54 protein-coding genes, 1 other RNA gene, 2 pseudogenes and 2 riboswitches (2 of these 59 cut by a window edge) are annotated in these 57,671 nt (G+C 35.6%); of the genes and pseudogenes, 9 read left to right on the top strand and 48 right to left on the bottom strand.

The features are described from left to right. Positions 1–170, bottom strand: partial view of a chemotaxis protein CheW gene (locus tag ACTQ5K_RS04680; RefSeq protein ID WP_048717790.1) — the 5' end (the start) only. The gene continues 298 nt to the left of window position 1, outside the view; the window shows 170 of its 468 coding nt (coding positions 1–170); it begins with the start codon at positions 168–170; the stop codon falls past the left edge of the window. A 160-nt stretch (positions 171–330) separates the two neighbouring features. Further along, positions 331–1,452: a tripeptidase T gene (locus ACTQ5K_RS04675; protein ID WP_048717788.1), complete on the bottom strand. Its 1,122-nt coding sequence runs from the start codon at positions 1,450–1,452 to the stop codon at positions 331–333. Between the two features lie 943 nt (positions 1,453–2,395). Here ACTQ5K_RS04675 and prli42 point away from each other — a divergent pair. Then, positions 2,396–2,497 carry a stressosome-associated protein Prli42 gene (gene prli42, locus ACTQ5K_RS04670; RefSeq protein ID WP_152910842.1) on the top strand — a complete coding sequence of 34 codons (102 nt, stop codon included), beginning with the start codon at positions 2,396–2,398 and terminating at the stop codon, positions 2,495–2,497. Positions 2,498–2,733: 236 nt separating this feature from the next. Here prli42 and ACTQ5K_RS04665 read toward each other — a convergent pair whose 3' ends face one another. From ACTQ5K_RS04665 to spo0A, 14 genes are all read right to left on the bottom strand, one after another. Further along, positions 2,734–3,243: a L,D-transpeptidase gene (locus ACTQ5K_RS04665; protein WP_031535202.1), complete on the bottom strand. Its 510-nt coding sequence runs from the start codon at positions 3,241–3,243 to the stop codon at positions 2,734–2,736. Between the two features lie 150 nt (positions 3,244–3,393). Beyond that, the gene (locus ACTQ5K_RS04660; RefSeq protein WP_031535204.1) at positions 3,394–4,116 is read right to left on the bottom strand and encodes an amino acid ABC transporter ATP-binding protein; all 723 of its coding nucleotides are present in this window, start codon (positions 4,114–4,116) and stop codon (positions 3,394–3,396) included. Then, positions 4,109–4,768: an amino acid ABC transporter permease gene (locus ACTQ5K_RS04655; RefSeq protein WP_031535205.1), complete on the bottom strand. Its 660-nt coding sequence runs from the start codon at positions 4,766–4,768 to the stop codon at positions 4,109–4,111. Before ACTQ5K_RS04655 ends, ACTQ5K_RS04660 begins: the two co-directional genes overlap by 8 nt. Before the next feature lie 113 nt (positions 4,769–4,881). Further along, the gene (locus tag ACTQ5K_RS04650; protein ID WP_031535207.1) at positions 4,882–5,667 is read right to left on the bottom strand and encodes a transporter substrate-binding domain-containing protein; all 786 of its coding nucleotides are present in this window, start codon (positions 5,665–5,667) and stop codon (positions 4,882–4,884) included. 366 nt (positions 5,668–6,033) lie between these two features. Beyond that, positions 6,034–6,474, bottom strand: a complete 441-nt coding sequence (locus ACTQ5K_RS04645; RefSeq protein WP_031535210.1) for a BrxA/BrxB family bacilliredoxin — start codon at positions 6,472–6,474, stop codon at positions 6,034–6,036. Positions 6,475–6,597: 123 nt separating this feature from the next. Beyond that, entirely contained in the window at positions 6,598–7,848 is a 1,251-nt protein-coding gene (locus ACTQ5K_RS04640; protein ID WP_031535212.1) for a dihydrolipoamide acetyltransferase family protein, read from the bottom strand. A gap of 25 nt (positions 7,849–7,873) precedes the next feature. Continuing rightward, complete coding sequence (locus tag ACTQ5K_RS04635) at positions 7,874–8,857, bottom strand: alpha-ketoacid dehydrogenase subunit beta (protein WP_031535214.1); 984 nt, start codon at positions 8,855–8,857, stop codon at positions 7,874–7,876. A 13-nt stretch (positions 8,858–8,870) separates the two neighbouring features. Next, on the bottom strand, positions 8,871–9,863 hold the full coding sequence (locus ACTQ5K_RS04630; RefSeq protein WP_441993763.1) for a thiamine pyrophosphate-dependent dehydrogenase E1 component subunit alpha: 993 nt from the start codon (positions 9,861–9,863) through the stop codon (positions 8,871–8,873). Between the two features lie 78 nt (positions 9,864–9,941). Continuing rightward, the gene (gene lpdA / locus ACTQ5K_RS04625; protein ID WP_441993761.1) at positions 9,942–11,366 is read right to left on the bottom strand and encodes a dihydrolipoyl dehydrogenase; all 1,425 of its coding nucleotides are present in this window, start codon (positions 11,364–11,366) and stop codon (positions 9,942–9,944) included. A 4-nt stretch (positions 11,367–11,370) separates the two neighbouring features. Continuing rightward, on the bottom strand, positions 11,371–12,462 hold the full coding sequence (buk, locus tag ACTQ5K_RS04620) for a butyrate kinase (protein WP_441993760.1): 1,092 nt from the start codon (positions 12,460–12,462) through the stop codon (positions 11,371–11,373). A 22-nt stretch (positions 12,463–12,484) separates the two neighbouring features. After that, the gene (locus tag ACTQ5K_RS04615; RefSeq protein WP_441993759.1) at positions 12,485–14,095 is read right to left on the bottom strand and encodes a sigma 54-interacting transcriptional regulator; all 1,611 of its coding nucleotides are present in this window, start codon (positions 14,093–14,095) and stop codon (positions 12,485–12,487) included. Between the two features lie 275 nt (positions 14,096–14,370). Beyond that, the gene (locus ACTQ5K_RS04610; protein WP_031535224.1) at positions 14,371–15,093 is read right to left on the bottom strand and encodes a glycerophosphodiester phosphodiesterase; all 723 of its coding nucleotides are present in this window, start codon (positions 15,091–15,093) and stop codon (positions 14,371–14,373) included. A gap of 100 nt (positions 15,094–15,193) precedes the next feature. Next, positions 15,194–15,394 carry a cold-shock protein gene (locus ACTQ5K_RS04605; RefSeq protein ID WP_016203255.1) on the bottom strand — a complete coding sequence of 67 codons (201 nt, stop codon included), beginning with the start codon at positions 15,392–15,394 and terminating at the stop codon, positions 15,194–15,196. Positions 15,395–15,995: 601 nt separating this feature from the next. After that, the gene (gene spo0A, locus ACTQ5K_RS04600; protein WP_031535228.1) at positions 15,996–16,781 is read right to left on the bottom strand and encodes a sporulation transcription factor Spo0A; all 786 of its coding nucleotides are present in this window, start codon (positions 16,779–16,781) and stop codon (positions 15,996–15,998) included. Positions 16,782–17,255: 474 nt separating this feature from the next. On the opposite strand from spo0A, the gene ACTQ5K_RS04595 reads away from it, so the two are divergent. Beyond that, positions 17,256–18,173, top strand: a complete 918-nt coding sequence (locus ACTQ5K_RS04595) for a 1,4-dihydroxy-2-naphthoate polyprenyltransferase (RefSeq protein ID WP_031535230.1) — start codon at positions 17,256–17,258, stop codon at positions 18,171–18,173. A gap of 77 nt (positions 18,174–18,250) precedes the next feature. On the opposite strand, the gene spoIVB is transcribed toward ACTQ5K_RS04595, so the two are convergent. The 20 genes from spoIVB to spoIIIAA form a co-directional block, all read right to left on the bottom strand. Further along, on the bottom strand, positions 18,251–19,543 hold the full coding sequence (spoIVB, locus tag ACTQ5K_RS04590; protein ID WP_031535232.1) for a SpoIVB peptidase: 1,293 nt from the start codon (positions 19,541–19,543) through the stop codon (positions 18,251–18,253). Between the two features lie 211 nt (positions 19,544–19,754). Next, complete coding sequence (gene recN / locus ACTQ5K_RS04585; RefSeq protein WP_031535234.1) at positions 19,755–21,443, bottom strand: DNA repair protein RecN; 1,689 nt, start codon at positions 21,441–21,443, stop codon at positions 19,755–19,757. A gap of 16 nt (positions 21,444–21,459) precedes the next feature. Beyond that, positions 21,460–21,909 carry a transcriptional regulator AhrC/ArgR gene (gene ahrC, locus ACTQ5K_RS04580; protein WP_031535236.1) on the bottom strand — a complete coding sequence of 150 codons (450 nt, stop codon included), beginning with the start codon at positions 21,907–21,909 and terminating at the stop codon, positions 21,460–21,462. 284 nt (positions 21,910–22,193) lie between these two features. After that, a complete protein-coding gene (locus tag ACTQ5K_RS04575) occupies positions 22,194–23,024 on the bottom strand; it encodes a TlyA family RNA methyltransferase (RefSeq protein WP_031535238.1) in 831 nt (276 codons plus the stop codon). Positions 23,025–23,031: 7 nt separating this feature from the next. After that, a complete protein-coding gene (gene dxs / locus ACTQ5K_RS04570; protein ID WP_031535240.1) occupies positions 23,032–24,924 on the bottom strand; it encodes a 1-deoxy-D-xylulose-5-phosphate synthase in 1,893 nt (630 codons plus the stop codon). Between the two features lie 422 nt (positions 24,925–25,346). Continuing rightward, positions 25,347–26,240 (bottom strand): polyprenyl synthetase family protein, encoded by an 894-nt coding sequence (locus tag ACTQ5K_RS04565; protein ID WP_031535242.1) that lies wholly within the window; start codon positions 26,238–26,240, stop codon positions 25,347–25,349. A 3-nt stretch (positions 26,241–26,243) separates the two neighbouring features. Next, on the bottom strand, positions 26,244–26,483 hold the full coding sequence (xseB, locus tag ACTQ5K_RS04560; RefSeq protein WP_031535244.1) for an exodeoxyribonuclease VII small subunit: 240 nt from the start codon (positions 26,481–26,483) through the stop codon (positions 26,244–26,246). 3 nt (positions 26,484–26,486) lie between these two features. Further along, complete coding sequence (xseA, locus tag ACTQ5K_RS04555) at positions 26,487–27,833, bottom strand: exodeoxyribonuclease VII large subunit (RefSeq protein WP_251629780.1); 1,347 nt, start codon at positions 27,831–27,833, stop codon at positions 26,487–26,489. A 187-nt stretch (positions 27,834–28,020) separates the two neighbouring features. Further along, the gene (gene nusB, locus ACTQ5K_RS04550) at positions 28,021–28,416 is read right to left on the bottom strand and encodes a transcription antitermination factor NusB (RefSeq protein WP_031535248.1); all 396 of its coding nucleotides are present in this window, start codon (positions 28,414–28,416) and stop codon (positions 28,021–28,023) included. Positions 28,417–28,690: 274 nt separating this feature from the next. Continuing rightward, positions 28,691–29,098, bottom strand: a complete 408-nt coding sequence (locus ACTQ5K_RS04545) for an Asp23/Gls24 family envelope stress response protein (protein ID WP_031535250.1) — start codon at positions 29,096–29,098, stop codon at positions 28,691–28,693. Positions 29,099–29,113: 15 nt separating this feature from the next. Beyond that, on the bottom strand, positions 29,114–30,472 hold the full coding sequence (gene accC / locus ACTQ5K_RS04540) for an acetyl-CoA carboxylase biotin carboxylase subunit (RefSeq protein WP_031535252.1): 1,359 nt from the start codon (positions 30,470–30,472) through the stop codon (positions 29,114–29,116). 18 nt (positions 30,473–30,490) lie between these two features. Further along, positions 30,491–30,961, bottom strand: a complete 471-nt coding sequence (accB, locus tag ACTQ5K_RS04535; RefSeq protein ID WP_031535254.1) for an acetyl-CoA carboxylase biotin carboxyl carrier protein — start codon at positions 30,959–30,961, stop codon at positions 30,491–30,493. A 484-nt stretch (positions 30,962–31,445) separates the two neighbouring features. Next, positions 31,446–32,006, bottom strand: coding sequence for a SpoIIIAH-like family protein (locus ACTQ5K_RS04530; protein WP_235248086.1), 561 nt, complete (start codon positions 32,004–32,006; stop codon positions 31,446–31,448). A gap of 13 nt (positions 32,007–32,019) precedes the next feature. Then, positions 32,020–32,673 (bottom strand): stage III sporulation protein AG, encoded by a 654-nt coding sequence (gene spoIIIAG, locus ACTQ5K_RS04525; RefSeq protein ID WP_251629785.1) that lies wholly within the window; start codon positions 32,671–32,673, stop codon positions 32,020–32,022. Continuing rightward, complete coding sequence (spoIIIAF, locus tag ACTQ5K_RS04520; protein WP_251629787.1) at positions 32,666–33,298, bottom strand: stage III sporulation protein AF; 633 nt, start codon at positions 33,296–33,298, stop codon at positions 32,666–32,668. The genes spoIIIAG and spoIIIAF overlap by 8 nt, the downstream gene beginning before the upstream one ends. A gap of 15 nt (positions 33,299–33,313) precedes the next feature. Continuing rightward, a complete protein-coding gene (spoIIIAE, locus tag ACTQ5K_RS04515) occupies positions 33,314–34,546 on the bottom strand; it encodes a stage III sporulation protein AE (RefSeq protein ID WP_051640901.1) in 1,233 nt (410 codons plus the stop codon). A 31-nt stretch (positions 34,547–34,577) separates the two neighbouring features. Continuing rightward, complete coding sequence (gene spoIIIAD / locus ACTQ5K_RS04510) at positions 34,578–34,973, bottom strand: stage III sporulation protein AD (RefSeq protein WP_031535265.1); 396 nt, start codon at positions 34,971–34,973, stop codon at positions 34,578–34,580. An 8-nt stretch (positions 34,974–34,981) separates the two neighbouring features. Then, positions 34,982–35,188: a stage III sporulation protein AC gene (gene spoIIIAC, locus ACTQ5K_RS04505; RefSeq protein ID WP_016204918.1), complete on the bottom strand. Its 207-nt coding sequence runs from the start codon at positions 35,186–35,188 to the stop codon at positions 34,982–34,984. 19 nt (positions 35,189–35,207) lie between these two features. Continuing rightward, positions 35,208–35,723: a stage III sporulation protein SpoIIIAB gene (gene spoIIIAB, locus ACTQ5K_RS04500; RefSeq protein ID WP_031535267.1), complete on the bottom strand. Its 516-nt coding sequence runs from the start codon at positions 35,721–35,723 to the stop codon at positions 35,208–35,210. Further along, on the bottom strand, positions 35,724–36,650 hold the full coding sequence (spoIIIAA, locus tag ACTQ5K_RS04495; RefSeq protein WP_031535269.1) for a stage III sporulation protein AA: 927 nt from the start codon (positions 36,648–36,650) through the stop codon (positions 35,724–35,726). A 323-nt stretch (positions 36,651–36,973) separates the two neighbouring features. On the opposite strand from spoIIIAA, the gene ACTQ5K_RS04490 reads away from it, so the two are divergent. Together ACTQ5K_RS04490 and ACTQ5K_RS04485 are read left to right on the top strand one after the other, a co-directional pair. Next, the gene (locus ACTQ5K_RS04490; RefSeq protein ID WP_251629789.1) at positions 36,974–38,365 is read left to right on the top strand and encodes an alkaline phosphatase; all 1,392 of its coding nucleotides are present in this window, start codon (positions 36,974–36,976) and stop codon (positions 38,363–38,365) included. Positions 38,366–38,426: 61 nt separating this feature from the next. Next, positions 38,427–39,143, top strand: a complete 717-nt coding sequence (locus ACTQ5K_RS04485) for a LysM peptidoglycan-binding domain-containing protein (protein ID WP_051640902.1) — start codon at positions 38,427–38,429, stop codon at positions 39,141–39,143. A gap of 283 nt (positions 39,144–39,426) precedes the next feature. On the opposite strand, the gene ssrS is transcribed toward ACTQ5K_RS04485, so the two are convergent. The 4 genes from ssrS to ACTQ5K_RS04465 form a co-directional block, all read right to left on the bottom strand. Then, positions 39,427–39,618: non-coding RNA, 6S RNA (gene ssrS / locus ACTQ5K_RS04480), on the bottom strand. A gap of 66 nt (positions 39,619–39,684) precedes the next feature. Next, entirely contained in the window at positions 39,685–40,242 is a 558-nt protein-coding gene (efp, locus tag ACTQ5K_RS04475) for an elongation factor P (protein ID WP_031535275.1), read from the bottom strand. A 12-nt stretch (positions 40,243–40,254) separates the two neighbouring features. Next, positions 40,255–41,316 carry a M24 family metallopeptidase gene (locus tag ACTQ5K_RS04470; protein ID WP_441993758.1) on the bottom strand — a complete coding sequence of 354 codons (1,062 nt, stop codon included), beginning with the start codon at positions 41,314–41,316 and terminating at the stop codon, positions 40,255–40,257. Between the two features lie 245 nt (positions 41,317–41,561). Continuing rightward, entirely contained in the window at positions 41,562–42,092 is a 531-nt protein-coding gene (locus ACTQ5K_RS04465; RefSeq protein WP_031535277.1) for a YqhR family membrane protein, read from the bottom strand. Positions 42,093–42,316: 224 nt separating this feature from the next. On the opposite strand from ACTQ5K_RS04465, the gene ACTQ5K_RS04460 reads away from it, so the two are divergent. Together ACTQ5K_RS04460 and ACTQ5K_RS04455 are read left to right on the top strand one after the other, a co-directional pair. Beyond that, the gene (locus tag ACTQ5K_RS04460) at positions 42,317–43,261 is read left to right on the top strand and encodes a DUF1385 domain-containing protein (protein ID WP_031535278.1); all 945 of its coding nucleotides are present in this window, start codon (positions 42,317–42,319) and stop codon (positions 43,259–43,261) included. A 165-nt stretch (positions 43,262–43,426) separates the two neighbouring features. Then, positions 43,427–43,810 carry an SA1362 family protein gene (locus ACTQ5K_RS04455; RefSeq protein WP_031535279.1) on the top strand — a complete coding sequence of 128 codons (384 nt, stop codon included), beginning with the start codon at positions 43,427–43,429 and terminating at the stop codon, positions 43,808–43,810. 59 nt (positions 43,811–43,869) lie between these two features. On the opposite strand, the gene ACTQ5K_RS04450 is transcribed toward ACTQ5K_RS04455, so the two are convergent. After that, positions 43,870–44,754 (bottom strand): patatin-like phospholipase family protein, encoded by an 885-nt coding sequence (locus ACTQ5K_RS04450; protein ID WP_251629791.1) that lies wholly within the window; start codon positions 44,752–44,754, stop codon positions 43,870–43,872. A gap of 327 nt (positions 44,755–45,081) precedes the next feature. Between ACTQ5K_RS04450 and ACTQ5K_RS04445 the strand changes: the two genes are divergently transcribed. After that, positions 45,082–45,336 carry a spore coat protein gene (locus tag ACTQ5K_RS04445; protein WP_349204664.1) on the top strand — a complete coding sequence of 85 codons (255 nt, stop codon included), beginning with the start codon at positions 45,082–45,084 and terminating at the stop codon, positions 45,334–45,336. A 186-nt stretch (positions 45,337–45,522) separates the two neighbouring features. Here ACTQ5K_RS04445 and ACTQ5K_RS04440 read toward each other — a convergent pair. The 4 genes and pseudogenes from ACTQ5K_RS04440 to ACTQ5K_RS04425 form a co-directional block, all read right to left on the bottom strand. Further along, positions 45,523–46,698 (bottom strand): annotated as a pseudogene (locus ACTQ5K_RS04440) (hypothetical protein); the annotation flags it as partial. A 171-nt stretch (positions 46,699–46,869) separates the two neighbouring features. Beyond that, positions 46,870–48,657 (bottom strand): group II intron reverse transcriptase/maturase, encoded by a 1,788-nt coding sequence (gene ltrA, locus ACTQ5K_RS04435; RefSeq protein ID WP_231512498.1) that lies wholly within the window; start codon positions 48,655–48,657, stop codon positions 46,870–46,872. Positions 48,658–49,416: 759 nt separating this feature from the next. Continuing rightward, a pseudogene (locus ACTQ5K_RS04430) lies at positions 49,417–50,790 on the bottom strand (vitamin B12-dependent ribonucleotide reductase); the annotation flags it as partial. Between the two features lie 492 nt (positions 50,791–51,282). Further along, positions 51,283–52,119 (bottom strand): lipoate--protein ligase family protein, encoded by an 837-nt coding sequence (locus tag ACTQ5K_RS04425; protein ID WP_031535292.1) that lies wholly within the window; start codon positions 52,117–52,119, stop codon positions 51,283–51,285. A gap of 207 nt (positions 52,120–52,326) precedes the next feature. Between ACTQ5K_RS04425 and ACTQ5K_RS04420 the strand changes: the two genes are divergently transcribed. Continuing rightward, a complete protein-coding gene (locus ACTQ5K_RS04420; RefSeq protein ID WP_031535294.1) occupies positions 52,327–52,704 on the top strand; it encodes a rhodanese-like domain-containing protein in 378 nt (125 codons plus the stop codon). Positions 52,705–52,778: 74 nt separating this feature from the next. Here the strand turns inward: ACTQ5K_RS04420 and gcvPB are convergent, their stop codons facing one another. The 3 genes from gcvPB to gcvT are packed head-to-tail and all read right to left on the bottom strand — an operon-like array spanning position 52,779 to position 56,747. Continuing rightward, positions 52,779–54,254, bottom strand: a complete 1,476-nt coding sequence (gene gcvPB, locus ACTQ5K_RS04415) for an aminomethyl-transferring glycine dehydrogenase subunit GcvPB (RefSeq protein ID WP_251629797.1) — start codon at positions 54,252–54,254, stop codon at positions 52,779–52,781. Further along, positions 54,247–55,593 (bottom strand): aminomethyl-transferring glycine dehydrogenase subunit GcvPA, encoded by a 1,347-nt coding sequence (gene gcvPA / locus ACTQ5K_RS04410; protein WP_441993757.1) that lies wholly within the window; start codon positions 55,591–55,593, stop codon positions 54,247–54,249. Before gcvPA ends, gcvPB begins: the two co-directional genes overlap by 8 nt. A gap of 53 nt (positions 55,594–55,646) precedes the next feature. Continuing rightward, positions 55,647–56,747 (bottom strand): glycine cleavage system aminomethyltransferase GcvT, encoded by a 1,101-nt coding sequence (gcvT, locus tag ACTQ5K_RS04405; protein ID WP_031535301.1) that lies wholly within the window; start codon positions 56,745–56,747, stop codon positions 55,647–55,649. Between the two features lie 103 nt (positions 56,748–56,850). Continuing rightward, positions 56,851–56,931, bottom strand: a riboswitch (glycine riboswitch). Between the two features lie 3 nt (positions 56,932–56,934). Further along, positions 56,935–57,026: riboswitch (glycine riboswitch) on the bottom strand. Between the two features lie 434 nt (positions 57,027–57,460). On the opposite strand from gcvT, the gene ACTQ5K_RS04400 reads away from it, so the two are divergent. Next, positions 57,461–57,671, top strand: partial view of a DEAD/DEAH box helicase gene (locus tag ACTQ5K_RS04400; RefSeq protein ID WP_031535303.1) — the 5' portion only. Its footprint extends 1,502 nt past the window's final position; 211 of the gene's 1,713 nt are visible here — the first part of the coding sequence; it begins with the start codon at positions 57,461–57,463; its stop codon lies beyond the right edge, outside the window.

The following is a 57,671-nucleotide window of genomic DNA, read 5'->3' as shown; positions in this document are numbered from 1 at the left end:
TCAATAACAGGAATGAGCTCGTCTCTTACTTTTCTTATCCCTTTCACAAAGGAAGGCAATTGAGGAACAGGTGTAATTTGTTCTTCTTTCTCAATCGATATCACATAAGAAACATCTATTGAATATTCGCCGCTAGCAACTTTAAAAATAACAACCTTCTTCTCTTCCATCTATATTCCCCCAAAATTAGTATGTACAGTAGTATTTTCCTATAAAAATATTTTCCTCTGTTTTCTAAATAAATGCAAGTAAAATAGAAACATTTGTTTCGATAAATATACAAAAAAAAGAGTGAATCCTAAATTAGGACACACCCTTACATAACCTTGATTATTTACCTGTTACTTCTTCAATAATAGCTAGTACCATCTCAGCCAATTTATTCAATTCTTCAATTGGCATCTTTTCATTTGTTGTATGAATATCTTCATATCCTACCGCAAGATTAACTGTAGGAATGCCAAAACCGCAGATTACGTTGGCATCACTACCTCCGCCGCTTTGTTGTAATTCACAGCTTCTGCCAATTTTTGCAGCGGCTTTTTTAGCCACTTCCACGACATGGTCACCTTCACCGAATTTAAAACCTGGATACATTATATCCACTTCTACAATAGCTTCTCCACCCATTTCTTTAGCAGCTGACTCAAATGCATCCTTCATCTTAGCAACTTGTGCAAGCATTTTATCTTCTACTAATGAGCGTGCTTCTGCAAGAATATCTACATGGTCGCAAACGATATTTGTTTGTTTTCCTCCAGCGAAACTGCCGATATTGGCTGTTGTTTCTTTGTCTATACGACCTAAAGGCATTTTTGCTACCGCTTTAGAAGCAATGGTAATAGCAGAAACTCCCTTTTCAGGTGCCACGCCTGCATGAGCTGTTTTCCCTAGAATCGTTGCTTTGACTTTTGCTTGTGTTGGTGCAGCTACAACGATATTTCCTACTTTACCATCACTATCTAATGCGTAGCCGTATTTTGCTTGAATTAATTTTGGATCAAGTGCTTTCGCTCCTAATAATCCAGATTCTTCTCCTACTGTGATGATAAATTGAATGGTTCCATGAGGAATATTATTTTCTTTAATTACAGTAAGTATTTCAAGCATAACAGATAAACCAGTTTTATCATCTGCCCCAAGTATTGTCGTGCCATCTGTTACTATGTATCCATCTTTAATGGACGGTTTTACTCCAACTCCAGGAACTACTGTATCCATATGAGAGGTGAAGTAAATCGGATCAACATTTTCCTTTGTTGCCGGCAGTGTACAGATTAAATTACCTGCACCGTGACCTGTAATCGCAGTAGTATCATCCTCGAATACTTCTAAACCTAGCTCTTCAAATTTCTTTTTTAATACAATACTAATTTCTTTTTCAAACTTTGTTTCCGAATCAATTTGTACTAGTTCTAAAAATTGATTTAATAAACGCTCTTGATTAATCATTTTTTGTTCCTCCAAAAATTAGTGACATTATTAGTATACGCTTATAAAAATAGAACATCAAATGAAAATCACAGGGATAATTATTTTGATTTTCATGTAGATATGAAAATTTCGGACGGAATATCTACCTTTATTTTTAAGAAAAGATCTGTATTTTTAAAGAGGCTGGGACAAATCTAAATAACTAATCTTTAAAGACGAACAATCTCTAATTTAGCTCTTAAATAAAGCTACTTTTTCATATTAGTTATTTATGGTTTTAAATATATTCAAGTGTAAAAACTAAGTCGTTCCATTGCGCTACAGACGGTCGATGCGCCGGGGAGGAAACTGAGCCTCCCTCTAGAAATGTTGGAATATCAACCTTTAAAGCCGTTTTATGGCTCCTCGCTGCGAGGGCACTGAAAAACTGATAGCTATTGATGATTGGCCGTAACTGCCTTTTAAACTTAGATGTGTAAATTGTTTTCCGAGGTGCCCACATGACTCATTGGGGCGAGCGCCGAGCCGCTTCACAGCTCACGCTCCTGCAGGGTCTCGGACTTTCTCGCTGTTCCCATAGGAGTCAAGCGGTCACCTCTCCAAACCAACTTAATATTCGCTTTCAAATAAATAAATTCTTATTTAATTTGGAGATACTATACTTTTTCAGTGCCCTCCTCGCTGCGCTGCGGGGTCTCAGCCTTTCCTCTATTTCCCGCAGGAGTCGACCGTCCTCCGCTCCATTTCAGTTCATTTTTAAACCTCTTTCTAAAATATAAATACGAACGATCATGTAAACTTACCACATAATCGTTCGTATTTATTGTTAACTGAAATGTTTATGTCCCAGCCTCTTACCTTAAAAAAATTCCCTAATCAAAATTCCATATGTTTATAGTTGTACCATTCTTCTATTCTTAGTAAAATAGACAGTAAGAATGGTTAGACTATGGAGGATTCTATGAAGAAACGAAAAAATAGATTACAAAAGATTGTTGTATATTTAATGATCTTTATTATGCTAGCATCTACACTGTTAATCGGAATTGGAATGTTATTTTAACCGAAGACTATCTTACTAATGGAAGAACTAAGCAGTCTGAATACACGTAAACTCCTATGGGAGCTGCGAGAAAGGGAATACCCCTAAAGCCGAGAAGGCTAAAGCGCAGCCCCATGGTAAGCGAAATGTATTCAGACTGCGGGTAATACAACAAACTTTTTTTGAAAGCTTCTTGCCAAAAACAAAAACAGTTCGTGTTTATTACTACCTGAAACGATGTTGTCCCAGCTCCTTTTTTATTCATGAATAGCCCCATACTCTTTTGCTAATTCCTCAAAGCTTTTATCTGACCTTGTTATTAGAACTTTGGTTCCTAATGGTATTAAATCATAAATCGATTCTACTGCCTCATTTTGCATACGGACACAGCCATTGGACACATAATTTCCAATAGTGCCTGGATTATTAGTTCCATGAATACCATATATTCTTCCATCTGTATTCTTCGCATCAAAACCAATCCACCGTGTTCCCAAAGGATTATCTTCATGTCCGCCAGCGATATTTTTTTTGCGATAATACGGTTCTACTGCTTTAACTGTAATGGTAAATAAGCCATCTGGTGTTAAGTCTTCTGTTTTTCCTGTCGATACACTAATAATAGTTTGAACTCTATTTTCATCTATTATGGATAATTGATTGGTTTTTTTGTTTATAATAACAAAAGAATCTCCTGGTAAAGGGTTTTGCCCTAATGGCCATATAGGTGAGACAGTTAGGAAAATAGAAAGAATAAGTTTCAGCATACAATCACACTCGCTTTTTTTCTTAGTGTATGTGGATGCTTATTCTTTATACGATAAGGAATCGTAATCCTAATAGGATTCATTCAGCTTCACTGAGTACGAAAAAGATTCCTTCATCCTAGAGACGAAGAAATCTAATTGTATTCAATATTATAGCATTTTTTCCAAAAATTCTTTTGCGCGTTCTGTTTTTGGATTGGTGAAAAACTCTGCTGGCGGTGCATCCTCTACTACAACTCCACCATCAAGGAATAATACTCTGTTTGCCGCTTCTCTCGCAAAGCCCATTTCATGTGTCACAATTAGCATGGTAATGCCTGTATTTGCAAGTGATTTCATTACCTCAAGCACTTCTTTTACCATTTCAGGATCCAAAGCTGACGTTGGTTCATCAAATAAGATTACTTCTGGATTCATTGCAAGAGCACGTGCAATAGCGACCCTTTGCTTTTGTCCCCCAGATAAACGGCTAGGATAAACAGCTGCTTTATCAGCAAGGCCAACTTTAGCAAGAAGTTCTTTACCCATTTTTTCCGCTTCTCCCTTACTTAATCCCTTCACTTTAATCGGTGCATATGTTACGTTTTGCAAAACCGTTTTATGTGGGAAAAGATGAAAATGTTGAAATACCATCCCCACATTTTCTCTCATTTTTTTTATGTTTGTGTTTTTTGTCGTAATATCCGTCCCATCAATGATTACTTTTCCTTCTGTAGGCACTTCAAGCAAGTTTATACAGCGAAGAAAAGTAGATTTCCCTGAACCAGAAGGACCGATTATGGTCACTACTTCCCCTTTTTTGACCTGTGTATTAATCCCTTTTAAAACTTGAAGGGAGCCATAGGATTTATGCAAATTTTCAACATTAATCACTTCTTCTCATTCTCCTTTCAACGGCTTTTGCCAATGTAGTCAACATCATTACTAATACATAGTAGATAAGACCTGCTAGAATCATTGGCTCCAAATATGCATATTTTTCTCCACCCATAATATAGGCCCTACGCATAATATCTGTTACACCAATTACCGTTACAACCGCTGACTCTTTTGTTAAAGAAACAGCTTCATTGATTAATGCCGGAAAAATATTTTTTAAAGCCTGTGGCAAGATTAAGTCAAACATTGCTTGTCTAGGTGAGACACCTAATGCCATGGCTGCCTCTTTCTGTCCACGATCAACTGCTAAAATTCCAGCTCGAATAATCTCAGAAATATAAGCAGCTGAATTTAAGCCAAAGGAAAGAATCGCAGCAACCGAGGGTTCTATTTGTATCCCAGTTAATTGCGGAACCCCAAAATAGATAATCATTAATTGCAAAACAAGTGGCGTCCCTCTGAATACAGATGTATAAATAGCAGCTATCCAGCTTAATACTGGAATCTTACTTAGTTTAAATATCGAAAGTATAATCCCTAAAACAAATCCAATAATTCCAGCTACAATAACAATTTGCAATGTTACTGTTACTCCCTTCAGTAAATAAGGAAGCGATGGAATAAATTGTTGGAAATCCAAGCCCATTAATATCTCAATCCTTTCATAAAAAACAGGGTGTCTTCTATCTATTTAGCTTAAAAACAAGAAAACGTTTAGGGCAAACTTGCCCTAAACTGTCCCCGACTTTCACTTCTCAATTAGTTATCAAACCATTTAACAATTAACTCATCAATTTCTCCGCTATCTTGCATTTTCTTTAATTCATCATTGAACTTACTTGTTAATTCACTGCCCTTTGGAAATGCAATCGCAGAACCTGCATCCTGATTAGCTTCTTTTGCAGGGAAGGATGTTAATGTATCCTCTTTATTTAAATAGCCAGTAGCAACAACATCTTCGATAATTGCAGCATCAAATCTTCCAGCTTTAATCTCTTGAATTAGTTGCGGGATTCGGTCACGATTTTCGACAGTAATCTTTACTGTTTCAGCAATTTCATTTGCTGCATCCTCTTGAATGGAACCTAATTGTACCCCAACTTTTTTTCCTTCAAGGTCTTGCACTGTTTTAATATTGCTATCTTTTGTCGTTATAACTAAATCTTTTGATGTGTAATATACATCACTAAAATCAACGTTTTCAGCTCTTTCTGGTGTTGGAGACATACCCGATAGTACTAAATCTACTTTTCCAGATTGCAAAGCAGAAATTAATCCGCTAAAGTCCATATCTTTAACTTGGATTTCATACCCAAGTTTTTCGCCTAATGCATTAGCTAAATCAATATCAAAACCGATAATGTCATCACTTTTTGCTGTATCAATATATTCAAATGGCGCATAGTCAGCTGAAGTTCCCATGACAAGTACCTTTTTATCAGAAGATCCACTATCACTATTTGAACTGTTTTCATCAGTAGAGGTTCCACAAGCGCTTAAAACAACTACGATTGATAACAGCATTAATGTTAATAATTTTTTCATTATTTATTATCCCCCTATACTTTCTAATGCTTCTATTCTCTATTAATATTGCTTATTTGTTGCAAATTATAAGATAATCTTTCATTTATATTCATGCAACAATATGAATTTTAACACATACTTATAAATATTCAATACAATTTATACAAATTCAATAAATGAAATACTATTCTGAAAAAATTTAATTTTTAAATAAATATAGTTATATTTTTTTGAAAATTCTTTTTTCTCACAAAACGAAACCATGGACATAATCGCTCTTTATGTTGATTAGCTACTTAATATGTAGTTTTTTCTCTTACATGCCCGAATTTTTGCATCAAAAAAAGCTCAGATACCTGAGCTTTTTGAGCAAATATACAATTCTTATTTAACTTCTTCACAGTATTCTTCAAATGCAGTTTGTAGTTTTTCTACTACTTGCATAGGATCATGACCTTCGATTTCATGGCGCTCCACCATCTTCACAAGTTCGCCGTCTTTCATTAATGCAAAAGAAGGAGAGGATGGAGGAAAACCAGTAAAATAGGAACGAGCTTGTTCTGTTGCTTCTTTATCCTGTCCTGCAAATACAGTTACTAATTGATCTGGTCTTTTTTTATAATGTAACGAGTAGCTTGCAGCTGGTCTAGCAATTCCACCAGCACATCCACATACAGAGTTCACCATCACAAGAGTCGTACCTTTTTGGGATAATGCTTCATCTACTGCTTCTTTTGTCGTTAATTCTTGATACCCAGCTTCTACTATTTCTTGTCGTGCTTGACGGACAACATCATTCATGAATAAGTTAAAGTCAATATTCATCGTTTCGCTCCCTTTTATGAAATATTTTTCTTCCTACATTATTATAAAAAAAGTACTTATTTTCAATATATATGTTTGTATTAGCTGTATTCACCATTTTACGGAACTGATTTTTCCCATTTCTTAATAGATCGGTGTTGTTTCCTCTGATGTTGTTTCTAGTATTTCTTTAATTCTTTGTAAAAACCTTCCACAAACAAGTCCATCTAATACTCGATGGTCTAATGACATGCATAAATTCACCATATCTGAGATAGCGATCATATTCTCTTTAATTACAGGTCTTTTCACAATGGATTCCACTTGAAGGATTGCGGCTTGTGGATGATTGATAATTCCCATTGACTGAATAGATCCAAATGACCCCGTGTTATTGACAGTAAATGTGCCATCTTGCATTTCATCAATAGTAAGCTTACCCGTTCTCGCTTTGTTGGCAAGTTCTGTAATCTCTCTTGCAATTCCTTTAATTGATTTTTCGTCAGCGTTTTTTATAACAGGAACAAATAACGCACCTTCTGTTGCTACAGCTATGGAGATATTAATATCTTTTTTCTGAATGATTTTGTCTCCAGCCCAAGTAGAATTAATTTCTGGGAATTCTTTTAATGCACGGGCAACTGCTTTCACAAAAAAGGCAAAGAATGTTAAGTTATAGCCTTCTTCTTTCTTAAAGGAATCTTTTACTTTATTTCTATATTGGACAAGCTTTGTTACATCGACTTCTATCATTGTCCAAGCATGAGGAATTTCATGCTTACTTTTTACCATATTACTTGCAATTGCTTTCCTAACTCCAGTAATCGGCAACTCCTTGTCTCCCGCTTTTGTTTGAATACTACTATGTACAACCGCTTCTTTAGGGGGAGTTACTGCAACATTTACAGGTGCTTTTTCTTCTTCTTTTACCTGTGGAACGCCGTCGCTTATCGCTTTTTGAACATCTTTTCTAGTAATTCTTCCACCTGCGCCTGTTCCCTTTAATAGCGCTAAATCAATTCCAGCTTCCTGAGATAAACGTAATACAGCTGGTGAATATCTAGTTTTTTGACTCGTGTCAGCTTGAATAGATATATCCGCTTCTTTTTTTACTGTCTTCTCTTCCTGAGACTGTTCTTCCTGTGATTTATCCCCTTCTACTTCAATGGTACATATTACTTCGCCTACATCAAGGGTTTGCCCTTCTTCAGCAATTAATTCTTTAATCTTTCCAGAAAAAGAAGAAGGAATTTCTGCATTTACTTTATCTGTCATAACTTCAGCAAGAGGATCATATTTGTTAACGACATCCCCTACAGCTATAAGCCAATTGCTTATCGTACCTTCTGTAACACTTTCTCCTAGTTTAGGCATGGTAATTTTCTCGATTGGCATCTGTTTTCACTCCTTCTTATGCGACTTAAAATTCTGCTAGCTTTCTCATTTCTGTTTCTACTTTTTCTGGCGTAATTAAAAAGAATTTTTCCATCGTTGGGGCATATGGCATCGCTGGAACATCTTCTCCCGCTAATCGCATAATTGGTGCATCTAAATCAAACAAACAGTTTTCGGCAATAATAGCTGCAACTTCACTAATCACACTGCCCTCTTTGTTGTCTTCTGTTATTAAAAGGACTTTTCCTGTTTTCGAGGCAGCTTCCATAATTGCTTCCTTATCTAGTGGATAAACGGTTCGTAAATCTAAAACATGGGCAGAAATCCCGTCCTCTGCCAATTTTTCAGCAGCCTGTAGGGCAAAATGAACACATAAACCATACGTGATTACAGTTATATCTTCCCCTTCTCGTTTTATATCTGCCTTACCAATCGGCAGCACATAATCTTCAGCGGGAACAAACCCTTTTATTAGTCTGTAAGCACGTTTGTGTTCAAAGAATAACACAGGATCTGGATCTTGAATGGCCGCCTTTAATAAACCTTTAACATCATATGGAGTAGATGGCATGACGATTTTCAAACCAGGAGTATTAGCAAACATCGCTTCTACCGATTGAGAATGATAAAGTGCTCCATGAATGCCACCTCCATAAGGAGCACGAATGACAATAGGACAAGTCCAGTCATTATTGGAACGATATCTAACTTTTGCTGCTTCTGAGACAATTTGGTTGACAGCAGGCATAATAAAATCAGCGAATTGCATCTCTGCGATAGGCTTTAAGCCGTACATTGCTGCTCCAATCCCTACCCCTGCGATAGCTGATTCAGCTAAAGGAGCATCAATTACTCTTTCTGCGCCAAATTGTTCGTAAAGACCTGTTGTAGCTTTAAAAACTCCCCCTTTTACCCCTACATCTTCGCCAAGGATAAATACTTTGTCATCTTTCTCCATTTCTTCTCGAATGGCTTGAGTTACTGCATCTATATAGGATATTACTGGCATCTACATTTCCCCCTTATTCACCATACACAAATTTAAGTGTATCTTCTGGTTGTGCATATGGCGCCTTTTCAGCATAATCCGTTGCTTCATTTATTTCTTCCGTGATCTTTTTATTTAAGCTTTGATCTAATTCTTCTGTTAATATTCCAGTCGACATTAAATAAGCTCTAAATGTAAATAGTGGATCTTTTCCTTTTGCTTCTGTTACTTCTTCTTTTGCACGATAGCTACTATCATCATCATCAGAAGAATGTGGGGTTAAACGGTACGAAACAGTTTCAATAAGAGTTGGCCCTTCTCCTCTTCTTGCGCGATCCACCGCCTCTTTTGTGACACGATATACTTCAATTGGATCATTTCCATCCACTGTGTATCCTGGCATTCCATAGCCAATTGCTCGATCGGAAACATTTGCACACCCTAATTGCTTTTCGATTGGGACAGAAATAGCATATTTATTATTTTCGCATAGAAAAATAACAGGTAGTTTATGCACACCAGCAAAGTTTGCTCCTTCATGGAAGTCTCCTTGATTCGAAGATCCTTCCCCAAAGCTGACAAAGGTAACAATATCTTTCTTCTCTATTTTACCGGCTAATGCAATGCCAACTGCATGTGGTACTTGCGTAGTGACCGGGGAAGAACCTGTGACAATACGATTTTTCTTTTGACCGAAGTGTCCAGGCATTTGTCTTCCTCCTGAGTTTGGATCTTCTGCTTTTGCAAAGCCTGATAGCATAATATCCTTCGTTGTCATCCCAAAAGTTAGCACAACCCCTAAATCACGATAATATGGCAGCATATAATCTTTATCACGGTCAAAAGCAAAAGCTGCTCCTACTTGTGCCGCTTCTTGGCCTTGACAAGAAATAACAAATGGAATTTTTCCTGCTCGATTTAATAACCACATTCTTTCATCAATTCTTCTAGCTAAAAGCATCTGCTCATACATAGCCAATACTTGGTCGTCTGTTAAACCAGCTTCTAAATGGCGATTATGGACCATAGTCATTTTATTACCTCCTAATGGAATCAATTTTTGCCTTTATTATTTTCTTTCCCTTTACTTGTTTAGCTTTTTTATTTAGCCATGAATTGCTTTACCTTCTACTGCAAGCGCTGCCTCTCCAATTGCTTCTGACAGTGTCGGATGTGGATGAATCGTATTTCCAATTTCCCAAGCTGTTGCATCGAGCACTTTTGCAAGAGCTCCTTCTGCGATCAAGTCAGTAGCATGTGTACCGATAATGTGAACTCCTAATAAATCTTCTGAATTTTTATCTGAGATTATTTTTACAAATCCATCTTGCTCCCCGTAGATAAGTGCTTTTCCAATTGCTTTAAAGGAGAATTTGCCTTTTTTAATCGAATATCCAAGCGCAATTGCCTCTTCTTCTGTATAACCTACACTAGCTATTTCTGGACTAGTATAGATGCATTTAGAAACTGTTTTATAGTCTATAGGATGTGGCTTTTGCCCGGCAATATGTTCAACGGCAATTATTCCTTCATGTGAGGCTACATGTGCCAGTTGCAATCCTCCAATACAATCGCCAATTGCGTAAATATGCGATTCCTTTGTTTGATAGTATTTATTTGTTTCAATTACGTTATTAGAAACTGCAATTTCTGTATTTTCCAGACCAATTCCTTCTACATTTCCAATACGTCCAACAGATACAAGCAGTTTTTCTCCTTCAAACGTCTGTATATCGCCATTTTTTTCTGCTTGGATAGTTACATTAGATGGATTCTTCTGGACGGTGTCTGCTAAAACCTTGGCACCTGTAACTATCTTGATCCCTTTTTTCTTTAGGATTCTCTGTAATTCTTTACTTATTTCCTTATCTTCTGTTGGCACCAATCGATCACTATATTCTAAAATAGTTACTTTCACATCAAAATCTGAAAGCATAGAAGCCCATTCAACTCCTATTACTCCTCCGCCCACAATAATAATGGATTTAGGAAGATCTTCCATTTGTAATGCTTCCTCCGAACTAATGACAGTCGAACCATCAATCTCTAATCCTGGTAAGGTTTTCGGTCTAGATCCTGTTGCAATGATTACATTTTTCGGAAGCAACATTTCATTTTCTTCTCCATTATTCATTTCAACTGAGATCGTTCCCGGCATCGGTGAAAAAATAGATGGTCCCATTATTCTGCCGTTTCCTTCATAAACATCAATTTTCCCTTTTTTCATTAAATATTGCACACCACTATGCAACTGGCTTATGATGGTTGATTTTCTTTCTTGCACTCGATTAAAGTCCAATCGGATATCTGATGTAATAATCCCAAATTCCTCACTTTTTTTCGTTGTCGCATAAACTTCCGCACTTCTTAATAGTGCTTTACTTGGAATGCAACCATTATGTAAACATGTTCCACCTAATTTACCTTTTTCTACCACTGCTGTTTTTAAACCTAATTGGGAGGCACGAATTGCTGCTACATAGCCGCCTGTTCCACCACCTAGAATGACAAGATCATACTCTTTTGCCATTTTTTCACACCCCTTTACTTTCATACTCTTTTACTAATTCTTCCTTGCGTAATACTCGGAGTACTCCCTGTGCCAATGACTGTCGCTCATTTTCGCCTGGATATACCATTATATCTGCAATCCAATTAACACGTTCCATAATTAATTTTACAAATAAATTACTGTATGCAAGCTCACCTGTTAAGATAATGGCGTCTACTTCCCCTAATAGCACTGTACTTACACTGCCGATTTCCTTAGCGACTTGGTATGCTAGCGCTTCAATAATGTGATAACTTGGATTATCACCCTTTTTTAGTTCTTCTTCTATATCTAGTGATCCTCTACTTGGTTTATCGATATAAGCCATTATCCCTGAATGGTATAGTAATTCTTGCTTCATTTCTTCGTAGGTAAATTTTCCTGAATAACATAAATCAACTAAATCACCATGTGGTAGTGTTCCAGAACGTTCGATACTAAAAGGCCCTTCCCCATTCAATCCATTATTAACATCGATTACTCTTCCGTTCGAATGTGCTCCAATTGTAATCCCATCGCCAAGATGTGCAATGATTAATTGAACATCCTCATACTTTTTGCCAAGCTCCATCGCCGCACGTCTTCCTGTTGCTTTATGATTAAGGGCATGGAATATACTTTTTCTTGTAATTTTCGGGTAACCAGAAATCTTAGCGATATCGGCCATTTCATCCACAACAACTGGATCTACTATATAGGAGGGAATCTCGAAATGCTCGCCAATTTCATAAGCGATAAGTGCTCCCAGATTAGAAGGATGTTCTCCTCTTGTTTGTTCAAGCAATTCTTTACGCATAGCAGCATTTACCAAATAGGTTCCGCCATCGATGGGCTTAAGTAAACCGCCTCTTCCACAAACAGCAGCTAATTTCGAAAGGTTGATTCCTTTATTTACTAGATAAGACAAAATTTCATCTGCTCTAAATTTATATTGAGAAGCAACAGAAGGAAATTCCGCTAACTTATCAGAATCATGAGATAAATCGTCTATTATTAGCGGAACCTCGTTTTCATAGAGGGCAATTTCTGTTACTAATGACCTCGGGTTTATTACCAATATGCGAAATTTACTCATTTTAAAAACCTCTTATTAAAAATTAATTTAAATGATACTTATCCAACTTATAATACAAATTGCGGACAGATAACCCTAATGTTTTTGCCGTCAACGTTTTATTCCCGTCTAATTTCTTCAAGGTTTTTTCTATAATAACCGTCTCGTATTTTTCGACTAGCTCAGATAGTGTTTGATTATCTTCATCGATTTCCTCATGGCTATCTATTTTTGATTCTGCACTCGTTTGCGAAAGAATAAGATGCTCCGCTTTAAGCACAGTATCTTCTTCTTTTGCTCTTATTACAGCTAGTTGTAAGATTGCCTTTAATTCGTGGACATTAGTAGAGTAAGAATAAGCTTCTAATGCTTTTTGGGCATCTAATTCAATCTCTCTTATCCACCTTCCGCTTTCTTTATTTAGTTCTAAAAGAAAATGCTTTGCTAATGGATAAATATCCTCCTTACGCTCGCTTAAAGGAGGTAAGTATATATGCGATTTCATTAGCTCGTCATAGAGTTCTTCTAAAAACATTCCTGCCATTAATGCTTTTTCTAGTTTGATAGGAGATGAAACAATAAGGCGAAGGGACGATTGTTTCTCTTCCTTCCCATCCTTTTTCATCATTTCTAGAAGCAAAGTTTGCTCCTCCATCGACAAACAAGTAACATTTTCTAAGTAAACCGTCCCTTTAGCGTTACCGTTATTTTTACTTAAAAGTTCTATTAATTGTTCTCTGTTTCTCTTTGGATGTATACATTTAAACAAATGAAACTTATTTTCACTCCAATTGTGAATAGTATTAGCAAGCATAAACTTTCCAGTTCCTTCTTCCCCTCTAATAAATAGTACACGTTTGCTTGCTCCTATTAGCTTGGCCTGCTCAAGTGCAAATTTCATAGAAGATGATTGATAAATAAAGTCCTCAAATTGGTAACTTTGCTCTAGCCTGCGTATAATCGTTTTAGTTTGTTGAAGTTCCCTTTTTAACTGAACTATTTCCGTATTATTGTTAATACTTTGCAGACAGCCTTTTAAGATTCCATCTACGATAATTGGTGTACTTTTTATGATAAGACTGTAAGAGTCCGTATTTATCGAAATTTCCGCATCCCGTCTTGTTCGGAAGACTTCTTCTCTATTCTTGATAATTAAGTTGTGTGCTTTTTTCTGATTAAGTACTGAAAGTAACTCTTCATATGACGAATTTTGCATGATGATATGACCAAGATCATCGACTACTGCAAATGCTTCTGCATTTTTTTGCAAAATCAATGTAAGCAATACTCGGATGCTGTTATCATCAAACCATTCTCTTTTTTGATTGGCTTCTTGTAGTACCGCCAATGCACCTATAACTTGATTTCCCTCGTTTTTTAGCGGATAACGAGAAATTAAAAGATTATCCTTATCAGATATAGCAAATATTTTCTGTTCTTCTTTTCTTTTAGTATGTAATACTCTCATCATCCCACTAGTAGGAATAATCGATAATATATGTTGATCTATTTGAAGATGATAGTGTCCCTTTATCATTCTTTCTGCACTTTTGTTGAAATAACAGATGACTCCGCGATTATCCACTAGAATAATCCCTTCCTTCATTTCATCAAATAGGGCATAAGAGGTTGTCTGTATAGTTCGATCAATCATTAGTACACTTCCTATCTGTTCATCCGTGCAATTTATTTCATATCTATACTATACCTATCTCTCTGTTATTATGCAATTTTTTTCCCATTTTCTTTTATTTCTGAAAAAAAGATTTATTTGAATATACTATTGGTTGCAAATTTGTGGAGAAATGAGTTGGTGAAGGAGATAACCTAATAGTCGTTATTTAGGGATTATTTAGGCTATTATCTAAAAAAAAAGGCTCTCCTCCCTCTCTCTAACAAATTGAAGATAGGTTGGAAAACCATCATTCTTTAAGGCAACGTTAATAATTCACGTGCAAGAATCGGCTCATCTGTTATTATTGCTGAGATTCCTTCATTTATTAGTGCTCTCATCGCTTTAGGACTATTCACTGTATATGCTCTAACTTTGATATTTTTTTCTATTGAGGATTGTATTATCTCTTGGTTAATGCGTTTGTAATTAGGATGAAACCCTTTGGCACCTATAGCATTTGCATATATCCAAGGCTGATATATTCCATCTGACAACAAAGGGGCTGTTTCAATTTCAGGTGCAATTCGATAACTATGTACGAGGCTATAATGATTAAACGAGGAAAAGATAATCCGTTTTTCAAAACCATATTTGCGAATAAGCTCAATTGTTTTTTCTTCCATCCCTTTATATGGAATCTTATTATTTTTCATTTCAATATTACAAGTTATCGTATTGTCTTGCATCCAATCGAATAACTCAATTAATGTGGGAATAGCTTCTTTCCCAATATGCTTGAATCGATGTCCTGCATTTAATGATCGTAAACCTTTATAACTTAATTCTTGCACATATCCTAATCCATTTGTTGTTCGATCAACTTTTTCGTCATGAATAATAACAACTTCCCCATCTTTTGTCATTTGAATATCAATTTCTATTCCATCAGCCTTTGCTTTTTCAGCTTCTTCAAAAGCTTTCATGGTATTCTCTGGATATTGGGAAGAATAGCCTCGGTGTGCAAATATTTTCGTCATGAAATCACTTCCTTATGTAGAACTCTTTCGCTACTGCTTTATAAATGATGAAAAAAACAGGCTCTAACATAAGTCAGAGCCTGTATCGGTTTTTGTTAAATTAGTTTTTTACTACGTTAGCAGCTTGAGGTCCGCGTTGACCTTCTTCTATGTCAAAAGAAACTTCTTGACCTTCATCTAATGTTTTGAAACCTTCTGTTTGAATAGCGCTGAAATGTACGAATACATCTTGTCCTTCAGCTGTTTCGATGAAACCAAATCCTTTTTCTGCGTTAAACCATTTTACTTTACCTGTAGCCATTTCTTGTTTCCTCCTATGTGCTTTATGCACAAATGTATTACTATCCTTGCTCGTAGTAAAAAATAAAGAAATATGTAAATCTCAACTATTTTCTAGAGAACAAAAATAAGTCTTCTTTATAGTAACAGGTTAATCAACAGAAAGCAAATCTTCCGATGATAATTTTTCAATTTTTTAAAACAAATTCCTTTTTATGGTTTTTAATTCCTAACAATTTTATCAATTTCACCTTTATAATTTATTCAGTTAGCAATTAGATGAGCAGACAGTTAATATTAATGAGAGGTTTTGTGTGCAGTCTTTTTGAGATTGTCAATATCTCCTGTTCCACTTTTAAATAGGACTAAGATTAGCTTTTGACTCTGCTTATAAGATGCTACAGTCTTGCTTTGACAGGAAAAAATAAATCATCTGCATGAAATTGTAGTTCTGTTAACTTCACTCTGTACATCTTCATCTCCAACAAAAACAAAACCCAACAAATCAAAATGATTTATTGGGTGAGAAGGTAAAAATTTATTGGCTTAAATCCGCAAAAAAAGTTGTTTTTCAAAGAATTGGTTGGATTAGCAATAACCAAAAACCCTTTATTCTAACCCTCTCAAGAAGCCTTATGTTCCAGCCTTAACTTATCTGCCACAATCGCGATAAATTCTGAGTTCGTTGGTTTTGCTTTAGACATGCTGACAGTGTAGCCGAATAAGGATGAGATGGAATCGATATTGCCTCTGCTCCAAGCGACTTCAATCGCATGACGAATTGCACGCTCCACACGGCTTGCAGTTGTATTAAATTTTTTAGCGATATCTGGATAGAGTACTTTTGTAATCGATCCTAATAGTTCTATGTCATTATAGACCATCGAAATGGCTTCCCTTAAATAAAGATAGCCTTTAATATGGGCTGGGACACCAATCTCGTGAATAATACTTGTAATGCTAGCATCTAAATTCTTTGTTTTTGGTTCCTGTTGCGTTTTAAAGGAAGAAGAAGATTTTCGCACAAACCCAGTTGTTTTACCGCTAACTTGGCGAATATGACCTGCCAAATAATCCATATCAAACGGTTTTAAAATAAAGTAAGATGCTCCTAATTCAACAGCCTTTTTCGTGACATCCTCTTGTCCAAAAGCTGTTAGCATAATGACATTAGGCATTTTTTTATTCATTTGGCGCATTCTTTCTAATACAGCTAAGCCATCGAGATGAGGCATAATGATATCGAGAACCATCACATCTGGTTCTAGTTGTTCGATCAATTCCAGACACTCTTGACCATTATGCGCAACACCGATTACTTCCATGTCATCTTGAGTATCTATATACTCTTCCAATAAACCTACTAGTTCGCGATTATCATCAACAATACAAACTTTTATTTTTTTCAACAGTTGTTTCCTCCCTTAGGTCCAAATGTCTCTAATTTTATCTATATTTTTTATTCTAAAGGACATTTTCGACAAAGCAACCCATAATCCTTTGATTTTATAAAAAAAACTTAAAAAATAGGGAAAAACTCATTATTTCTCTCATTTTCTCATGTTTTCGACCGAATTCGATACATTTCATCATTTTGTCGAAAAATCTTTATATCAATATTATACCCCACTTCTTTGCATAGAAAAAGAATACATCTAAATTAACTTCTTTTTACCTAAACACTTCTTTTTCTGGAAGAAAAAATTATGACTTTTTTATGAATATATTCTTGTTGAGTTGTTACTTTAACGGTATTATTAAAGTTGGACAAAAAGCATTAATTTTTTTGGGCCAACTTATCTGTTATTTTCAGATAAAAGCTTAGCACAATGGTAAAAGTACTTGTGCTTTTTAATTTGCTCAATGATAGAAAGGATTTTTATATGGAGAATGCAACGAATGAAGTAAAACCTACTTTTAAAATACTATGGAAGCTAACAAGACCGCATACGTTAACTGCTTCCTTTGTACCTGTTTCCATTGGTACGGTTTTATCTTTCCCACACGCCTCAACAAAATGGGGTTTATTTTTTGCCATGATGTTCGCTTGTTTGATTATTCAAATAGCAACCAATTTATTCAATGAGTACTATGATTATGTAAGAGGCATTGATACTGCTGAGTCAGTAGGAATTGGTGGAGCCATTGTACATCATGGAATGAAACCAAAATTAGTTTTAAATATGGCAATTAGCCTATATGTTATTGCATTACTTTTGGGTATTTATATTTGTTCCCAAACTAGTTGGTGGATTGCTTTAGTCGGCTTACTTGGCATGGCAATTGGTTATTTGTACACTGGAGGGCCACTCCCAATTGCTTATACCCCATTTGGCGAGGTCTTTTCTGGTATTTGTATGGGATGTATCTTTATCCTTATTTCATTTTATATCCAGGCTGGTGAAATCAATCAAGAAAGTATAATGATTTCTGTACCAATCGCAATTCTCATTGGTGCAATTAATTTATCAAATAATATTAGAGATATCGAAGAGGATACTTTAGGTGGAAGAAAAACAATTGCTATCCTAATCGGTTTTAATAAGGCAGTCAATCTGCTTGCGGCATTATTTATTCTATCCTATTTATGGGTTGTTATCTTTGTTGCTTTCGGCATTTTTAGTCCTTGGCTATTAATAGTATTACTAAGCTTTAAGAAGCCGCTTGAAGCAATTAAAGGCTTTAGAGGTGATAAAAGCCAAACACCGATTGCTATGAAAAACACAGGATTGACGAATACAATGTTTGGATTGTTTATTACTGTTGGTTATTTATTTGATTTCATTATGCAAAATATGTAAATTCAAAAAGTATCATGGAAAGGATGAATAAAACTCCTTTTCATGATACTTTTTGTTTTTGTTGTTGCCCGTTTTTTCTATGACGCTTTTTGACCTTTTTCGTATATATCAATTCCTGCTTCATTTAACATCCATTCAATGTGAACTCCATAGCCACTAGTTGGATCATTTACAAAGACGTGGGTAACTGCTCCAATTACTTTTCCATCTTGGATAATTGGACTACCACTCATACCTTGGACAATCCCACCTGTTTTACTTAATAATTCTTTATCTGTTACTTTAATAACTAATCCTTTTGTAGCAGGATATTTTTGTGGTACAGAGCTTACTACTTCGATATCAAAAAGCTTCACCTGATCATTATCTACGACCGTTAGTATTTGTGCTGGTCCTTCTTTTACTTGGTCTGATAATGTAATCGGCATTGGCTCGTCCATGATTCCATTTTTAATGTTTTTATTTAGTTCCCCAAATATTCCAAAAGGACTATTTGTTTTAATGTCCCCGATAACTTCTTTATCTTCTGAAAATCTTGCTAATTTTTCACCTGGATTGCCATTACTGCCTTTTTCAATACTTGTTACAGTAGAACGCAGTACTTCTCCATCATCCACAACTATTGGTTTTTTTGTATCCATATCTGATATCACATGACCTAAAGCCCCATATTTCATGGAATCAGGGTGATAAAAAGTCATTGTTCCTATCCCTGCTGCTGAATCTCTTATATAAAGCCCTAATTTAAATGTGTTGTCCCCTTTTTCTTTAAGCGGCATTAACTTGGTTTTAAATTCTTTCTTCTCTCTTTTAACTGTTAAATCTAATGGTTTATTTTCTTCGCCTGCTTTTTGAACAAATGGTGCAACATCTGCCATTTTTTCGATTTTCTGTCCATTTATTTCAACAATCATATCGCCAACTTTGATCCCAGCTTTTTCGCCAGGCGATTGTTTTGCTTCTTCTGTATTAACTTGGTGATGCCCAACCACCAGTACGCCAACTGTATTTAATTTCACCCCGATGGATTGACCACCAGGAATGACTTTAAAGTCTTTTAGAACATTCACATCCACTTTTTTTATCGGAAAACCCGCTAGCTCAAGCATCATCTCTTCTTTCCCACTTACTTTTCCTTGCAAAGAAAGTTTGCCTTTTTCCTGGCTTAATGCAACAACCGAATCTTCGTCTGCTACATTTGCTGTCACAGGAATCGCCTCACTATTGTTGATTTCCATCGATTGCCCCTCAAACAATGTAATGCTTTTGGGAATATGAAGATATTCTTGAAATGATTGATTACATACTAAAGATATTAATGAAACAAGGAGAATCCCACCAATTATTTTTCTAAGGATATCACTTTTCAATTCTCTTCACTCTCCTCGCTTCTTTTCACCACGACTTCTCCCGGCTACATTTATAACTTTGCCTGTATGAGCCTCATTTATAACTGTTAAAAATTTTAAATACCTACCCATATTGGATAGCTTTGTCAATTTTTTCAACATTAACTGTATTTCACAATTTCTTAAAAAGAATAAAATAAAACCTCTGCACATATACAGAGGTTTTACGTGTCTATACTTTATTCTTAGCTTTTTGCGCTAATTTTAACAGTTCTTTTGCATGTTTTTTTGTTAATTCGGTAATTTCTGCTCCAGAAATCATTCGTCCTATCTCTTTTATCTTATCTTGCTGAACCAATGGGGTAACAGATGTAGAGGTTCTACCGTCTTCTATTTTTTTCGCAATAAATAAATGAGTATCTGCCATTGCAGCTACTTGAGGCAAGTGGGAAATGCATAATACTTGCGAATCGACTGAAACATGATGAATTTTTTCGGCAATCGCTTGAGCTACTCTTCCACTTACACCAGTATCTACTTCATCAAATATTATAGAAGTGACGCCTTGATGCTTAGAGAAAATGCTCTTTAGTGCAAGCATCATTCTCGATAGCTCTCCACCAGAAACGATTTTCGATAATGGCTTAAGAGGTTCACCAGGATTTGTGGAAATATAAAATTCTACCTCATCTATTCCTTTTTTCGTGACATTATTTTCATTAGCATTTATTCTTACTTCAAAAACTGTTTTTTCCATGTATAGCTCTTTTAGTTCTTGATGAATACTATTTGTTAGACGCTCTGCCGCTTTTCTTCTTAAAACATGCAGTTCCTTTGCTTCTACTAATAAATCTTTTTTTAGGGAAGCTAATTCGCGCTCTAATAAATCAATATGTGTCTCTTTATTTTGTATGGTTTCTAGTTCTTCTTCAATTTTAGCAGCATATTCTAAAATCTCCGATACCGTTTTGCCATATTTCCGCTTTAATGTATTAATTTCATTTAACCTTGCTTCAATTTCATTTAATCTTTCTGGGTCATATTCTAAATAATCTAAAGCACCCCGCATCTGTCTTGCAATATCTTCTAAAATATAATAACTATTGGAAACAGATTCAGCCATATCTTTATATTCAGTATCTAAGCTTGCAGCTTCCTCCATATTTCCCATTACTTCCCCAAGCCAATCCAAGCCCTTTTGTTCCCCTCTAAGAGCTGTATAGCCTGTTTGAATGCTATCATATATTTTTTCAAAATTACTTAACTTCTTTTTTTCTTCCAACAATTCTTCATCTTCATTTAATTTCAAATGAGCACTTTCAATTTCATTAAACTGAAATTGCAGTAAATCAAGCCTTTGTGCCATTTGCTGCTCATTTTCTGTTAAGTTCATTAATTTTTTTTGCGTTTGTGTATAAGAACGATAAATTTCTTCATATTCTTCCAAAACAGGAGCCAATTCTCCCATTGCAAAAGTATCCAATAATTGTAAATGTTTCGTTTCGTCCATTAATTCCTGATGTTCATGCTGTCCATGTATATCAATCAGTGTGGACCCTATTTCTCGTAAAACAGAAATCGTAATTAGTTTTCCATTTATTCGACAAACACTTTTACCAGATAGCGCAATATCTCTTCTTAATACAATTGTACCTTCATCTATATCTATTCCAAATTCATTCATTTTTCGAAAACATGGATGACCATCTTCTATATAAAATAATCCTTCAATTTCTGCCTTCTCTTCTCCATGTCGAACAAATTCGGCAGAACCACGGCCACCAACTAACAAATTAATTGCATCAATGATAATGGATTTCCCTGCACCTGTCTCACCAGTTAGTACAGTAAGTCCTTTATTATAGGAAATGGATAGACTATCTATGATTGCAAAATTTTTAATCGATAATTCACTTAGCAATTAATGTCCCCCCAAATTAAAGCATATCAAGAAAACGATCGCTAATTCTCTTGCCTTCTTCAGCAGAGCGGCAAATGATTAGACATGTATCATCTCCACATATTGTACCTAGTATTTCATCCCAATCTAAATTATCAATTAATGCACCAATGGCCTGTGCATTCCCAGGCAAAGATTTTAGAACGAGCAAATTTTCTGCTGAATCGATTTTAACAAAGGAGTCCATCAGCATTCTTTTTAATTTCTGCAATGGATTAAATCGTTGGTCAGCAGGAAGGCTATATTTATATCTACCATCTTGAAGGGGCACTTTAACTAAATGTAATTCTTTAATATCCCTTGAAACAGTAGCTTGTGTTACATTATAGCCGGCACTTTTCAATTCATCTACTAATTCATCTTGCGTTTCTATATCATTATTTGTAATAATTTCTCTTATTTTTATATGCCTTTGACCCTTATTCATATTTTCCATCCTTTATAGTGGTTATCATTTCATTATGTATAATGTTTATTGCTCTTTATATAAAAGTATTTGTTTCCTTTTATTCGTTCATTCGATTTTTTTAGACATTTTCCTTCTATCTTATTTTACCGTGTTTGTTCGCCTTTTTACAAGAACAAAGAATAAAACAACATTACTTTTGTATCTTCTATTGTACAGCAAAAAGGGTTAGCCAACATAAGAGATCTTCTACTAGCATTATTGTACTAGTTCTCTTCATGTAGTCAAACCCTTCTACCATTTGCTTATTTATCGGTTTCTTTATTTGCCTTCAATTCAGCGTGTGCCGCTTCCACAGTCTCTTTTATTTGATAAAAATGCTCATGTTTCTCCTCGCGTTCATCCCAATGAAGATGAAGCAAAAATTCAATGTTGCCATCACCGCCAGTTATAGGAGAAAAGGACAGATTTTTTATGATATATCCTTCTTTTTTCGAAAAATCGATTATTTTTTCTAAAACAGACTCATGGACTTTTCGATCTCTGACAATTCCTTTTTTCCCAACTTGTTCTCTTCCCGCTTCAAATTGCGGCTTCACTAAAGCAATGACATCACTGCCTGAAACTAATAATGTTTTTAACACAGGCAATATTAGCTTTAAAGAAATAAATGAAACATCAATAGAAGCAATATTCGGCATTTCTCCTACTAAATCAGCAGGAGTTACGTAACGGAAATTCGTTCTTTCCATAACAATTACACGCTCATCCTGTCTTAGCTTCCACGCTAATTGGTTATAGCCTACATCTAAGGCATACGATTGCTTTGCTCCGTTTTGCAAAGCACAATCAGTAAATCCTCCTGTAGAAGAGCCGATATCAAGCAATACTTTATCTTTCATGTTGACATCAAATACTTTGAGTGCCTTTTCCAACTTTAAGCCGCCTCTTGAAACATACTGCAGCGTCTTTCCTTTTACTGTCAGCTTAGCATCGGCATTTATTTTTTCACCTGGTTTATCCAGTCTATTTTCCTCACAATAAACAATCCCTGCCATCACAGCACGTTTTGCCTTTTCCCTTGTTTCAAATAAACCTTGTTCCACTAATAATACATCTATTCTTTCTTTCTTCATGAATGCTCTAAGCCCTCTTTTGTTTATTTCTTGCAATCGCTAAAAGTCTATTTACTACTTCTTCTTTTGTTAAATTAATTTCTTCTAATAAAGAATGGACATCACCATGTTCAATAAATTGGTCAGGAATTCCCATACGATCGATTACATTTGCGCCATAGCCATGATCGTGTGCATATTCTAAACAATAACTTCCAAATCCACCTTGCAGAATTGCTTCTTCTAATGTCAATATTGGAATTTGTTTTTTTAATAAATCCGTTAACATTGCTTCATCTAATGGTTTGATAAATCGCGCATTGACGACTTTCACGTGTATGCCTTGGGCTTCCAGCTGATTTGCTGCCTCCATTGCCATTTCAATGGTTGTTCCAAAAGTAAGGATTGCTGCGTCAGATCCCTCTCTTAACACTTCCCATGTACCGATTGGAATCGTTTTTAATGCAGAATCTAGCTCTACCCCAATTCCATTTCCGCGAGGGAAACGCATTGCAATTGGTCCATCATTATACTTGATTGCCGTATTTACCATATGCTGCCCTTCATTTTCGTCTTTCGGCATCATTAAAACTAAGTTTGGCATATGACGTAAAAATGCAATATCATAAATCCCTTGATGCGTTTCTCCGTCTGCACCGACTAAGCCTGCACGGTCAATTCCGATAAACACATTTAAATTTTGACGGCACACATCATGAAGCATTTGATCGTATGCACGTTGTAAAAATGTAGAATAAATCGCTAAAAATGGCTTCATTTTTTGTGTTGCCAGTCCAGCTGCTAATGTAACAGCATGCTGTTCTGCTATTCCAACATCAAGCATTCGATTTGGGAATTCTTTTGCAAATGATTCTAATTTTGAACCAACTGGCATCGCAGGTGTAACAGCAACGATTCGTTCATCTGTTCGCGCCAATTTCAAAACAGTATCACTTACTAGTTTACTCCAGGCAGGTGCCGTAATAGTCGGCTTTACAAAATCTCCTGTCTCAATCTTATATGGACCTGTTCCGTGCCATGTGCCAATTTTATCTTTTTCAGCAGGAGAGAATCCTTTCCCTTTTTTCGTAATTACATGTAATAATACTGGTCCAGAAGTTTTCTTTGCATAATTTAATTGTTCAAATAAGTCTTCGAAATCATGTCCATCAACTGGCCCTAAATAAGTAAAGCCTAACTCTTCAAAAAACACACCAGACACTAATAAATACTTTAAACTATCTTTAATTCTTTCAGCAGTGGCTGCCATCTTACCACCGACTGCAGGAATTTTCTTTAAAAGCATTTCTAATTCATCTTTAACCCATTGATACTTGCCAGCAGTTCTTAATCTTCCCAATACTTGATGAAGGGCACCGACATTTGGGGCAATCGACATTTCGTTATCATTAAGAATCACAATCATATTTTTCTTTTCATCACCGATATGATTAAGTGCTTCAAGGGCCATTCCACCTGTTAAGGCTCCATCCCCAATAATCGGAATAATATAAGAGTCTTCCTTTTTCAAATCGCGAGCTACTGCCATTCCCATTGCTGCCGATAAAGATGTGGAGCTATGGCCTGTTTCCCATACATCATGCTCACTTTCATTCATTTTTGGAAAACCGCTCATCCCCTTGTATTGTCTAAGGGTATCAAAATCTTTTGCTCGACCAGTTAAAATTTTGTGTACATAGGATTGATGCCCTACATCCCATAGCATTTTATCCTTTGGACTATCAAAGCATTTATGAAGTGCTAGTGTTAATTCGACTACTCCTAAATTTGGACCAATATGGCCACCAGTTAGAGAAAGTTGATTAATTAAAAAGTGACGGATATCTTCGCTAAGGCTCTTGAGCTCCTCATTGGATAATCCTTTTAAAAATGCTGGATTTTCAATTGACATTAAATCCATTAGGTAACAACTCACTTTCGTTCAGTTATAACCAATAGTCAATATTTCTTAAATGACTATATTGGTATATCTTCCTTCCATTAAACCATTTTCATTTCTTTTTCGCCAAAGATTGTATTTTATATTAGAATACCTTATTTTATAAAAAAAACCTAATTTATTCTTATTATTAAATATGTATTATACCATTCATTCCCCCATAATAGTAGTAATTCTACATAGTTAAATGAATGAAATGAAGCGCTAAAAAGAAGGATGCCTCCAAATGGAACACTCCTCTTGCACAAATATAGAGGTTTATACTTCTATAAAATGCATAAGTGTTGTCAAATATGCTGGAGACACCCTGGTCATCTGATTCTCTATTCTTATTTTCCTATATAGTTCCGAAAAAGCCTTTAAATGTTTTAAGGAAGATATAATTAATTATTTCTATAGGCAATTAAATCTGTAATCTTTTCTAAGATTGCACTATCTATAGGCAAGCTTTCAAGAAGACCTTTTGCTTGTCTGATATGCAAATCTAATTCACTTTTCGCTCCATCCATTGTGAGTATTTTTGGATAGGTACTCTTGTGATTACCCATATCACTTCCAATTGGCTTTCCAATAAGCTCTTCATCACCCTCTAAATCTAATATATCGTCTCGAATTTGGAAGGCTAAACCTAAATGATAAGCAAATTGCTTTAGCTGCTTTATTTCAGTGTTATTAGCACCTGCTAATTTTGCACCAATTATTATGCTAACCTCTAGTAGCTTTCCTGTTTTATGTAGGTGGATTTGCTCAAGCTCTTGTTGATTTAAGGTTTTATTTTCCCCTTCAATATCCGCAACTTGTCCACCCACCATGCCTTCTGCACCAGCTGCTTCTGCTAAAAGACCGATTGTCGCGAGTATCGTTTCTGCAGGAATATTTTGTTGCTTCATATTCGCCATTATTTGAAAGCTGTAGGTAAGTAGGGCATCTCCTGCCAAAATTGCAATTGCCTCCCCGTATACTTTATGATTTGTTGGTAGACCTCTTCGTAAATCGTCATCATCCATACTTGGCAAATCATCGTGAATCAAGGAGTAGGTATGTATCATCTCAATTGCTATTGCTGGTAATAACCCGATAAGTGGATCTTTTCCATACGCCTGTATAGTTGCAAACAAAAGTAATGGTCGAATTCTTTTTCCACCCGCGTTTAAGGAATAGAGCATCGAATCTTTTAAGTTAGCTGGTGCTGCTAGCTTTTCTACATTTTTCTTTAATTCCTTTTCCAATATATCCTTATAGTTGCTTGTAAATGCTGACAAAGAGATATTATTCAAGCTTTATTCCTCCTCAGCAATCGAAAACGGTTGTTTTTTTCCATTCTCTAAAACGACTTCCGCTAATTGTTCTTCCACATTTTTCAATTTTTCATGACAATATTTAGAAAGCTCCATTCCTTTTTTATACGTGTTAATTGCCTCTTCTAACGGAACGTCTCCCTCTTCTAGTTTTTCAACGATTCTCTCTAATTCTTCCATCGCTTCTTCAAAAGATGGATTTTTTTCTGAATTGGTTGCCAAAATCTATCTCTCCTTTACCGCAATAATTTCTGCTTCTACCATTCCATCAGCCAGGTTTAACTCAATCTGATCCTTAGGCTTGACTTGTTTAATACTTGCTATTAACTTCCCGTGATGATCGTATGCTACATTATAGCCTCTTTCCATTATTTTCAGCGGACTTAATGCATCCATCTTCCCTATTTTCGAAAGAAAAGCTTGTCTTTTTGCTTGCAGAATAAGCTCCGTATTACGAACTAGATTTTTTTGTAAGCTAGCTAAATCTTGATTGGCCTTCTTGATATAATGATTAGGGTGATTTCTAACAAGCTGCTTTTGTTTTAATTCCTGTTGCATATGTTTCTGTTCAAGAACTCTTTGCACATTACGCGTTAATAATTCTGTCTGTTTATCTAGCTGCTCCATTTTTTGGTCATACAATACCTTTGGATAACGAAATGCATAGGAACGCTGAATTCTATTTAGACGAAGCTTCTGTAACTCAACTTTCTCTTTTATCCCTCTAATCAACCGACTTTGCCTTGTCAAAATACGCTCTACAAGTTCATCTATATGGGGTACAGCAAGCTCAGCTGCTCCAGTTGGAGTCGGCGCACGCATATCAGCAACAAAATCACAAATAGTAAAGTCTGTTTCATGACCGACAGCGGAAATTACTGGAATATTCGAAGTGTAAATGGCTCTGGCAACGATTTCTTCATTAAAAGCCCATAATTCCTCTATGGAACCGCCACCTCTACCTACTATGAGGACATCAATCAATGGAGAATCCTGTTCATTAGCTTGTTGAACAGCCTTTACAATAGAAGGAGCCGCTGTTTCTCCTTGCACTAGTGCTGGATAGATCATTATTTTTGCAATGGGATATCGTCTTTTAATTGTCGTAATAATATCTCTTATTGCAGCACCAGTTGGAGAGGTAATTACACCAATTGTTCTGGGATATTTAGGAATGGCTTTCTTATGATCTGGGCGAAACATGCCTTCTTGTTCCAATTTAGCTCTTAACTGTTCATAAGCCAAATAAAGTTGACCTATTCCGTCTGGCTGCATTTCTGAAACATACATTTGATATTGCCCGCTTGATTCATAAACTGTGATACTTGCTTTAATAAGTACTTTCATCCCATTTTCCGGCTTAAATTTCATTTGCTGATTATTTCGAGCAAACATAACTGCCAAAATCCTCGCCTTTTCATCTTTTAAGGTAAAATACATATGACCACTTGAATGCTGCTTAAAATTTGAGATTTCTCCTTTTACCATAATCTCATGCAAATGAGGATCTGCATCAAATTTCCTTTTTATGTATTTTGTCAATGCATGTACCGTTAAATAACGTGATTCCATTTATAAAAAACTCCTTTTACAGGATGGAAAAAGGGGTGTAGTATCCATACACCACATCCCTTTTCGTTCATGTTTATAGGTTATAGAAGGAAACAATTCAGGATGATATCAAATTTTTTGTTCTAGAAGGAAACAAAATTTGAATTGTCACATATTCATACTATTAATCAAACCATCGTTTCTCTTACTACTCTTGATTAGCTTTAATCTTAGATAATACACCGTTGACAAATCTACCAGATTGATCATCACCATAAAGTTTAGCAATCTCTACAGCCTCATCAATTGCTACATTTACAGGTACATCATCTGCTTGACTATACATAATTTCATACGTAGCAAGACGAAGAACATTACGGTCTACATTTGCGATTCTTTCTAGAGACCAATTTTCTAGGTATTGCTTTATCGTTTCATCAATAGATACTTGATGGCTTAATACACCATCCACTAATTTGGTAAGGTATAAATCTGATTTTTCTCCTTCTAAAACATGTTCTATTGCTGTTTCCTTATCTATATCACTAATATCAATTTGAAATAGTGCCTGTAAGGCCTTTTCTCTGGCAGTTCTTCTTTTCATTATTTATGGCTCCTTTAAAATCCTTCCATAGGTTTTTCAACCTTTTTATCTATGCTACATGAATAATAGCATAAATAAAAACAAAACTCTATCTTACATGAAAAAAACCTAGAATTCTGTTCTTATTAACAGGTAATTTTCACAAAAACAAAGGCTGTCCAGGTTATCAGTAATAACTATTAATGAGGAAGTCCCTCAATTAATAGTTATTTTGCTCTTACCTGTTCAGCCTTTGCTATTTAAACGCTATGCTATCGTTCCTTTGCCTGTGTCTTTACATCTCTTGTTGTAATTCAGCTTCTTGTTTTGCTGTTTCAAACTGAACTCCAACAATGTGAATATTAACCTCTTCTGTAACAAGTCCAGTCATATTAATTAATGTCTGACGAATATTATCTTGAATTTGCTGAGCTACTTGTGGAATAGATATACCAAAATTCATCACGCAATATACTTCCACTTTTATTCCTTCTTCACTGAGGTCAACCTTTATACCTTTGTTGTGTAATTTTTTACCAAACTTTTCCACTACTCCAGTTGCAAAATTGCTTCTCATTTGTGCTACACCTTCCACTTCAGAAGCAGCAATACTTGCAATAACCTCAATTACTTCAGGAGCAATTTCTACTTTACCTAACCCATTGTACTCTTGGTTCATTTCTAAACTTGTTGTTTCGCTCATTACCTTTTCCTCCTTTTAATCTTCTGATTTCATTAAATCATACATTTCTAAAAACTTTGTGTTGAAGTTGCCTTCCACAAACTTTTCATGATTAAGGAGATTCAAGTGAAAGGGAATCGTGGTATCTACACCTTCGATTACAAACTCACTCAGCGCCCGTTTCATGCGGGAAATAGCTTCCTTTCTAGTTGACCCATATGCAATTACCTTAGCAATCATACTATCATAGTATGGTGGGATCGTGTAACCAGGATAAGCAGCTGAATCAACACGTACTCCTAATCCGCCTGGTGGTAAATACATGTTAATCTTCCCTGGTGAAGGCATGAAATTCTTCGCAGGATTTTCTGCATTAATCCGACATTCTATTGCCCAACCAGTAAATGTAACATCCTTTTGTTTGTATTCTAGTGGTTTGCCTGATGCAACTAGTATTTGTTCTTTGATTAAATCAATACCTGTTACCATCTCTGTTACTGGATGCTCTACTTGGATACGCGTATTCATTTCCATGAAATAGAATGCTTGATTTTGATAGTCAAAGATAAATTCTACTGTTCCTGCACCTGTGTAGTTAACTGCTGCTGCAGCTTTAACTGCAGCATCTCCCATTTTCTCTCTCATTTCTTCTGTTAAAACTGGAGACGGTGTTTCTTCAAGAAGTTTTTGCAATCGACGCTGAATAGAACAATCTCTTTCTCCTAAATGAATAACATTTCCGTAATTATCTGCAAGTACTTGCAATTCTACATGGCGGAAATCCTCAATGTATTTTTCTAAATACACGCCTGCATTACCAAAGGCTGTTAAAGCTTCTTGTTGGGTAATATTTATTCCTTTAACTAGTTCTTCTTCTGTTTTAGCAACACGGATACCCTTACCACCGCCACCTGCCGTAGCTTTAATAATTACTGGATAACCTATTTCTTTCGCTAAAGTAATTCCTTCTTCTAAATCTTTAATAATACCTTGGGATCCAGGTACGATTGGAACACCAGCCTGACGCATTGTTTCTCTAGCAATATCTTTTGTCCCCATTTTATTAATAGCCTCTGGACTAGGGCCAACAAACGTGATTTTGCAATCTCTGCAAAGTTCAGCGAAATCAGCATTTTCTGCTAAAAATCCGTATCCTGGATGAATAGCATCACATCCAGTCAATGTTGCTACGCTGATTATATTTGTAAAATTCAAATAGCTATCCTTGGAAGCTTTTGGACCAACACAGTATGCTTCATCTGCGATTTGTACATGCAAAGCCTCACTATCTGCTTCTGAATAAATGGCTACAGTTTGAATATCTAATTCTCGACATGCTCTTATTATGCGGACAGCTATTTCGCCTCTATTTGCGATTAACAGTTTTTTTATCATTGACTAAACCCCTCTTTGTTACGCCTTTACTAGGAATAATGGTTCTCCGTACTCTACAAGTTCTCCATCTTTAACGAGGATTTCTACAATCTCCCCATCTACTTCTGCTGTAATCTCATTAAATAGCTTCATCGCTTCTACGATACATACAACAGAGTCTTTCGTCACTTTGTCTCCTACTTTTACAAACGCATCTGCGTCTGGAGAAGCTGATTGATAAAAAGTTCCTACCATTGGAGAAGTAATTTTATGTAAGTTTTCATCGATTGATTTTGCAGGTGTTTCTGCAACTACACTTTCAACTGCAACTTCTTTCGTTGTTGCTTCTTGTTGTTGAATTGATTTTGTAATAACTGGCGCTGAAACTACTGTTTCGCCAACACTCTTCTTGATTTCGACTTTCACACCATCTTGTTCATATAAAAAATTACTAATAGTAGAATCATCTATTAATTTAATTAATTCTTTTACTTCTGAAATATTTAACATATAATTGCACCCCTTAAATCATTCTTTTAGGACTAGATACTAATATCATACGATAAGACCTTATGATAATTCAACAACCATCTTTAAAATATGACTTTTTTGCTACTATTACTTTCATTTTTTTCCTTTTATTATGTGAGTCGAAAGGGGATCTCCTCTCTTTCTACATACTTATCATACCACTATCTTTTTAAAATAACTAATCCAAGGTGTACAATTAAAAGAAAACGCTTACTATTATTATAGAGGTAAAAAGAGCAAAAATTAATTACTGTTAGAAGCTCTATTTTCTTCCTAATTTATTCTATTTCATTCTCTTTTTGAACACCTCTACTTAATTTGCTGACCAGTTACACACCTTATATTCCATTGTCTATTTTCCTGATTGTTTGGACAATCGCCTTACAAAAAAACTGTAGACACTTCCCAAAAAGTATCTACAGTTACGCTAACTATTCATTATCTCTCATTTTCACAAATATTATTATTGTGGATCAATTTTTACTGCAACATTAGCGTTTGGTGCATCCATATTTTTGCGAACAAGCTGAACAATTTCATTCGCTGCTTCTGCGGATAATTCTTCTGCTTTTACGGTTACCTTCACTGTACCATCATCTGAGGTCTGTACAAGCACATCTTCATAATTTTCTGCTTTAATTAGGCTTTCCATAATCTTTTCATTATCTGTAATTTCCTGAAGCTCTTTAATCTTTTCTGTAGCTTCATTTTTTTCTTCTGCTGTTTTATCCTTTGAACCTTGAATGGTTACTAATTCTTCCTTCATCTTGTCACGCTGTTCCATTAAATCAAGTCTCATCTGTTCAAATACTGCTTCAGAGTCAGTTGTTGTAACAGTGCTTTCCCCGTTACTATCAGTAGCTGCTTCCTCTGCATCCTTCGTTGTTGCATTTTCTGTATTCTCATCTTCGCTAGTTGCAAGTTCATTTAATCGAGATTCTGGGGATGTGATATAGTAGACTGACAATACCACAACCAAACTTAACATCGTTAATAACCATACTGTTTGCTTTTTTAATAACATCTATTATTCCCCCTTAGTTTTGTTTAGGCTGTACAGAAACTCTATGGCTTGAAACATCTAACGCTCGAGTAACTGCCTCCACAATCATTGTTTTAACTTTTATATTTTCAGCTCCTTTTGCAACAACGAGTACACCAGCAATTTTAGGCTTCATCGTTTCCACTACAATTGGAACTTGTTTATCCCCATTGGGCACCAATACCACTGTTTCCTCATTCGATGTTTCTTCTACGCTTCTATTTCCTCCTTGTGTATCTTCTTCTTCTGTTTTTTGAATCGTTTGTGAATTATTTTTTTCATATATTTTTTTTTCAGATCCTTCTAAATTCACATAAACAATCGCATCTTTGACACCTGCTATTGCATTTATCGCTTCCTTAATTTGTTCCTTGTATTGTTCTTCATAATCAGAAATAGTTAAATTGCTGCTATCGGCTTTTTGTCCAAATGTTTCTTGAGCATTTTCAGAGGAAGCATCATTACTTAATGCGGAAACTTCTTGGGCGTTATTATTGTCCTTAAAAAACATGTTGCTTAAAAGCATAATGGCTACGCCAAACAATACAACGATGACAAGATAGGTGGCTTTTCCTTTTTTCTTTTCATCCCCGTCATTTGACAGTACATTTTTTAACCAGCTTAATGGCCCTTTGTCCTTGTTATCCATTTTTCTCCTCCTCCCCTCCTTCGTACATAATTACAATTGCATCATCTCGTACTTCCCATTTTTCGGAAAGAAAAGAAACAATACTTTCTGTATCCATTTGTTTCGATTCATTTTTGTCAAGAAGAGGTTGCTGTGTGTCAATTCGAACAGGGCTTACAGCTTCCACAACGTTTTGTGGATCCTTGCTTTCTTTCATATGAATAACCATTTCTGCTAAGTTTTCAGGAAACCCAACATCCTTCTCTTTGTCGATTGATAATTGAATCGAATTGATCTCCATTCCGTAATTTGCTATCAACTCCTCATTTGCATCCTCTTTTAATTGGACAGCCATTTTATTTAATGTATATTCATCAAGTGAGGCTTGTATTTCTCTTTTTTTCAATTCGATCGAATTATTCATATTTTTTTGTTCTGGCTCGCCGATCGCACTGGGAGTGAACACAGCTTCAAAGTCACTCGAAATCAGCTTAAATACAGGTGTCAATATAACAGTTATTAGTAATAATCCAGCGACCATCTTGGCATATTTCTGAAAGGTAGAGTTTGGCAATAGCATGTCCACAACAGTTGCTAGCAAAATAAACAGAATTATATTTGTAACCCACTCTGTAATAAAATTCATCCTTGCCCCTCCTTTCTACCTCACCATCATTGTTATATTACTTGCAACAATGATTACTGTTATACTTAGGAAAAACATAAGGGAAACGATTGCTAATGCTGCAAAGACATAGATAACACTCTTACTTATAACATCTAAGCATTTAATAACAGGTCCTCCGCCAATTGGCTGTAAAAGTGCTGCGGCAAATTTATAAATAAAAGAAATCATTAAAATCTTAATCGCAGGAAAGGCAACAAGTAGAAGGAGAATTACCACTCCTGCTATTCCAACCGTGTTTTTTAACAATAAGGAAGCATTTATAACTGTATCTGTTGCATCTGTAAACATTCGGCCTATAACCGGAATGAAATTTCCCGTTACAAATTTAGCTGTCTTAATCGTAATTCCATCCGTTATTGCTGACGATGCACCTTGGACGGAAATAACACCTAAAAATATAGTCAAGAAAGTTCCTAAGATCCCTATACTGATATTACGTAATAAATTAGCTAATTGTGTAACTTTGTATTGTTCTGATAGACTGCTTACGACGTGAAGTAAAGTTGATAAAAACAATAGAGGAAGCACAATATATTCAATTAACATCCCACTTGTATTCATTAAAAAAAGAATAACGGGATGAAAGAAAGCTGCAGATATGGCTCCGCCTGAAGCTGCCATAAGCCCTAGCAATAAAGGAACTAGTGCTAATATAAAATTTGTCATATTCGATATTGCGTCACTAGCATAAGTAATTGCTACATGAAAGCTATTCAATGCGAGAATAATGATAACCATAAACACGATCGCATAGGCGACAGTACTAATAGAGCTTTTCTCAAACGAGTTTTGGAGCATTTGCAGTAAAACACTAAATATAGTAAGCAAGATTAACGATCCTAATAATTTTCCATTTACTATAATTTCATGAAATGCAAATTGTAGCATGCCGTGAAAAAAGCCTTGTAAGTCAAAAGTTTTATTTCCTATCATAAAATCATATAGGCTTCCCTTTTGGCTTTCTGGCAAAAATCCACCATATTCTGTTTTAACCGAATCCCAAAATTCCGTTAATTCATTTAGATCTAATGACTCCAATTGTGATTCAACAAGTTTTGTTGGATCAACTCCTTCTTCATTTGTTTCTTCTAATGCTTCTGACTGTGGTACTTCTTGTGACTCATGAGGTGAGGCTTGTACAATCGGTTGATAGAGAAAAAAGATAGCTGCCATTATTAGTAGTACGACTTTCAACTTTGTTTTCAATTTTTCCACCTCGAAATAAACGGTTTCCTACTTAACTTGGAATCATATTTAAAATTGTTTCTACTAATACAGTCAATATTGGTACCGCCATTGCTAAAATCAAGATTTTTCCTGCTAGTTCAATCTTTGATGCGATAGAACCTTGTCCTGCATCTTTAGTAATTTGCACTGCAAATTCTGCTATATAGGCGATGCCAATAATTTTCAGAATTGTTTCTACGTAAACAGTGTTTACCCTTGCATTTAAAGCAATTCTTTCTACCATTTGGATAATTGCCGCTATTTGGTCAACAAGAAAAAGGAAAATTGCACAGCCAACAAACACAACTAATAAAAAGGCAATATTGGGCTTTTGTTCTTTTACCACCAATGCTAAAAAAGTAGAAATTAATGCAATTCCAACTATTTGAAGAATTTCAATGATGATATCCTCCTTTACCCTTGGAATAAAAATACGGCTTTTATCTTTTGAAACAAATCATTTACAATATTCGCTACCATAAATAGAATGTAAATAAATCCAAATAAGGTAACCCATTGTGCATACTCCTTCTTGCCAACTTGGTCGAGGATTGTGTGTAAAAAAGCTACGACGATTCCTACTCCTGCGATTTTGAATATAATATCGACCTCTAAGCCCATAAAAGTCTCCTCCTAAAAACTACATCAATAAAATGACAATCAGCAGACCGGACAGAAATCCTAAGCTTCTTACCATTTTTTCATATTTCCCTTGTATTTCTCTTGCCTCTTCTTCTTCTCTTTCTAAATGAGTCAGCGTAAGCATTATTTGCTTTTGTTGTGAAAAACGGTCGTGCCTGCCTAATGTTTCACCGAATTGCTTCATGATTTCTAATTCAGTATCTTTCATCGCCGTTTTTTTCCAAATATCATGTAAAGATAAACTCCACGCTTCTTTGACAGTTGTATCTTCTTTGATTAAGCGCTCCGCAAAACTTCCAAAAAAAGAACTTAGTGGATCACTTAATTGTTCTGCTAATCTTCTGGAAGCTTCATGTAAGGGGGTATGTCCATACATAATCTCCGCCTCTAATGATTGAAGTGCTGATTTTAGTGCCCTTATTTGCTTTGGTCTTTGGCTTAATAGTTTTGAAAATTCCATTCCACCCCAACTTGTTGAAGCAAGAATCAAGATAGCGCCAATTATTTTCACCATTTATTTCACCTTCATTTCATCCATTAATAAATGGCCTTGTCCATTTCTTATTGCTGTTACTGTGCCAGGACCCTTCTTTCTATTTAATTCAATATAGCGTTCAAATATGCCCATTTTTATCATCCTAGAAAGCATCGGTCGTTTTTTTACTTCTTCCAAGCTTGATCCATGTGTTGTCATTACTAATTGAATACCAGCATTAACAGCTTCTAGGATTGCTTCTTCATCTTCTTTTCGACCTACCTCATCTACAATCAGAACATCTGGGCTCATGGAACGAATCATCATCATCATTCCTTCCGCTTTTGGACAAGCATCCAGAACATCTATGCGTTGGCCAAACGTCATTTGAGGTATTCCATCCATACACCCTGCAATTTCGGATCGTTCATCCACAATCCCTACTTTCGCTGGCTTACGTAATGAATGCTCCTCTTCAGATGAAATTAATCTAGCTATATCTCTTAATAAGGTCGTTTTCCCGGTCTGCGGGGGTCCAATAATCATCGTATGCCGCCATTTTCCTTTATCATATAAATAGGGAATGTATGGATTAGCTATTCCGATCTTCTCCTTTGCAATACGAATATTGAAAGAAGCTACATCCCGTATTGCCTTTACTTTGCTATCTTGCAAAATAACTCTGCCCGCAAGTCCAACACGATGCCCACCTTGAACAGTGATATAACCTCTTTTCAATTCTTCTTCCATTGTATAAACCGAGTATCGACTTATTTTATTTAGTAATTGGTTCCCATCCTCTTTCGAAACAATAAATGGAAAAAAGATAGAATGTCCATTTATAAATACTTCTAAAGGTCTGCCTATCCGAACTCGAATCTCTTCCATACCTAATCTTTCAGATGGAGGGATTGTGAGTATTTGATTTTCAATAGATTTAGGCAAAAAAGAATAGATAGTATTCACAAAAAATTCCTCCTTTGCTATAAGATTTCTGCTTTTTTTCAGCTTTTCATTGATTTTATTGGTTGTAAATTTGCAAAGTTAATTCTGGCTGCTATTCATTATTCATATACAGAAGAAAACTTCCCTCCACATAACATACATAGGATGACTTATTAAAATGTATGCTCGTCTACCTTTTTTATGTCATTTCCTGTTTGATTCCTTTATTTTTATACATGTAATTTATTTAAGAACCTCGCAAAGATAGGTAAATAGGGATTAAAAAATGCTTTTTTTCAAAAGCTATACAAGATTAAACGTCAAACGCCTAGGAGGATAAAGATTTGAAAAAGCTACTTTTCGTTTTCCTTTCCATTAGTTTAGGGTTCTTCCTTTCTGTTCAACCAGTTGTAGATAAGCCCGCTTTAAGCAAAGAACAAAAGGATACACCTAAAAATGTTATATTGCTCATAGGAGATGGTATGGGTATCGGGCAAATGGAGATTGCTCGCTTATTGGAGCATGGAGTAAAAGGAAAACTTTTTATGGAAACACTCCCCTACACAGCGATTGTCCATACATCCTCCAGCAATAATCGGGTTACTGACTCTGCAGCCGGGGGAACTGCTCTTGCGATTGGACAGAAAACGAATAATGGGATGATTGGCATTACACCAAATGGAAAAAACGAAGACAGCATTTTAGATATATTTAAAAAGGAGGGAAAAAGAACAGCAATAATTACTACTAATTCGGTAACAGATGCAACACCAGCAAGCTTTACTGCAAGTGTCAATAATAGATGGGCAGACCAAGAGGAAATTGCCAAGCAACAATTAAGCAATAAAGTAGATATCATTATGGGAGGAGGCAAAAAATTCTTTACTCGAAAAGATAAAAGAGGGATTGACCTGATTGATGCATACAAAAACTCAGGGTATCGTTATATTTCAACTGCAGATCAATTAGAAAAAACAAATTCGAATAAAATTCTCGGGCTTTTTGGAGATGCTCACTTAAATTTTCAATTAGATCGTGAACTACTCAAAACAACAGAACCAACCTTACAGGAAATGACTAAAAAAACACTCGATATTCTATCAAAAGACGAGAAAGGTTTTTTTGCCATGATTGAAGGAGGTCGTATTGACCACGCCTCCCATACATCCGATATTACAGGAATATGGAAAGAAACAATTGCCTTCGATGAAGTGGTTAAATACTGTGTGGAGTGGGCTAATAAACAACAAGATACATTAGTTGTTGTTGCCGCTGACCACGAAACGATGGGGGTTTCTGCCACTGAAGCAATGGATATAAATGCACTTAAAAACATTACTGCATCTCCTCATTACATGGCTCAGCAACTAACGAAGAAAAAAACAAGTAATCACTATACGGAAAAAAGTATACGAAAGGTCTTTAAAGACTATGCAGCAATGGATATAACTAATGAAGAGCTTGCCAAATTTCAAACAAACAAATTACCGAAGAAAGAACAAGTCTATCGCGAGCAACAAATCGACTGGCAAATTGGAAGTATTATTGCGAACCATTACCACGGCGGTATCCTCCAACCAGAAGTACAACAGCTTAGCACTACAGGGGGGCATACAAGTAATATGATTGTTGTTTTCGCATTTGGAATGGGGGCAGAAGAATTTCATGGGGTGTTAGATAATACCGATATTCCCAAGAAAATTGCCTCCATTATGGGCTATCCTTTTGCTAATTAATATGGTAAACATCCAAACGTAAATAATCACTTCAACATATTCTATCATGAGGTGATTATTTATGTTTTTAAAACCAACTTCTGTCACATATATATCAAATGGATTCCGTTCTACAGGTAAGGACAAGCATTTTGGAATTGACTTTGCACAAAATGGAATTAATGCGATTAGAGCATGTGCTGACGGCAAGGTGACCAAATCCTATTTTTCAACAAGTTACGGAGAATGTATCATGATTCTTCATAACATTTCTGGCAAAGAATATGAAACGGTTTATGCCCACTTAAAAAGTGGTTCTCGGAAAGTAAAGGTCGGAGAATATGTAAAAAAAGGACAAGTTATTGGCATTATGGGTAATACAGGAGATTCAACCGGTCAGCATTTACATTTTGAATTACACATTGGCCGTTGGAATAATAATAAAACGAATGCAGTTAACCCACTTCCTTATTTTGAATCAGATACTGAAGCCATTCCTTCTAGTAACAATGAATATATTGTTAAAAAAGGAGATACATTATATGAAATTAGTAGAAAATATAAAACAACGATTAAAGTTCTTGCAGCTTACAATCAAATAGCAAACCCGAACCTAATTAAAGTAGGACAGAAAATCAAAATACCTTCCACACAAGCTGTTTATTATGTAGTAAAAAAAGGAGATACCGTCAGCCAAATTGCGAAGACTTTTCATACAAGTGTTAGTAAAATAGAGAAATGGAATCAATTGAAGGATGTTAATAAAATATACCCAGGACAGAAACTAAGAGTAGGATAAGCTTTTAGCTATCTTACTCTACTTTCTCCTGTAATAAAAAGAGTAGTGTGTACACAAAGGCAAGGTAAATCTTTATACATATCTTTTCTTTCGAATGGAAATAAAGTTATCTATATGATCAGCTTTCCTCGTCGGCACATAGACATATATTCGAAAACTCAATTAATAAAAAAAGAGTCGTATCACTTAAAAGCTAAATTAGAGAATGTTTGTCTTTATTGATTAGCTATTTCATTTTGTCAAAATCCCATAGAAAAAGGAGGTAATCAATTGATTACCTCCTTTTTCAGCCGCATTTGCCGCTTAGATGTATGGAGTTTCAAAACCTGCTCCACCAGGTGGGTGTTCGCAAAAGCTCTCATCATATGTCCTAATGACAAATGGCATTAGGCCTGCTGATCCTTCTTTAATATAGAACTCCCTAATTATCGATAAAGGTTGAAACTTCATACGATAACGTACAACGCAGCTTCTATGGTTTTATCATACATGAATTTCCTTTGGAAAGCAAATGGTAAAATTAGGATGTCACTTTTAAGTATTAAGCACGAGAAACGTAGCTTGCTTCAGCTGTGTTAATAATCAAACGATCCCCTTGATTAACAAAGAAAGGAACTTGAACAGTTAATCCTGTTTCCATCACTGCAGGTTTTGTACCACCAGATGCCGTATCTCCCTTAATTCCAGGTTCTGTTTCAGTAACTTCTAATACAACCGTATTTGGAAGCTCTACACCTAGAGTTTCGGATTGATACATCATAATATGGACTTCCATATTTTCTTTTAAGAATTTTAGTTCGTATTCGATTACAGAAGCAGAAAGCTCAATTTGGTCATAAGATTCTACATCCATAAATACGTGCTGGTCACCATTAGCATATAGATATTGCATTTTGCGATTGTCAATTTGCGCTTTTGCAACTTTTTCGCCAGCTCTAAATGTTTTTTCTTGAACAGCTCCAGTACGTAAATTCTTTAATTTAGAGCGAACAAACGCTGCTCCCTTACCAGGCTTAACGTGTTGGAAATCAAGTACGCGCCAAATTCCACCGTCTACCTCAATTGTTAAACCTGTTTTAAAATCGTTTACTGAAATCATGCAGTAATCCTCCTATAAAATAATCAGTTCCTTAGTTGAATGGGTTAAAGCTTCATTATGATTATTTGTTATTATTGTATCATCTTCAATACGCACTCCACCAAGTCCTGCGATATAAATACCTGGTTCCACTGTTACGACCATACCTGGTTCTAGAGGAGCATTATTTCGGAAGGATAAATTAGGTCCTTCATGAACTTCTAGCCCAATTCCGTGACCTGTAGTATGTCCAAAATATTCCCCATAGCCTTTTTCAGTTATGTAATCACGAGTCAGTGCATCTGCTTGGAAACCTGTTATTCCTGGTTTAATGCCTTCCATTCCCTTTAGTTGAGCTTTTAATACGATATCATAAATCTCTTTTAATTTCTCATCTGGGTTACCGATAGCAATGGTTCTCGTAATATCTGATACATAGCCATTATAATAAGCACCGTAATCTAATGTAATAAAATCACCAGCTTCAATTACTTTGTCGGTTGCAACACCATGTGGCAATGCAGATCTTGTCCCTGATGCAACAATTGTATCAAAGGAGGATGAAGTGGCGCCTAATTTTCTCATAAAAAACTCTAATTCATTCGAAACTTCCAATTCTGTTTTCCCTACCTTAATAAAATCAAGGATATGGGTGAAAGCAGCATCAGCAATCTTAGCAGCTTCCTTTAATATCTTAATCTCTTCATTAGTCTTAATCAAGCGTAACTTTTCAATTATACCTGAAACTGGCACTAATTCTCCTTTTACAACAGATTCTAGCTCCTTATATTGAGTAAAGGTTGTATAATCTTGTTCAAAAGCTAGTTTCTTTATTCCCAATTTCTCTGCTTGACTTGCAACCTCTTGAAGAATTGCCCCTTTATGCTGAACAACTTCGAATCCACTGCATTGGTTTCCTGCCTGTTCCACATAACGGAAGTCTGTGATAAATAAAGCTTTCTCTCCGCCTATTAATACAGCTCCTGAAGATCCTGTAAAATTACTAACATAACGTCTGTTATATGTACTTGTTATTAAAATACCATCTGCCCCAACTTCTGCTAGTGCTTCTCTTACTCTTTTAAGTTTCTCCATTATAACCCTCTCCCTTATTTGATACACTTGCCTAGAGGTACATGCTTTCTATAGCCTTAACAACTTCTAGATAAGGTAAAAATCTGAATGATGAAAAAAGTACACTCATGAAATTATTTTAACATAAATACTTTTATAATACAGGCAAAATAGCTAGCAAATAAAGATTTTAGACACCCTAACTAGCCAAATAAAAGCCTTGAGTAAGAGGGCATAACCACTTTTCAAGAAATTAAAAAATGATTTTATTGCCCTTCATTACCTGTTAAATTAGTTGACGGCTTTTTTTCCTTCCATTTTTTTAGTTGAATTTCACTTTCTTCATAAGAGATTGTATAACCCACAAATACACCATAAAGGGCATATAAACATGCGGAAAAAATGATTGTATCCCTTTTCAGCTCTAGAAATGGGGCCATGCTTGGAAATATAGGGTTTAAAATGACAAAAACACAAATAAACAATGCAATCCCATATCCAATTCCTATATAGATGGTTTTAAATTTCCTTAGCATCAAATAGTAAGCAAATGCTGCTCCAGTTGAAAAAAAACCTATGAAGACGATACTGATTACCGTTCCAAGCCAGCCATATTTCCAACTACCAATCGCCCAAGGCTCTAAGAGGATATTAGGGCGTATTTCTGTAAAATGAAAAACATATCCTATGTACCCAATAAGCGACCAGAATATCCCTCCAAACATGCCTGTCCAAATTACTAAGGCGATAAAAGACATCGGTCTTCCTTTTTCATGTGATTGTTGTTGATTATCCATAATGTCCACCTCCAACCCTAGTATGTCCCAATCCTTTTCTTTCCTTGCATGTTTATCTTAGCGTTTGATTAAAAGGTTCATTCACAAAGGATGGGATGTCTTGCTAGTGGTTTTTTGAATTTTTTAGTAATATAGTATTAGGGGATATACAACCATAAAAATCTTACAGATGAAAAAATTAAGTTGTTTTCACCTAAATTATCCTGAGGTTGGTGCTGTTATACATGTCAAGTGAACAAAAACCATTATACGGAGGTCAGGCAGTTGTAGAAGGTGTGATGTTTGGTGGAAAACATCATTATGTCACAGCCATAAGACGCAAAGATCAGACTGTTGATTATTTTCATCTTCCTAGAACGTATAATACCAAGCTAGCAAAATTAAAAAAAATACCATTTTTACGAGGTATTATTGCCATTATTGAATCAAGCGGAAATGGAACAAAGCATTTAAATTTTTCAACGGATCGCTATGATGTTGATCCTTCTGAAGATTATAAATTGGAAGAACAAGAGCCTTCTAAAGTATCCATGATTTTAGGAGTAGCAGTTCTTGGTGTACTTTCCTTTTTATTTGGAAAATTCATTTTTACGCTTATTCCGACTTTCCTAGCAGCTATGTTTATGCCGATTATTTCTGGACATGTTGCGCAAATACTATTAGAAAGCTTTTTTAAGCTAATTCTTTTACTTGGATATATTTATTTTGTCTCACTGACTCCTATTATTAAAAGAGTCTTTCAGTATCATGGTGCTGAACATAAAGTTATTAATGCATATGAAAGTGGGAAAGAATTAACAATAGAAAATGTACAGTCGGCTTCAAGGTTACATTATCGCTGTGGATCAAGTTTTATTCTGTTCACGGTAATTGTTGGGTTATTTCTCTATTTATTTTTCTATCCAGACAACCTTTTAGACAGAGTACTTATTCGTATTGCTTTGATTCCAGTCGTGCTTGGAATTTCCTTTGAGGTATTACAGTTTACCAATAAATTAAGAAATGTCCCAGTTTTAAAATATCTTGGATTGCCTGGTCTATGGCTACAATTATTAACAACAAAAGAACCAAGTGATGATCAAGTGGAAGTGGCTATACTTTCCTTCTCCGAATTAAAGAAACGCGAGGAAGAAACGGAAGCACAGGTTTCAAAGACAGTTGTTAAATAATTTATAAAAGAATCTTCCCTATTTATATAGTTTTATTACCGTTTAAAAATCTTTTTTCTGAAAACTTTTTCTTGTGAACAATTTGGCTTTTTTTGAATAAACTTTTCTTAATAATAGTTTAAAAGTTAGAAAAAATGCTCATCATGCTTTTAGGGAGGTGGCTTTTTGAAGAACCGATTTTCAATTATCTTATTTGGGAGTATTTTTCTCCTTGCTTTCATTGGCTTAACTACTAGTTTAATAAAAAATCCTGCTGGATTTTTTCTAAACATTGCTGTCATTGTTGCTGTAGGTGCTATTATTTGGTTCATTTTCCGCCATTTCAATACAACTAGTCCGCAAAAAAGAGAGCAAAGAGCTTTTCTAAAAGCTGCAAAGAAATCAAAAAAACGGCTACAAACAAGAGAAAAGGTACCAGCAGGACAGCAGCAACATTCAACTAAATCCTCTTCCTTAAAAGCCAACAAGCATAAACGTAGTAAAAGCACTGCACATTTAACTGTTATTGAAGGGAAGAAGAGCAAAAAAAAGAATCGGGCTTCTTTATAGAGGGCTCGATTCTTTTTTGCTATATAGATAGAGCCTTTAGGATATAGCCCCATCATGTTTTAATAAGCCCATTTTTCAAAAAATTTCGTAGCACAATCTCTTCCTAACTGTATTAGTTTTACTTGATCTTCTTTTGTAAGTGCAAATTCTGTTGCGAGTACCCCCTCTGTTGGAACAAAGATAATATTTTTCTCATGCTTCCTGGAAATATAGCGGGAATCATGTGCATCTTTCATCGTTTCAAACATTGCTGCAAATAAATCAATAGCATTTTTGATTCTATGCTTTGGATGCTCCCTTATACTATGACTTAATTTAACTCCTAAAACAGGTCTTGTTTTCAGTACATTCTCTTGATCAAATAACCACATTGGGAAATTACTGAGCACTCCCCCATCAACAATCACATTTTTATTTGACTTATTTCCAAGAGTTACTGGCTCAAAAAAATAAGGCAGACTACAACTCATCCTAATCGCTTTTGCAATCGAAAAAGTTTGGGGATTGATTCTGTATTTCGGCAAGTCGTCTGGTAGAATCATTAATACACCATTTGTAATATCTGAAGCAATAAAGCGTAAAGTTTGTGGGGGTATATCTGCAAATGTTTTTAAACCTTTTACGGCCAATTTACTTTCTATCCATTTTTCCAGTTCTTCTCCTTTATATAACCCTAACTTCCAATATAGAAAAAACCATTTTGCAAGTGGAAAAGGAATGAGCAATTGTCGTTCATCTAAAAAGGTACTTAAATCCAAATCCTCCAATAATTCCGCTATTTCTCGACTCGTATACCCTGCAGCAATTAAGGCAGCAACGATTGAACCTGCACTAGTTCCTGCCAACCGAGCAAATTGAAATCCTCGTTGTTCTACAACTTCATATGCTCCCACTAAAGCTAGCCCTTTAATTCCTCCTCCAGAAAAGACCCCGTCTATATACATAAAATTCACTCCTTTTAACAAGCAAATGGGACTTCGAAAGGTTTTTCATTTTTATGGACTCTAGACCTTTATACTCCAATTTAGTATTCGTAATTAGAAAATAGTACAGAAGACAAGTTAAATGTCATTCTTTTATTTATGGTCATCGTATTCACTTTAAAAAGGATGCAGTAAATGCATATTGGGTTTAGGCATTTGTATCAATCAATATAGTGTATAGACACATAAACTAATTCGAAGTAGATAAGTGCAGTATCTTGTTTTGAAGATAAAAAGTAGCGAAGGATGTGCACATTAGCTAAATAATGAAAAAAGAGGAGGATATTTATGCAAAATCAATTCATTTATCCACAAGATATTAGAAGAATACGACCTGGGTTTGGTGGATTTGGCAGACCAGGTTTTGGTAGACCTGGATTCGGTAGACCTGGGTTCGGCTTTGGAGGAGCTGGCTTAGGACTTGGCTTAGGCTTGTTAGGAGGATTTGCAACAGGGGCATTACTTGGTCCAGCATTATATGGAGGATATGGTTATCCACCATATGGTTACGGATATGGCGTCCCACCGTTTGGGTTTTATTAAAATAATGTAATAGTTAATGGGAGCGATAAGCGAACCACCTTTATATCACTCTCCTTAATATAGATTAATCCTGCTTTTATATATATTTAAAGAGGCTGACAATTGCTCAGCCTCTTTCTGTAGCTTTATTCATAAAAGTAATAATTTCAAACTGAAGCTATATTCATTATGACCAATATCTGCGTATTAAAGGCCACATTTTAATTGTGTGTTGCAATTCGTACAAGTATTACATCCACCGATTTCTTCTACTACACCTTTTCGGCATACAGGACAAGTATCGCCTATTTCTGAACCAATCGTTACATTTGTTGATTTTAACTCATTTATCGTATCGACAAGAACTACATGTGGTTCTTGATGCTTTTGTGGTTGTGTTTCTTCAAATGTGTTTTCTTCCGCTTTTAATGTTAGTACTTGACTATCGCGAGAGCCATCCACATAAACGGTTCCGCCTTTTGCACCACCACGATATAATCTTTCATACACTTTTTGAACTTGCTCTACACTATATCCTTTTGGTGCATTTACCGTTTTACTAATAGAGCTATCAATCCATCTTTGAATGATACATTGAACATCAGCATGTGCCTCTGGAGCCAAATCCATTGCAGCAACGAACCAATTTGGAAGATTATTTGGATCTGCTTCTGGATGCGCATCTAAATATTCTTGAACAATATCTGCTTTCACTTCAATGAATTTTCCAAGTCTTCCGCTTCGGAAATAAGAGAAGGAGAAGTATGGCTCAAGACCAGTTGATACCCCAACCATTGTACCTGTACTGCCTGTAGGTGCTACTGTTAATAAATGAGAGTTACGAATACCATATTGAAGAATGGCTTCTCTAATATCCTCAGGCATTTTTTTCATGAAGCCAGTATGAATAAAGGCATCGCGTAGTTTTGCAACCTCTTCCTCTGATTCCGCTTGTAAGAATGGGAAGCTGCCTTTTTCTTTCGCTAACTCAATAGATGCTCTGTATGCAGTTGTTGCGATGGTTTCAAATACTTTATCTACTAAGACATTTCCCTCTGCACTGCCATATTCTGTTTCACAGTAAATCAGTAGATCATGAAGACCCATAACACCAAGACCCACACGACGTTCTCCAAGCGCTTGCTTTTTATTTTCTTCCAAGAAGTAAGGAGTTGCATCGATTACGTTATCCTGCATTCTTACGCCTATTTCCACTGTTTTCTTAAGCTTTTCAAAATTAACTGTTTTGTTTTCCTTATCTGCCATTTCTGCAAGGTTAACAGCAGCTAGATTACATACACTAAATGGAGCTAATGGCTGCTCTCCACAAGGGTTTGTCGCCACAACTTTTTGACCATAGCTAGTAGCGTTTGTCATTTCATTTGATAGTGATAGGTAAGGCTTTGAAGCAATTCTCCACCTTTTCCCCCACTCCACACCGTACGTGAGATTTTCACCTCATACGGCGTTCTATCTAATCCTACTAAACCAAATTTCAACAAGTTACAAGCTTAATAATTATTTATCGAGTATTGTGCAAGTTTTTGAATGCCTCTAAATCAAGATTGATTCATTCTTACATTTCTTACGCAATGCATTTATCTTCTCAATCAGTTTCGAATTCTGATTGAGTTTCCATTTAACAAGGTATTTATCAATCGTTTCTTTTTCAGTAGCATGAAGTAGTCTATGCATGTCTTCATGGATAATTTTGAGGTTATCATACTTATCCGTTCCACCTAAACTTCTAGGCTTTACATGATGACAGTGAACTTCATGTGCTTCAAGAAAGATACCAAGTATTTCACAACATCCATTCCTCATTGAGTAACGGGAAAGTCTATTGTCTTGATATTCGATTGATTGGTCTTGTATCTTGGATTGCATTAGTATTCTTATGTTATATTCGACAACTGGTTGAAGTTTATTGTGAATTAATTTTCTACCTTCATCAGTGTAGACCGAAAGCTTAGGATTAAATTGTCTAGATTCAGTAAAACTTGTAATCCCATGTATAGGAAAGAGATGAACTCCTAGTACCTTCCATGTTTTGAGGTTACTTGAGTAGTATTGATTATAGACTTTACTTGCATCCGTTGGGTGTGCATATTTCCCTCCAACTTGATGTAGTTTACTCCTAGCATAAGGATGAACCTTGTGTGCTATGTCTTTGAAATCTGATGGAACCATACTCCCGTATTTAAAGTAATTTTGTATCCCCATTACATAAGCATTAAAGAGCCTTATGTTATTAACGGTCGTTTCCTTCCTAATTCTAAGAATTAGTTCCTTCATTTTCCTAATGACATCAGCTTTCTTCTTATCAATCATATTTACCCTAACAAGATGTTTTTGTTTCTTCCTAACAGCCTTAATTTTAAATCCCAAGAAATCCGAGGACTTCTTTTTGAGATTTGTAATTTTAGATTTCTCAGGTGAGATATCTAATTTCAATCTACCCTTCAAGTATCCTGCCACTGCATGAAACCATTTGACTGCATTCTCATGATTATTGGTCATAATTTTGAAGTCATCTGCGTATCGAACTATAAAGCCAATCTTCATATTCGAATTTCGTTTCAACATTAAGTACTTCTTTACATTCTGAGAATACTCATGCTTCGTTTCAAAAGTTTCCCATTGATTACTTACCCACATATCTAAATCATGAAGAACAATGTTAGAGAGTAAAGGTGAGAGTATTCCTCCTTGTGGAGTACCTTTGTTTGGAATTCCAATACCTTTTATCGGTGCTTTGAGCATTTTGCTTATGATTGCTAAAACCCTTCTATCATGAATGCCCAAATTCCACATTTGCTTCATGAGAACCCTATGATTTACATTGTCGAAGAATCCCTTTATGTCGATATCTACTACATAATGTAATTGTGAGATATTAACTAAGAAATTCACCCTAGATAAAGCATGTTTTGTGCTTCGTAATGGTCTGAAACCATAACTGTGATTATAAAACTTAGCTTCACAGATAGGTTCAAGAATTTGTTTAAACATCTGTTGAATTAGCCTATCCAACATTGTTGGTATTCCTAAAGGTCTAAACTTGGTATTATCCATTCCCTTTGGAATCATTACTCTGCGTACTGCTTTAGGTTTGTAATCTTTGAGCGAAGTTCGAATGAGATTTATGAATTCTTGCTTATTCATCACTTTATAGTTGTCAATCACATACTTATCTGTTCCAGCAGTTTTAGAACCTTTATTGGCTTTTATGTTTCTGTAAGCTAGTAGGATGTTTCTTTCATCTATGATTAGGTTAAATAGATTTTTGAAAAGATGTCCTTCCTTACTCTTGGCAAATAATTCATCAAAAAACTCTTGCATACCATAATACTCGTTGTGTCTTAGGCTCATATTCGTTGCAGATCACCTGACTTTCTCAGTGATTCCCTGCATTCTTACCCGATCAACGAATTTCACTTGCTTTGTTTGGTTTAATATATTGAATTAGACTTGGGTCTATCCCTCCACTTATTTTCATAAGCTTCTTCGGTACTGTGACCCTACTTTCACAAGGATAAATGAATTTCAGATTAGAAATCCTTATATCAACCACTCGGATGATAGTCCTTGAATGAGTGTTCCTTGCTTACCACGTTCCAATAATTCCTAGCCATATGATTGAACTTAGGTGCTTGCTCTGAGCCTGAGATTATATAGTGTCCTTGTTCACTATATCGTGTTTCATGACAACGGACTTACTCCACGACAATCTCGGTTAAACTGGTTAACCTTCCACCTTTTCAAGCGGATTTCATTCTAGACCCTTTCATTCGCAAGTTCGTCAGTCAGGTTGCTAATCTGACATTCTCACCATATTCACCTTTTTCGGCTGACCGCCTTATCTTCGACCATGACTCTAAGTGAGTTTTAGGTCAAATTCAGACGACTTTACCTAGCTTCATACACTTCATCACTATCATGATTCCATGCATGTAGGAGTCTCATCATAGTGGTTTCAGCTCAACGTGACGGCTTTCATTCCCACTATCGGAATTATCAGTTGTATTTAACATAACTTTTGTTTGTTAAACCCTCTATTTCATACGTTTAAGCCGCACTTATAAGAGAACGTGTCGCACCATTATCAATGAAGAAGATACCTGGCTCTGCAGAATAAGTTGCACAGATATTAATTAAGTTCCATAATTCCTTCGCTTTTATTTTACGATAAACACGAACTTTATTTCCTTCTGCTTCCCATTCTCTTACATCGCCAACTTTATGCCATTCTTCATTATAATGTTGCATTTGCTCCTTATCGTAGCTTTCAACATCAGGGAAACGAAGTGCATATTCTTCATCCTTCTCCACTGCATCCATAAATTCATTTGTTAAGCAGACAGAAATGTTTGCACCTGTTAAAAATTCTGATTGATGAACAGCATAAGTACCGCCGCTTGATAGCTTTTCTTCTGCATCACGGAAAATACTCTCGTTAAAACCACCTTGCCCAGGGATATTTTTATAATTTAGAATTCCTTGATACATAGAACGTTCTTGTTCTGTTAAAGGAGTAAATTTCAATTTATCTTGTGCATATTTTTTAATTGTTTCATCTTGCGTATTTTCAATCAAGAAACGTAAAATACGTGGATTTTGCATTTTCGAAATAATGAATTCAATAATATCTGGATGCCAATCAGCTAGCATAATCATTTGAGCACCACGACGAGAACCGCCCTGTTCAACTAAATGTGTTAATTTCGCAATATCATCTAACCAAGAAACAGAACCAGATGATTTACCATTAACTCCTTTTGCTAGTGTATTACGAGGTCTTAGCGTAGATCCATTTGTTCCAACACCGCCTCCACGACTCATGATTTCCATAACCTGCTTACGATGCTCGGAAATACCTTCTCTTGAATCCTGAACAAAAGGCATTACATAACAGTTGAAATACGTAACATCTGTTCCTGCTCCAGCTCCATATAATACACGACCTGCAGGGATAAAGTTCAAATGAACAAGCTCACTGTAAAACTTTTCGAACCATTCTTTTCTTTTCTCTTCTGTCTTTTCTACAGATGCAAGACCAGTAGCGTTTCGTTTTGCAATTTGCTCATAATAAATTTCCAACGGTTTTTCAATTACATCTAAGGAACGAACAATGACACCCGTTTCTCCTTCTTCTCCTTCAAGAACGCCACGGTAATCTTCTTCCACTAATACCTTCGCTGTATTAAGAATATGGTCAATTTCTTGAATGAACCCTAATCCTCTTGCTGGAAACTTTGGATCTTCTTTAATCGTTAATACAACAAAATCGCCAGCTGATAACGTAATTTTCTCTGTATCTTTATACGTATAACGGTCAAGCATGACAAGTCGAGAAACGCCTTTATGAGTTAGTTTCATATCTGGGGTAATTGGATGAACCTCCGGAAATAAAGCAATATCCTTATTCAGCTTTTCTATATCTACCTTCACACCTTGACTTAACATTACTGACATACACACAACCCCTTCATTCATATAAAAAGTAGAGCAGATACTAATAGTTGTTGAAAAATAATCTTTGTATATAAATCTATAATTAGATATCTAGCATTTTTTTATTAATACCCTTAAACTATCACATCAAACACATAAAATCAACATATAGTATTCACCATAAAAATCAATACCCATATATTGTGTATATTTAAAAAATTACCGATTTGTCAAACACCGAAAAAAAGTAGATTTTAAAGAAAAAGAAAGAGATACATAGATAATTAGACATAAAAAAAGAAATTTCGTCCTTTTTCGCACTTGCTTATTGGAATATAGGATAATCCATTGATATTAGCCTGTTTATCTTAATCTTTTCTCTCCAAAAAAATTTTTCGACATGTAAAAATGATACGAAAGCATTGTATTTTTTCGTTTAAGCAACCATTTTTAAAAGCAATTAAAACACGAAATTCTAATAAAAGAATTTCGTGCTCAAAAATTTAGATCTATTTATCGTCTAAAATTCCATTCATCGCTTTCATATTTTTCTTTCGCGATTTTTTCTACATATTCTAATTCTTCATCAGTTAACTGATAATTATCTAACTGAATATCCAACCCTTCTTCAAAGCCTTTTCTAAAAGCTTCTTTCGCCATCTCAATGGAAATGTTTCTCGATGTTAAATCGTTAATAGCTACCGCTTTACTCTTAAAAGCCTTTTGCATTCTTTCCTTGACGCGGTCATTAGGATACTTAAATAGACGGAATAATTTATCCTCGTCTAAGTCTAATAAAATAGAACCATGCTGCAAAATAACACCCTGTTGTCTCGTTTGTGCACTCCCAGCGACCTTTCTTCCCTCAACTACTAATTCATACCAACTAGGCGCATCAAAGCATACTGCGGATCTTGGACTTTTCAAATTATTTTTTTGTTCTTCTGTTTTCGGCACAGAAAAATAGGCATCTAATTCTAAAAAGTGAAACCCTTTTAATATACCTTCCGAAATGACCCGATAAGCTTCTGTTACTGTTTTCGGCATATTAGGATGTTCTTCTGTAACAATCACACTGTATGTCAATTCATGCTCATGCAGAACGCCTCTTCCACCAGTTGGTCTTCTTACAAATCCAAGACCTAATTCTTTAACCGCTTGTAAGTCAATTTCTTTCTCTACCTTCTGAAAATATCCAATAGATAAAGTAGCAGGATTCCAGCCATAAAAACGAATCACCGGCGGAAAAACTCCTTTAGAATGCCATTCTAATAACGCTTCGTCTAATGCCATATTAAAAGAAGGAGAATGATTGCCTGAATCAATAAATCTCCATGTTTCTTTTACCATAACGAACCCTCTTTTTCTATGTATAATTACATTAAATCCCTACTAAGGATATCAAAAAGAAAGCCTATTTAAAAGTAACTTGCATGGAAATAAATTTAATTAAAGAAATGTTATGGATATATTATAAGTATTTACTTTACTACTAGAAGGGTTGATAGATATAATAGAGATAGTGTAAGTAATTGAAAGGAGAAATGAGAATTGACAATGATTTATACTCTTCTCATCGTTTTAGTCGCATTCCTTGTATATTCAGTGGTTATGTGGCTTTATCAACGTCGCATTGTAAAAACTGTAAGCCAGGATGAATTCCGCCAAGGATACAGAAAGGCACAGTTGATTGATGTACGTGAACCAAATGAATATGAGGCTGGTCATGTACTCGGTGCAAGAAATATTCCACTATCACAGCTAAAGATGAGAAAAAGTGAAATTCGTCCTGATAAGCCAGTATATTTATACTGCCAAAATGGGATGAGAAGCGGAAGAGCTGCTCAGTTTCTTTATCGTAAAGGATATAAGGACTTAACCCAATTAGAAGGCGGATTCAAAAAGTGGACAGGAAGAATTAAAGCAAAAAAATAATAATATTCTAACTAGGAATTATTATATAAAAAAAGCTGATGCATACTTAGACATCAGCTTTTTTCATTTACTTCTTATTTCAAATCTGCTATCTTCTTCGTATAACGAAGGACTGGTTTTCTTGCAGCTAAAGTCTCATCTAAACGACCGATTACTGTCGTATGAGGTGCTTCCTGAACAACTTCTGGTGTTTCTTCTGCTTCTTTTGCAATTTGAATCATTGCATCAATAAAACTATCCAATGTCTCCTTTGATTCCGTTTCAGTTGGCTCAATCATTATGCATTCTTCGACATTTAAAGGGAAATAGATTGTTGGTGGATGATAGCCAAAATCAAGCAATCTTTTGGCTATATCTAATGTTCGCACCCCTAATTTCTTTTGTCTTCTACCACTTAAAACAAACTCATGTTTACAATGACGATCAAATGGCAAATCATAAAATTCAGCAAGACGTCTCATCATATAATTTGCATTTAAGACGGCATTTTCTGTTACAGCCTTTAATCCATCTGGTCCCATTGAACGAATATACGTATAGGCACGTACGTTAATACCAAAGTTTCCATAGTATGGTTTCACTCTACCAATTGCTTGTGGTCGATTATAATCTAAGACAAATTCATCTCCTACCTTTGTCAAAACTGGCTTTGGTAGAAAAGGAATTAAATCAGCTTTCACTCCCACAGGTCCAGAACCTGGCCCACCACCACCATGCGGTCCTGTAAATGTTTTATGCAGATTCAAATGGACAACATCAAAGCCCATGTCTCCAGGTCTTGCCTTTGAAAGTACCGCATTTAGATTGGCACCATCATAATATAATTTCCCGCCAGCACTATGAACAATTTCAGCCATTTCTAAAATATTTTCTTCAAAAAGGCCTAGTGTATTGGGGTTTGTCAACATTAATGCCGCTGTATCTGTACCAACTACTCTTTTTAAATCTTCTAAATCTACTAATCCATTTTCATTTGATTTTACTGTCACCGTTTCTAACCCTGCAACTGTTGCAGATGCAGGATTTGTTCCGTGTGCAGAATCAGGAACAATGACTTTTGTTCGCTCTGTATCCCCATTTGCTTCATGAAAAGCTCTAATCAGCATTAACCCAGTCCACTCACCATGTGCCCCTGCAGCCGGCTGTAAAGTAACTTCATCCATGCCGGTGATTTCAACAAGATGCTGTTGCAAGTCATACATAAGCTCTAATGCACCCTGGATAGATGATTCCTCTTGTAATGGATGGATATGAGCAAAGCCATTGAATCTGGCAACATTTTCATTTATTTTTGGATTATATTTCATCGTACATGACCCTAATGGATAAAAGCCGGAATCTAAGCCATGATTTCGTTTTGATAAAGCAGTATAATGACGCATTATATCTAATTCGGATACTTCCGGAAGTTCTGGAGTTTCTTCTCTTATATAATCATTCGGCAAAAGCTCCGACAGATTAACTGTTGGGATATCCATTTCTGGTAAACTATACCCTATTCTTCCTGGTGTACTGCTTTCAAAGATAAGAGGTTGATTTTGATTAGACATGATACTCCTCCATTTCTGCAACAAATTCATCAATTTCAGCTTTGGTACGCAATTCCGTTACGGCAATTAGCATATGGTTTTCTAGTTGTTCAAACTCTCTTCCTAAATCATAGCCACCAATCATTCCTTTTTCTAATAACGCACGGTTAATAGAAGATATGGAAGTATTACATTTAATAAGAAATTCATTAAAGGATGGCCCTTCATAAACAATATCAAAGCCTGCTTCCTTTAGTTTTATTTTAGCGTAATGTGCTTTTTGCATATTGGCAATGGCCATTTCTTTCACACCATGCTTTCCAAGTGCTGTCATCGCAACAGATGCAGCTAATGCATTTAGGGCTTGGTTTGAGCAAATATTAGAAGTGGCTTTATCACGGCGAATATGCTGCTCCCTTGCCTGCAGGGTTAATACAAATCCTCTTTGGCCATTATCATCTATAGTCTGGCCGACTAAGCGCCCAGGAACCTTTCTCATTAACTTAGAAGTTACAGCAAAATAGCCACAGTGCGGTCCTCCAAAGCCCATCGGAATACCAAATGGTTGTGCATCTCCTACTACTATATCAGCTTGGAATTTCCCTGGTGGTGTTAATGCTCCTAAAGCGAGTGGGTTGCTTGATACGACGAATAATGATTTATGCTCATGAATAATTGCTTCTAAATCTTTTAATGGCTCCACTCTTCCAAAAAAGTTTGGGTATTGAATCATCACTGCTGCAACTGTATTATCGATCATCGTCTCTAAAGCATCTAAATCTGTTATGCCTTTCTTATGTGGAACCTCTACAACTTCGATATACTGACCCTTTGCATAGGTTTTAACAACTTCTTTTGCTTCTGGATGAATGGCGCTTGATAAAAGAATCTTTTTTCGTTTCGTCGTCCCTGCACTTAACATCCCTGCCTCTGCTAATGCAGTTGCTCCGTCGTACATAGAAGAGTTAGCTACGTCCATTCCTGTTAGTTCACAAATCATGGTCTGAAACTCAAAAATAGCTTGTAATTCCCCTTGTGAAATTTCCGGTTGATACGGGGTGTAGGCTGTATAAAATTCGGAGCGTGATAGAACATGGTCTACTATAACAGGCGAATAGTGATCATAAACTCCAGCTCCAAGAAAAGATACATTCGCTTTCGCGTCAGCATTTTTTTGGGATAGCTTTGTTAATTCTTTCAATAATGCAGATTCACTTTTTGCAGGCTTGATTTGATAGCTTCCTTTAAAACGTACTTTTTCTGGTATATCTGAAAATAATTCATCTACTGAATTTACACCAATTTTTTCAAGCATTTCCTTTTGATCTTGTTCTGTCATCGGTAAATAGCGATGCTTCATTCGTTTTTCCCCCAGTCATTAGCCCATCTTGATTTTAAACATAGCCATAAAAGTTATTTTCTTTTATAAAAAGGCGTCTTGATAACTTTTGCCTTCAAATGCTTTCCTCTTATTTCTACTTCCACCTCTGTACCCAATAAAGCATAATCAACTTGAATTAACGCAAGCCCAATGTTTTTCTTTAAGGTCGGCGACTGAGTACCAGTAGTAACTTCCCCAATACACTTGTCATTTGCAAATACTTTATAGCCATGTCTTGGAATACCTCTGTCTAACATTTCAATTCCAATTAACTTTCTTGATAATCCTTCTTCCTTTTGTTTCTTTAAAGCTTCCTTTCCGAAAAAGTAAGCTTCTTTATTTAATTTAACGGCAAATCCAATTCCAGCTTCTAATGGTGAAATATTTGCCGTTAATTCTTGCCCATATAATGCAAGTGTTGCTTCAAATCGCAAAGTATCCCTTGCACCTAAGCCGCAAGGAAGTACCCCTAATTCCTCACCTAACGATAATATTTCACGCCATAAGTCTTTAGCATCTTCCCTTTGACAATAAATTTCAAAACCATCCTCGCCAGTATATCCAGTGCGGGATAACAGAACCTCTTTGCCTGCTAAATTCACCTTGTTCTGAAAGTGAAAATACTTAATTCCAGCATAATCAACAGAGGGATTTATTTTTTTTAATATCTCTTCTGCTAACGGACCTTGAAGTGCTAATTGAGCAAAATCTTCTGATAAATTAGTTAAGATAACATCTCCAGTAGTATGTTTTTGGAGCCATTCGAAATCTTTCTCGATATTGGATGCATTCACCACTAACAAATAGTGATTGTCTGCAAGTTTATATGTTAATAAATCATCTACCGTTCCACCATTTTCGTAGCACATTGCCGAATATTGTGCAGCACCTATTGTGATTTTTCCGATGTCATTTGTTAGCATTTTTTGAAGAAAAGCTAAGCTACCGCTTCCCTTCACTTCGATTTCGCCCATATGGGAAACATCAAATAACCCTGCTTTTGTACGAACAGCCTCATGCTCCAGCTTTATACCGGAAAATTGTACAGGTAAAGCCCATCCTCCAAAATCGATTGTCTTTCCTCCATACTCTTTGTACACCTCATATAATGGTGTTTGCTTTAATAAAGCCAACGAACAGCACTCCTATCCCCTATGTATTAGACTTTCTCATTTATCCCATTAAAAAACGGCAACAAAAAAAGACAGATAACCCCCTTTTATAAAAAAGTAAGGTCTCTGTCCTTGCACCTGAAAGTTTACCGATTAATCGGCTGTCCCCTTTGGTGGCTTACCTATATGTAAGCACTCTCCAGAGCTGCGTCCAAATAGAGTTCTTTTGCCTGAGAGATTCACAAAATACTTTGCTTGCTCCTTCGGCGCTACGAATGTAGTCTCTCCCCTATTTCTCATCCGCGATTCATAAAATTTTCTTAATTGGTCATACTAAATACTACCTGAAAAAATGTTTTCCCACCTGACAGTTGCCTTCCACTTAAAGCCTTATGAAAATTCGTGAAAGATAGGTGGGAGGTACTTTCCGTATAGTGCGATTGGTTCAACTAACCATCAGGAGTGTTGAAGGAAAACGCCACTGATGAAAGTTTCTCTAATTTTAAAAAGTAAAAACCGATTATTTATTGGTCATTTTGAATTTAATGTTCATGTTCTGTCCAAATATAAATAAATTGTGACAAAATTAAAAACTTTTTTACCCTTTTATCCTAACATCCGAACGAAAAGGTGGCAATATATTTTTTGTTTTACTAGCATTCTTTTTTCAATCCTTTTTATACATACATAACTTTTTAGCTTTACTAAATAAAGTAAGAAAGGACGAATAATATATGACCGTTCAAATCCATTTTGATGATTCATGGAATGATCAGCTACTAAAGCGAATTTCAGATGATGGTCCATGGGCCAATTGGGAATTATATAAACTAGCAGTAGAAGTAGAACAACATAATATCATACCAGACTTCGAGGGTCTAAAAGCCCCTAAGTACTTATCAGAGCTTTCTCCTTTGCCCCACCAACTTGAAGTTGCAAAAAAGG

The sequence above is a fragment of the Niallia sp. Sow4_A1 genome, from assembly GCF_052116745.1.
GTDB classification, from domain to species: domain Bacteria; phylum Bacillota; class Bacilli; order Bacillales; family Cytobacillaceae; genus Niallia; species Niallia hominis.
The sequence above is the reverse complement of the archived record's forward strand: the minus strand, read 5'-3'. Positions and strand labels throughout refer to the sequence as shown.

What these genes read in the sequence shown, in the direction of transcription:
- ACTQ5K_RS04675 (WP_048717788.1), bottom strand. Translation starts at nt 1,452, where the DNA reads ATGATTAATCAAGAGCGTTTATTAAATCAATTTTTAGAACTAGTACAA.
- prli42 (WP_152910842.1), top strand. Translation starts at nt 2,396, where the DNA reads ATGAAGAAACGAAAAAATAGATTACAAAAGATTGTTGTATATTTAATG.
- ACTQ5K_RS04665 (WP_031535202.1), bottom strand. Translation starts at nt 3,243, where the DNA reads ATGCTGAAACTTATTCTTTCTATTTTCCTAACTGTCTCACCTATATGG.
- ACTQ5K_RS04655 (WP_031535205.1), bottom strand. Translation starts at nt 4,768, where the DNA reads ATGGGCTTGGATTTCCAACAATTTATTCCATCGCTTCCTTATTTACTG.
- ACTQ5K_RS04650 (WP_031535207.1), bottom strand. Translation starts at nt 5,667, where the DNA reads ATGAAAAAATTATTAACATTAATGCTGTTATCAATCGTAGTTGTTTTA.
- ACTQ5K_RS04645 (WP_031535210.1), bottom strand. Translation starts at nt 6,474, where the DNA reads ATGAATATTGACTTTAACTTATTCATGAATGATGTTGTCCGTCAAGCA.
- ACTQ5K_RS04640 (WP_031535212.1), bottom strand. Translation starts at nt 7,848, where the DNA reads ATGCCAATCGAGAAAATTACCATGCCTAAACTAGGAGAAAGTGTTACA.
- ACTQ5K_RS04635 (WP_031535214.1), bottom strand. Translation starts at nt 8,857, where the DNA reads ATGCCAGTAATATCCTATATAGATGCAGTAACTCAAGCCATTCGAGAA.
- ACTQ5K_RS04630 (WP_441993763.1), bottom strand. Translation starts at nt 9,863, where the DNA reads ATGGTCCATAATCGCCATTTAGAAGCTGGTTTAACAGACGACCAAGTA.
- lpdA (WP_441993761.1), bottom strand. Translation starts at nt 11,366, where the DNA reads ATGGCAAAAGAGTATGATCTTGTCATTCTAGGTGGTGGAACAGGCGGC.
- buk (WP_441993760.1), bottom strand. Translation starts at nt 12,462, where the DNA reads ATGAGTAAATTTCGCATATTGGTAATAAACCCGAGGTCATTAGTAACA.
- ACTQ5K_RS04615 (WP_441993759.1), bottom strand. Translation starts at nt 14,095, where the DNA reads ATGATTGATCGAACTATACAGACAACCTCTTATGCCCTATTTGATGAA.
- ACTQ5K_RS04610 (WP_031535224.1), bottom strand. Translation starts at nt 15,093, where the DNA reads ATGACGAAAATATTTGCACACCGAGGCTATTCTTCCCAATATCCAGAG.
- ACTQ5K_RS04605 (WP_016203255.1), bottom strand. Translation starts at nt 15,394, where the DNA reads ATGGCTACAGGTAAAGTAAAATGGTTTAACGCAGAAAAAGGATTTGGT.
- ACTQ5K_RS04595 (WP_031535230.1), top strand. Translation starts at nt 17,256, where the DNA reads ATGGAGAATGCAACGAATGAAGTAAAACCTACTTTTAAAATACTATGG.
- ahrC (WP_031535236.1), bottom strand. Translation starts at nt 21,909, where the DNA reads ATGAATAAGGGTCAAAGGCATATAAAAATAAGAGAAATTATTACAAAT.
- ACTQ5K_RS04575 (WP_031535238.1), bottom strand. Translation starts at nt 23,024, where the DNA reads ATGAAGAAAGAAAGAATAGATGTATTATTAGTGGAACAAGGTTTATTT.
- dxs (WP_031535240.1), bottom strand. Translation starts at nt 24,924, where the DNA reads ATGGATTTAATGTCAATTGAAAATCCAGCATTTTTAAAAGGATTATCC.
- xseA (WP_251629780.1), bottom strand. Translation starts at nt 27,833, where the DNA reads ATGGAATCACGTTATTTAACGGTACATGCATTGACAAAATACATAAAA.
- nusB (WP_031535248.1), bottom strand. Translation starts at nt 28,416, where the DNA reads ATGAAAAGAAGAACTGCCAGAGAAAAGGCCTTACAGGCACTATTTCAA.
- ACTQ5K_RS04545 (WP_031535250.1), bottom strand. Translation starts at nt 29,098, where the DNA reads ATGAGCGAAACAACAAGTTTAGAAATGAACCAAGAGTACAATGGGTTA.
- accC (WP_031535252.1), bottom strand. Translation starts at nt 30,472, where the DNA reads ATGATAAAAAAACTGTTAATCGCAAATAGAGGCGAAATAGCTGTCCGC.
- accB (WP_031535254.1), bottom strand. Translation starts at nt 30,961, where the DNA reads ATGTTAAATATTTCAGAAGTAAAAGAATTAATTAAATTAATAGATGAT.
- ACTQ5K_RS04530 (WP_235248086.1), bottom strand. Translation starts at nt 32,006, where the DNA reads ATGTTATTAAAAAAGCAAACAGTATGGTTATTAACGATGTTAAGTTTG.
- spoIIIAG (WP_251629785.1), bottom strand. Translation starts at nt 32,673, where the DNA reads ATGGATAACAAGGACAAAGGGCCATTAAGCTGGTTAAAAAATGTACTG.
- spoIIIAF (WP_251629787.1), bottom strand. Translation starts at nt 33,298, where the DNA reads ATGAATTTTATTACAGAGTGGGTTACAAATATAATTCTGTTTATTTTG.
- spoIIIAC (WP_016204918.1), bottom strand. Translation starts at nt 35,188, where the DNA reads ATGGGCTTAGAGGTCGATATTATATTCAAAATCGCAGGAGTAGGAATC.
- spoIIIAB (WP_031535267.1), bottom strand. Translation starts at nt 35,723, where the DNA reads ATGGTGAAAATAATTGGCGCTATCTTGATTCTTGCTTCAACAAGTTGG.
- ACTQ5K_RS04485 (WP_051640902.1), top strand. Translation starts at nt 38,427, where the DNA reads ATGTTTTTAAAACCAACTTCTGTCACATATATATCAAATGGATTCCGT.
- efp (WP_031535275.1), bottom strand. Translation starts at nt 40,242, where the DNA reads ATGATTTCAGTAAACGATTTTAAAACAGGTTTAACAATTGAGGTAGAC.
- ACTQ5K_RS04470 (WP_441993758.1), bottom strand. Translation starts at nt 41,316, where the DNA reads ATGGAGAAACTTAAAAGAGTAAGAGAAGCACTAGCAGAAGTTGGGGCA.
- ACTQ5K_RS04465 (WP_031535277.1), bottom strand. Translation starts at nt 42,092, where the DNA reads ATGGATAATCAACAACAATCACATGAAAAAGGAAGACCGATGTCTTTT.
- ACTQ5K_RS04460 (WP_031535278.1), top strand. Translation starts at nt 42,317, where the DNA reads ATGTCAAGTGAACAAAAACCATTATACGGAGGTCAGGCAGTTGTAGAA.
- ACTQ5K_RS04450 (WP_251629791.1), bottom strand. Translation starts at nt 44,754, where the DNA reads ATGTATATAGACGGGGTCTTTTCTGGAGGAGGAATTAAAGGGCTAGCT.
- ACTQ5K_RS04445 (WP_349204664.1), top strand. Translation starts at nt 45,082, where the DNA reads ATGCAAAATCAATTCATTTATCCACAAGATATTAGAAGAATACGACCT.
- ltrA (WP_231512498.1), bottom strand. Translation starts at nt 48,657, where the DNA reads ATGCAAGAGTTTTTTGATGAATTATTTGCCAAGAGTAAGGAAGGACAT.
- ACTQ5K_RS04425 (WP_031535292.1), bottom strand. Translation starts at nt 52,119, where the DNA reads ATGGTAAAAGAAACATGGAGATTTATTGATTCAGGCAATCATTCTCCT.
- ACTQ5K_RS04420 (WP_031535294.1), top strand. Translation starts at nt 52,327, where the DNA reads ATGATTTATACTCTTCTCATCGTTTTAGTCGCATTCCTTGTATATTCA.
- gcvPB (WP_251629797.1), bottom strand. Translation starts at nt 54,254, where the DNA reads ATGTCTAATCAAAATCAACCTCTTATCTTTGAAAGCAGTACACCAGGA.
- gcvPA (WP_441993757.1), bottom strand. Translation starts at nt 55,593, where the DNA reads ATGAAGCATCGCTATTTACCGATGACAGAACAAGATCAAAAGGAAATG.